The sequence below is a fragment of the Pseudonocardia alaniniphila genome, assembly GCF_022524485.1.
GTDB lineage: Bacteria > Actinomycetota > Actinomycetes > Mycobacteriales > Pseudonocardiaceae > Pseudonocardia > Pseudonocardia alaniniphila.
This window is the reverse complement of the sequence record NZ_JAKXMK010000016.1, coordinates 171153-228467: the sequence shown is the minus strand read 5'-3', so window position 1 is coordinate 228467 and position 57315 is coordinate 171153. Positions and strand designations below refer to the sequence as shown.

General features: G+C 70.2%; 55 protein-coding genes (2 of these 55 running past the window's edge). 24 read left to right on the top strand and 31 right to left on the bottom strand.

Features of this window, described 5'->3' with window-relative positions:
• Positions 1-337, bottom strand: partial view of a LacI family DNA-binding transcriptional regulator gene (locus MMF94_RS20015; RefSeq protein ID WP_241038621.1) — the 5' end (the start) only. It extends 671 nt beyond the left edge of the window; 337 of the gene's 1008 nt are visible here — the first part of the coding sequence; the start codon lies at positions 335-337; its stop codon lies off the left edge, out of view.
• Positions 338-546: 209 nt separating this feature from the next.
• Here MMF94_RS20015 and MMF94_RS20010 point away from each other — a divergent pair, with 209 nt between their 5' ends.
• Positions 547-2226: an AMP-binding protein gene (locus MMF94_RS20010; protein WP_277398768.1), complete on the top strand. Its 1680-nt coding sequence runs from the start codon at positions 547-549 to the stop codon at positions 2224-2226.
• Between the two features lie 113 nt (positions 2227-2339).
• Entirely contained in the window at positions 2340-3350 is a 1011-nt protein-coding gene (locus MMF94_RS20005) for an AraC family transcriptional regulator (RefSeq protein WP_241038619.1), read from the top strand.
• 52 nt (positions 3351-3402) lie between these two features.
• Here the strand turns inward: MMF94_RS20005 and MMF94_RS20000 are convergent, their stop codons facing one another.
• The 5 genes from MMF94_RS20000 to MMF94_RS19980 are packed head-to-tail and all read right to left on the bottom strand — an operon-like array spanning position 3403 to position 8190.
• Positions 3403-3966, bottom strand: coding sequence for a class I SAM-dependent methyltransferase (locus MMF94_RS20000; protein WP_241038618.1), 564 nt, complete (start codon positions 3964-3966; stop codon positions 3403-3405).
• Positions 3966-4745, bottom strand: a complete 780-nt coding sequence (locus tag MMF94_RS19995) for an IclR family transcriptional regulator (protein ID WP_379660371.1) — start codon at positions 4743-4745, stop codon at positions 3966-3968. The genes MMF94_RS20000 and MMF94_RS19995 overlap by 1 nt, the downstream gene beginning before the upstream one ends.
• A gap of 57 nt (positions 4746-4802) precedes the next feature.
• A complete protein-coding gene (locus tag MMF94_RS19990; protein ID WP_241038617.1) occupies positions 4803-5573 on the bottom strand; it encodes an enoyl-CoA hydratase/isomerase family protein in 771 nt (256 codons plus the stop codon).
• Complete coding sequence (locus tag MMF94_RS19985) at positions 5570-6796, bottom strand: CaiB/BaiF CoA transferase family protein (protein ID WP_241038615.1); 1227 nt, start codon at positions 6794-6796, stop codon at positions 5570-5572. Before MMF94_RS19985 ends, MMF94_RS19990 begins: the two co-directional genes overlap by 4 nt.
• Before the next feature lie 2 nt (positions 6797-6798).
• Positions 6799-8190 (bottom strand): SLC13 family permease, encoded by a 1392-nt coding sequence (locus tag MMF94_RS19980; protein WP_241038614.1) that lies wholly within the window; start codon positions 8188-8190, stop codon positions 6799-6801.
• Positions 8191-8404: 214 nt separating this feature from the next.
• Here MMF94_RS19980 and MMF94_RS19975 point away from each other — a divergent pair, with 214 nt between their 5' ends.
• Entirely contained in the window at positions 8405-9574 is a 1170-nt protein-coding gene (locus MMF94_RS19975) for a pyridoxal-phosphate-dependent aminotransferase family protein (RefSeq protein WP_241038611.1), read from the top strand.
• Positions 9571-12474 carry an FAD-binding and (Fe-S)-binding domain-containing protein gene (locus tag MMF94_RS19970; RefSeq protein WP_241038609.1) on the top strand — a complete coding sequence of 968 codons (2904 nt, stop codon included), beginning with the start codon at positions 9571-9573 and terminating at the stop codon, positions 12472-12474. Before MMF94_RS19975 ends, MMF94_RS19970 begins: the two co-directional genes overlap by 4 nt.
• A 71-nt stretch (positions 12475-12545) precedes the next feature.
• Here MMF94_RS19970 and MMF94_RS19965 read toward each other — a convergent pair whose 3' ends face one another.
• From MMF94_RS19965 to MMF94_RS19955, 3 genes are read right to left on the bottom strand one after another with little or no spacing between them, the layout of a single operon-like run.
• Complete coding sequence (locus MMF94_RS19965; RefSeq protein WP_241038608.1) at positions 12546-14297, bottom strand: FAD-dependent oxidoreductase; 1752 nt, start codon at positions 14295-14297, stop codon at positions 12546-12548.
• Positions 14294-15157, bottom strand: a complete 864-nt coding sequence (locus tag MMF94_RS19960; protein WP_241038606.1) for an intradiol ring-cleavage dioxygenase — start codon at positions 15155-15157, stop codon at positions 14294-14296. The genes MMF94_RS19965 and MMF94_RS19960 overlap by 4 nt, the downstream gene beginning before the upstream one ends.
• Positions 15154-16191, bottom strand: coding sequence for a maleylacetate reductase (locus MMF94_RS19955; RefSeq protein ID WP_241038604.1), 1038 nt, complete (start codon positions 16189-16191; stop codon positions 15154-15156). The genes MMF94_RS19960 and MMF94_RS19955 overlap by 4 nt, the downstream gene beginning before the upstream one ends.
• A 98-nt stretch (positions 16192-16289) precedes the next feature.
• Here MMF94_RS19955 and MMF94_RS19950 point away from each other — a divergent pair, with 98 nt between their 5' ends.
• Positions 16290-17231 (top strand): LysR family transcriptional regulator, encoded by a 942-nt coding sequence (locus MMF94_RS19950; RefSeq protein WP_241038602.1) that lies wholly within the window; start codon positions 16290-16292, stop codon positions 17229-17231.
• Between the two features lie 15 nt (positions 17232-17246).
• Here MMF94_RS19950 and MMF94_RS19945 read toward each other — a convergent pair whose 3' ends face one another.
• Positions 17247-17534: a hypothetical protein gene (locus MMF94_RS19945; RefSeq protein ID WP_241038600.1), complete on the bottom strand. Its 288-nt coding sequence runs from the start codon at positions 17532-17534 to the stop codon at positions 17247-17249.
• Between the two features lie 245 nt (positions 17535-17779).
• On the opposite strand from MMF94_RS19945, the gene MMF94_RS19940 reads away from it, so the two are divergent.
• The 3 genes from MMF94_RS19940 to MMF94_RS19930 all read left to right on the top strand — a co-directional run bounded on the left by MMF94_RS19940 (position 17780) and on the right by MMF94_RS19930 (position 20067).
• Entirely contained in the window at positions 17780-18421 is a 642-nt protein-coding gene (locus tag MMF94_RS19940; RefSeq protein WP_241038598.1) for an HNH endonuclease family protein, read from the top strand.
• A 2-nt stretch (positions 18422-18423) separates the two neighbouring features.
• A complete protein-coding gene (locus MMF94_RS19935; RefSeq protein WP_241038596.1) occupies positions 18424-18678 on the top strand; it encodes a hypothetical protein in 255 nt (84 codons plus the stop codon).
• A 75-nt stretch (positions 18679-18753) separates the two neighbouring features.
• On the top strand, positions 18754-20067 hold the full coding sequence (locus tag MMF94_RS19930; RefSeq protein WP_241038595.1) for an MFS transporter: 1314 nt from the start codon (positions 18754-18756) through the stop codon (positions 20065-20067).
• A gap of 8 nt (positions 20068-20075) precedes the next feature.
• Here the strand turns inward: MMF94_RS19930 and MMF94_RS19925 are convergent, their stop codons facing one another.
• Together MMF94_RS19925 and MMF94_RS19920 are read right to left on the bottom strand one after the other, a co-directional pair.
• Positions 20076-20687 carry a GNAT family N-acetyltransferase gene (locus tag MMF94_RS19925; RefSeq protein ID WP_241038594.1) on the bottom strand — a complete coding sequence of 204 codons (612 nt, stop codon included), beginning with the start codon at positions 20685-20687 and terminating at the stop codon, positions 20076-20078.
• A gap of 22 nt (positions 20688-20709) precedes the next feature.
• Positions 20710-22041: an aminotransferase-like domain-containing protein gene (locus tag MMF94_RS19920; protein WP_241038666.1), complete on the bottom strand. Its 1332-nt coding sequence runs from the start codon at positions 22039-22041 to the stop codon at positions 20710-20712.
• An 82-nt stretch (positions 22042-22123) separates the two neighbouring features.
• Here MMF94_RS19920 and MMF94_RS19915 point away from each other — a divergent pair, with 82 nt between their 5' ends.
• Together MMF94_RS19915 and MMF94_RS19910 are read left to right on the top strand one after the other, a co-directional pair.
• Positions 22124-22936 (top strand): alpha/beta fold hydrolase, encoded by an 813-nt coding sequence (locus tag MMF94_RS19915; RefSeq protein WP_241038593.1) that lies wholly within the window; start codon positions 22124-22126, stop codon positions 22934-22936.
• 91 nt (positions 22937-23027) lie between these two features.
• A complete protein-coding gene (locus tag MMF94_RS19910; RefSeq protein WP_241038592.1) occupies positions 23028-24170 on the top strand; it encodes a right-handed parallel beta-helix repeat-containing protein in 1143 nt (380 codons plus the stop codon).
• A gap of 34 nt (positions 24171-24204) precedes the next feature.
• Here the strand turns inward: MMF94_RS19910 and MMF94_RS19905 are convergent, their stop codons facing one another.
• The 8 genes from MMF94_RS19905 to MMF94_RS19870 all read right to left on the bottom strand — a co-directional run bounded on the left by MMF94_RS19905 (position 24205) and on the right by MMF94_RS19870 (position 31806).
• Positions 24205-25956 carry an FAD-dependent oxidoreductase gene (locus tag MMF94_RS19905; protein WP_241038591.1) on the bottom strand — a complete coding sequence of 584 codons (1752 nt, stop codon included), beginning with the start codon at positions 25954-25956 and terminating at the stop codon, positions 24205-24207.
• A gap of 96 nt (positions 25957-26052) precedes the next feature.
• Positions 26053-27090 carry a maleylacetate reductase gene (locus tag MMF94_RS19900; RefSeq protein WP_241038590.1) on the bottom strand — a complete coding sequence of 346 codons (1038 nt, stop codon included), beginning with the start codon at positions 27088-27090 and terminating at the stop codon, positions 26053-26055.
• A gap of 147 nt (positions 27091-27237) precedes the next feature.
• Positions 27238-27936, bottom strand: a complete 699-nt coding sequence (locus tag MMF94_RS19895) for a hypothetical protein (protein ID WP_241038588.1) — start codon at positions 27934-27936, stop codon at positions 27238-27240.
• A complete protein-coding gene (locus tag MMF94_RS19890; protein WP_241038587.1) occupies positions 27933-28838 on the bottom strand; it encodes an ABC transporter ATP-binding protein in 906 nt (301 codons plus the stop codon). The genes MMF94_RS19895 and MMF94_RS19890 overlap by 4 nt, the downstream gene beginning before the upstream one ends.
• An 85-nt stretch (positions 28839-28923) precedes the next feature.
• Complete coding sequence (locus MMF94_RS19885) at positions 28924-29295, bottom strand: GntR family transcriptional regulator (protein ID WP_241038586.1); 372 nt, start codon at positions 29293-29295, stop codon at positions 28924-28926.
• A 127-nt stretch (positions 29296-29422) separates the two neighbouring features.
• Positions 29423-30256 carry an ABC transporter ATP-binding protein gene (locus MMF94_RS19880; protein WP_241038585.1) on the bottom strand — a complete coding sequence of 278 codons (834 nt, stop codon included), beginning with the start codon at positions 30254-30256 and terminating at the stop codon, positions 29423-29425.
• 6 nt (positions 30257-30262) lie between these two features.
• On the bottom strand, positions 30263-31051 hold the full coding sequence (locus MMF94_RS19875) for a GAF and ANTAR domain-containing protein (protein ID WP_241038583.1): 789 nt from the start codon (positions 31049-31051) through the stop codon (positions 30263-30265).
• A 146-nt stretch (positions 31052-31197) separates the two neighbouring features.
• The gene (locus tag MMF94_RS19870; RefSeq protein ID WP_241038581.1) at positions 31198-31806 is read right to left on the bottom strand and encodes a DedA family protein; all 609 of its coding nucleotides are present in this window, start codon (positions 31804-31806) and stop codon (positions 31198-31200) included.
• Between the two features lie 106 nt (positions 31807-31912).
• On the opposite strand from MMF94_RS19870, the gene MMF94_RS19865 reads away from it, so the two are divergent.
• Entirely contained in the window at positions 31913-33001 is a 1089-nt protein-coding gene (locus MMF94_RS19865; protein ID WP_241038579.1) for a glutamate--cysteine ligase 2, read from the top strand.
• A 31-nt stretch (positions 33002-33032) separates the two neighbouring features.
• Here the strand turns inward: MMF94_RS19865 and MMF94_RS19860 are convergent, their stop codons facing one another.
• Entirely contained in the window at positions 33033-35189 is a 2157-nt protein-coding gene (locus MMF94_RS19860; protein ID WP_241038577.1) for a 3-hydroxyacyl-CoA dehydrogenase NAD-binding domain-containing protein, read from the bottom strand.
• Positions 35190-35269: 80 nt separating this feature from the next.
• Complete coding sequence (locus MMF94_RS19855) at positions 35270-36493, bottom strand: acetyl-CoA C-acetyltransferase (protein ID WP_241038575.1); 1224 nt, start codon at positions 36491-36493, stop codon at positions 35270-35272.
• An 88-nt stretch (positions 36494-36581) separates the two neighbouring features.
• Between MMF94_RS19855 and MMF94_RS19850 the strand changes: the two genes are divergently transcribed.
• The 3 genes from MMF94_RS19850 to MMF94_RS19840 all read left to right on the top strand — a co-directional run bounded on the left by MMF94_RS19850 (position 36582) and on the right by MMF94_RS19840 (position 38338).
• The gene (locus MMF94_RS19850; protein ID WP_241038574.1) at positions 36582-37310 is read left to right on the top strand and encodes a MerR family transcriptional regulator; all 729 of its coding nucleotides are present in this window, start codon (positions 36582-36584) and stop codon (positions 37308-37310) included.
• Between the two features lie 73 nt (positions 37311-37383).
• Entirely contained in the window at positions 37384-37917 is a 534-nt protein-coding gene (locus MMF94_RS19845; protein ID WP_241038572.1) for a YbhB/YbcL family Raf kinase inhibitor-like protein, read from the top strand.
• Position 37918: 1 nt separating this feature from the next.
• Positions 37919-38338 carry an acyl-CoA thioesterase gene (locus tag MMF94_RS19840; RefSeq protein ID WP_241038571.1) on the top strand — a complete coding sequence of 140 codons (420 nt, stop codon included), beginning with the start codon at positions 37919-37921 and terminating at the stop codon, positions 38336-38338.
• A gap of 6 nt (positions 38339-38344) precedes the next feature.
• On the opposite strand, the gene MMF94_RS19835 is transcribed toward MMF94_RS19840, so the two are convergent.
• Positions 38345-38737 carry a DUF3224 domain-containing protein gene (locus MMF94_RS19835; RefSeq protein WP_241038569.1) on the bottom strand — a complete coding sequence of 131 codons (393 nt, stop codon included), beginning with the start codon at positions 38735-38737 and terminating at the stop codon, positions 38345-38347.
• Positions 38738-38978: 241 nt separating this feature from the next.
• Here MMF94_RS19835 and MMF94_RS19830 point away from each other — a divergent pair, with 241 nt between their 5' ends.
• Complete coding sequence (locus MMF94_RS19830; RefSeq protein ID WP_241038568.1) at positions 38979-39551, top strand: TetR/AcrR family transcriptional regulator; 573 nt, start codon at positions 38979-38981, stop codon at positions 39549-39551.
• 10 nt (positions 39552-39561) lie between these two features.
• Here MMF94_RS19830 and MMF94_RS19825 read toward each other — a convergent pair whose 3' ends face one another.
• Positions 39562-40326 (bottom strand): enoyl-CoA hydratase/isomerase family protein, encoded by a 765-nt coding sequence (locus MMF94_RS19825; RefSeq protein WP_241038566.1) that lies wholly within the window; start codon positions 40324-40326, stop codon positions 39562-39564.
• Positions 40327-40403: 77 nt separating this feature from the next.
• Here MMF94_RS19825 and MMF94_RS19820 point away from each other — a divergent pair, with 77 nt between their 5' ends.
• From MMF94_RS19820 to MMF94_RS19805, 4 genes are all read left to right on the top strand, one after another.
• Positions 40404-41489: an S-(hydroxymethyl)mycothiol dehydrogenase gene (locus tag MMF94_RS19820; protein ID WP_241038564.1), complete on the top strand. Its 1086-nt coding sequence runs from the start codon at positions 40404-40406 to the stop codon at positions 41487-41489.
• Positions 41486-42121, top strand: a complete 636-nt coding sequence (locus MMF94_RS19815; RefSeq protein ID WP_241038562.1) for an MBL fold metallo-hydrolase — start codon at positions 41486-41488, stop codon at positions 42119-42121. The genes MMF94_RS19820 and MMF94_RS19815 overlap by 4 nt, the downstream gene beginning before the upstream one ends.
• A 124-nt stretch (positions 42122-42245) precedes the next feature.
• The gene (locus MMF94_RS19810) at positions 42246-42536 is read left to right on the top strand and encodes a type II toxin-antitoxin system Phd/YefM family antitoxin (RefSeq protein ID WP_241038559.1); all 291 of its coding nucleotides are present in this window, start codon (positions 42246-42248) and stop codon (positions 42534-42536) included.
• A complete protein-coding gene (locus tag MMF94_RS19805) occupies positions 42533-42925 on the top strand; it encodes a type II toxin-antitoxin system VapC family toxin (protein WP_241038558.1) in 393 nt (130 codons plus the stop codon). Before MMF94_RS19810 ends, MMF94_RS19805 begins: the two co-directional genes overlap by 4 nt.
• A gap of 4 nt (positions 42926-42929) precedes the next feature.
• On the opposite strand, the gene mtnA is transcribed toward MMF94_RS19805, so the two are convergent.
• Complete coding sequence (gene mtnA, locus MMF94_RS19800) at positions 42930-43904, bottom strand: S-methyl-5-thioribose-1-phosphate isomerase (protein ID WP_241038665.1); 975 nt, start codon at positions 43902-43904, stop codon at positions 42930-42932.
• Between the two features lie 50 nt (positions 43905-43954).
• Between mtnA and MMF94_RS19795 the strand changes: the two genes are divergently transcribed.
• The 4 genes from MMF94_RS19795 to MMF94_RS19780 all read left to right on the top strand — a co-directional run bounded on the left by MMF94_RS19795 (position 43955) and on the right by MMF94_RS19780 (position 49545).
• The gene (locus MMF94_RS19795) at positions 43955-45010 is read left to right on the top strand and encodes a gamma-glutamylcyclotransferase family protein (protein WP_241038551.1); all 1056 of its coding nucleotides are present in this window, start codon (positions 43955-43957) and stop codon (positions 45008-45010) included.
• 80 nt (positions 45011-45090) lie between these two features.
• On the top strand, positions 45091-46452 hold the full coding sequence (locus MMF94_RS19790) for an MFS transporter (RefSeq protein WP_241038549.1): 1362 nt from the start codon (positions 45091-45093) through the stop codon (positions 46450-46452).
• Positions 46453-46511: 59 nt separating this feature from the next.
• Positions 46512-47720: an amidohydrolase family protein gene (locus tag MMF94_RS19785; protein ID WP_241038548.1), complete on the top strand. Its 1209-nt coding sequence runs from the start codon at positions 46512-46514 to the stop codon at positions 47718-47720.
• Between the two features lie 265 nt (positions 47721-47985).
• Positions 47986-49545 (top strand): hypothetical protein, encoded by a 1560-nt coding sequence (locus tag MMF94_RS19780; protein WP_241038531.1) that lies wholly within the window; start codon positions 47986-47988, stop codon positions 49543-49545.
• 34 nt (positions 49546-49579) lie between these two features.
• Here the strand turns inward: MMF94_RS19780 and MMF94_RS19775 are convergent, their stop codons facing one another.
• From MMF94_RS19775 to MMF94_RS19750, 6 genes are all read right to left on the bottom strand, one after another.
• On the bottom strand, positions 49580-50701 hold the full coding sequence (locus MMF94_RS19775; RefSeq protein ID WP_241038530.1) for an amidohydrolase family protein: 1122 nt from the start codon (positions 50699-50701) through the stop codon (positions 49580-49582).
• Positions 50702-50708: 7 nt separating this feature from the next.
• A complete protein-coding gene (gene groL / locus MMF94_RS19770) occupies positions 50709-52397 on the bottom strand; it encodes a chaperonin GroEL (protein ID WP_241038529.1) in 1689 nt (562 codons plus the stop codon).
• Positions 52398-52492: 95 nt separating this feature from the next.
• On the bottom strand, positions 52493-52873 hold the full coding sequence (mimD, locus tag MMF94_RS19765; protein ID WP_379660373.1) for a propane 2-monooxygenase effector subunit MimD: 381 nt from the start codon (positions 52871-52873) through the stop codon (positions 52493-52495).
• Positions 52870-54057 (bottom strand): ferritin family protein, encoded by a 1188-nt coding sequence (locus tag MMF94_RS19760; RefSeq protein WP_241038528.1) that lies wholly within the window; start codon positions 54055-54057, stop codon positions 52870-52872. Before MMF94_RS19760 ends, mimD begins: the two co-directional genes overlap by 4 nt.
• Positions 54054-55109 (bottom strand): FAD-binding oxidoreductase, encoded by a 1056-nt coding sequence (locus tag MMF94_RS19755; protein WP_241038525.1) that lies wholly within the window; start codon positions 55107-55109, stop codon positions 54054-54056. Before MMF94_RS19755 ends, MMF94_RS19760 begins: the two co-directional genes overlap by 4 nt.
• A 106-nt stretch (positions 55110-55215) precedes the next feature.
• Positions 55216-56853: a ferritin family protein gene (locus MMF94_RS19750; protein WP_241038663.1), complete on the bottom strand. Its 1638-nt coding sequence runs from the start codon at positions 56851-56853 to the stop codon at positions 55216-55218.
• Positions 56854-57243: 390 nt separating this feature from the next.
• Between MMF94_RS19750 and MMF94_RS19745 the strand changes: the two genes are divergently transcribed.
• A protein-coding gene (locus MMF94_RS19745; protein ID WP_241038524.1) for a sigma-54-dependent Fis family transcriptional regulator crosses the window boundary here: on the top strand, positions 57244-57315 show its start. Its footprint extends 1746 nt past the window's final position; only the first 72 of its 1818 coding nucleotides appear in the window; its start codon is at positions 57244-57246; the stop codon falls past the right edge of the window.

Here is a 57315-nt window from a genome sequence, read left to right as displayed (position 1 = left end):
GCTGCTGGAGCAGCAGGTCGACATACGCGGCCTCACTCACGCCGCCTGTGGAGCTCGTGCACAGCAGCGCGGTGAGGCCCTGCTGGGCCAGCGCACCGCCCACGACCTCGGCGAACGCCGGGAAGATCGGATTCTGCAGCTCGGGCAGGACCAGGCCGACCAGGCGGGCGCGTTCGCCGCGCAGGCTGGTGGGCCGCTCGTAGCCGAGCACGTCGAGCGCGGTGAGTACGGCGTCGCGGGTGGCCTCGGAGACACCGGGCTTGCCGTTGAGCACCCGGCTGACCGTGGCCTCGCTGACGCCGACCTTCTTCGCCACCACCGCCAGCCGCCGCGTCATGCCGCAACCCTAGCGCAGGGTCTTGCAAGATCTTGCAAGGCTTACGTGCCCTTGCAGACCGCGCCGGCGCCTGCCGGTCGCCGGGTTTCGCGCTGACGAGCCAAGAGTCCGCGCTTTCGGAACGGAATTCGGCCTGCCACTCCATCAGGCTGAGGAAGAAATTACCTTCTGAACAGCGCCGACAGTCAACAGGAGAGGAATTGATCCGAATGGGCGTGAATCGGGCAGGAACGTACACCCTGCGGGCTTCGACCGAATTAGCAAGGAAGTACCGAGCCGGCGGCAGGTGGCGGGATACCGGTCTCATCAACGATCTTCGAAAGTGGCGTGACGCCACGCCCGATGCGGTGGCGATCGACGCCTTCGGATCGGAGGGGCGGCGAACAACCGTCACCTACGGCGAGTACGCGCATCTGGTGGAGAGATTCGCCGGCGCGCTGTACGAGCTCGGCGTCAGGCCGGGACAGGTCGTCGCCATGCAGTTGCCGAACTGGTGGCAGTCCTGCGCCCTGCACCTGGCGGCAATCCGGCTTCGCGCGGTCGTCGCTCCCGTCATGACGACGATCCGGCGACGCGAGCTCGAACGGCTTCTCGCGCGGGTGGACGCCGAGGTATTCGTGACCATCGACGAGTGGGACGGGTTCGACCATGCCGAGATGGCGCGATCGGTCGCCCCGCATCTGCCCGGACTGCGCAAGCTGGTGGTCCTCGGCCGGGCCGAACCGGGCGCCGAGATCGAGTTCGGCGAGTTCTTCGAGAGCACGCCGTGGGAAGAGCGCCATCCCGTTGCGTTGGACGACGCGGAAGAGGATCCGGACGCCGTGTCCATCGTCCTTTTCACCTCGGGCACGTCGGGGCAGCCCAAAGGGGTCCTGGGAACCCAGAACACGTGGTACGCGGGCTCATCGGGACTGGCCGAGGCCGAGTCGATCACCGCGGCGGACGCCGTCTTCACCCCGCACAGCGCGATGTACAGCCTCGGAACCGTCTTCTCCCTTCACATCCCGCTGCAGACCGGCGCGCGTGCCGTGCTGCTCGACACCTGGTCGGGGGCAGCGGGCCTGGCGGTGCTCGAGCAGGCCCGGGTCGCGGTCATGATCGCCGCGCCCAGCTACCACGACCAGCTCGTGACCGCGGCGTCGGAGCGTCCGACGAGGTTGCCGTCGCTGCGGGTCATGGCCGCCACGGGCACGAAGATCCCCAGCCGGGTCGTGAAGAGCGTGATCGAGACCTTCGGACTCGGCCTGCGTTCGGAGTTCGGCATGACCGAGATCGGCTGTGCGACCATCACCAGGGCCGACGACCCCATCGACTGGACGCTGCAGAGCGACGGGCGCCCCTTCCCCGGCTACGAGATCGACCTCCGATCCGATGCGCCGGTCACTCCTGAGCGGCCGGGCCGGATCTTCGTCCGTGGGCCGGCGGTGTGCCTGGCCACCGTGCGAGGCGAGGACAACCAGCTGACCGTGATCAGGGAGCACGACGGCGGCTGGTACGACACCGGTGACCTCGCGACCTGGGACGGGCACGGTGGTATTCGCCTGATGGGAAGGGTCGCCGACCGGGTCGGCGGCGCGTTCATGATCCCGATCGCCGACGTGGAAGACCTCTTGTTGCAGCATCCGGCGGTCGACGACATCGCGGTGGTCGGCTACTTCGACGAGCACGGTGCCGAGCTTGCGTGCGCCGTGATCACTTTCCGGGGTGAGATCGCCCTGACCCTGGAGGAGCTGCGGGAGTACCTCAGCGCGCGGGGTATGACGGACTGGTATCTGCCGACCCGGCTCGAACGGCTGGACCGACTGCCGAGGAACTCGACCGGAAAGGTTCGCAAGGAACTGCTGAGAGCGTGGTTGAACGGTGCCGCGGACGCGCAGGATCTCTCCTGACGACCCTTGTAAGGGGATTGTAAGAACACCGCCCTGGATTAATTGATCACGCTCCCGCCACTATCACAAACACGAGGTGCCGGTTCAGTAGCGTGCGTGCGTAGCATGACATGGTGGCCGACAATGATCTGCTGGCTGGGGATGCGGCGGGGGAATCCTGGCAGCACACCACTGATTTCACTCAAGCCGAGATGTGGTGTGGGTCGGCGTTGTATCCGCACCAGCGGCTGTTCCAGCTGGATGATCCGAAGCAGTTCTTCCTCCGGCAGCGCATTGTCGACGCCGGCCCGATCACGATCAGCGACATCACCTTCGGCGCCGACGTACGAATGGACTGCGGCTCGTTCCACGGCACCTACCACGTCAACCTGCCGCTGTCCGGCCGGATCCAGTCCGAGCATCGGGGTACGCAGGTCGTGATCGATCCGACGCGGGCCGGTGTCTACATACCGGACGGCGATACGTCGCTGCCTCTATGGGGAGCCGGGAGCCGGCAGCTGTGTGTGAAGATCGACCGGCTCGCGGTGGAGGAGGCGCTGGCCGCCCAGGTGGAGTACGGGAGCGCGCCGGTCGACCAGCAGCTCCTGCTCTCACCCTCCTTGGACATCGCCAGGGGCGCCGGCCGTGACTGGGCCCAGCTGGTGCTGCTGCTGCGCGGGCAGCTGGCCAGGGACGACGGACTGGCCCGTGAGCCGCTGATCGCCCGGCCGCTGGTCGACGCGCTCATCCACGGCCTGCTCCTGGCCACCGACCACGGTGGGCGCGCGGCACTGGCGGAGGAACCGGTCGCAGCGGCCCCCGCAGCGATCCGGGCCGCCGTCGACCTCATTCACGCCCTGCCCGCAGAGCCGTGGACCACCGCCGGATTGGCCGGGCGCTGCTTCGTGAGCGTGCGCTCCCTGCAAGAGGGCTTCAAACGTCACCTGAACACCTCGCCGATGGCGTACCTGCGCGCGGTGCGGCTGCGGCACGCGCACGAGGAACTGCGCGCGGCCGACCCCGCCCTGGTCACGGTGACGTCGGTGGCCACCCGGTGGGGCTTCGCCAACCTGGGCAAGTTCGCCGCCGCGCACCACGCCCTCTACGGAGAGAACCCGCGCGAGACCCTCCGCCGAGCCAGATAGGCGCCGCCTCGCGATACGCCGGGGGCGGGCCGTCCTAGGCCCAGAGCGTGGATCAGCGGCGCGCGCGGAACCGGAACCGGTCGCCGTTGCTCTCCACCTCGGCGTCGCTGAACCCGGCGGCGGCGAGCCGGGAGGGCAGCACGTCCGGGTCGACGGGGTTGAAGATGTCGTCCACGTGCAGAGCCCGCCGGGGCGGGGTGTCCTCGCCGTCGGTGCCGAGCAGCACACCCCCCGGCCGCAGCACGCGGGCGATCTCGGCCAGCGCGCGGTCCTGACTTTCGGCGTCGGGAATGTGGTGCAGCATCGTGAAGCAGAACGCCGAGGAGAACCGGCCGTCCGGCAGCGGCATCGCCGTGGCATCGGCGGTGACCACGTCCACCGGCTTGCCGCTCATGCGTTCCCGCAGCGCCGACGCCAGTACCGGGTCGATCTCCACCGCGGTGACGCGCGGCGCGCGCTCCACGAGCAGATCCGTGACCAGGCCGGGGCCGGCGCCGATCTCCAGCACGTCCTCCCCGATCAGGAGGTCCTCACCCAGCACCCAGGGCAACAGGTCGTCGGCCACGAGCTGCGCCCACTCGGCGCTCGCGCACAGCCGCAGATGTTCCTCGTTCACTACGCCGTGACCCCCCGCCCGGCGAGCTGCCCTGCCAACGCCGCAGCCGCCTGTTGCAGCAGCGGAACGGTGCGCTCGACCACCGCCCACGTCACGCGGGTCTCCGGGCCCGACACGGACAGCGCGGTGGTGGAGCGCCCGCCGGGAACGGCGACGGCGACGCAGCGCACGCCCACTTCCTGTTCGGCGTCATCGACGGCGTAGCCCTGGTGACGGACGCGGTCGAGCTCGCGGGCGAGCCGATCGGGATCGGTGATGGTGTGGGGGGTCTGGGCAACCATGCCGGCGCGCATCAGCATGGCCTGCACCTGTGCGGGTGGGAGCTGCGCCAGCAGCACCTTCCCCACGCCGGTGCAGTGCACCGGCACCCGGCGGCCGACCTCGGTGAACATCCGCATCGAGTGCCGCGACGGGACCTGCGCCACGTAGACCACGGCGTCGCCGTCGAGCATCGCGAGGTTGGCGGTCTCGCCCGCCTGGTCCACCAGCTGGGCGAGCTGCGGGCGCGCCCACTCCCCCAGCATCCGGGACGCGGCCTCACCGAGCCCGATCAACCGCGGACCCAGTCCGTAGCGCCGGGACGGCAGCTGCCGGACGTACCCCGACGCCACGAGCGTGCGGACGATCCGGTGGATCGTGGGCAGCGGCAGCCCGGAGCGGACGGCGAGCTCGGAGAGCGCGACGTCGCCGCCGGCGTCCGCCATGTGCTCGAGCAGGGCGAACGCCCGGTCGAGGGACTGCACGCCGCCACTGCGGTCGGGTTGCGCCACACCAGCCATGGTTCTCCGGTTCAGGATCCGCCGAGTTGCGGGACCTGGCAGGTTATCCGCCAGGCGTCATTCCCCTTTCCACGTTGCACGCTCCTTGGCCCCGAAGGAGCGAACCGCGGCTTGGAAGTCGGCGCTGCCGTACACCCGCGCCACGATGTCGTCGCCGTTCGGGAGCCCGGCCCGGCGCAGCCTGACGAGCGACTGCTTCGTGGCCCACATGCTCAGCGGGGCGTGCGACGCCAGCGCGTCGACGGTCTCCGCGAGGGACGCGTCGAGGGCCGCGGTGTCGTCGGCGAGCTGGGTGACGAACCCCGCGGCGTGCACCTCCTCGGCGCTCAGCAGGCGGGCCCGCAGCAGCATGTCGAGAGTGCGCGCCGGGCCGAGATGCCCCAGCAGTAGGGCGTAGGTGTCCATCGACAGGCAGTTGCCCAGGGTGCGCGCCACCGGCACCCCGAACCGTGACGCAGCGGTGGCGATGCGGAGATCGCAGGCGGCGGCGAGGGCGAGGCCGCCACCGATGCAGTAGCCGTCGACAGCAGCAACGGTGGGCACGGTCGTGTCCTCCAGCCTGCGCACGACGCGGCTGATCCGCTCCTCGTACGCCACGCCGGCAGGCCCGTCGAAGCCCTCGAACTGGGCGATGTCGGTGCCCGACACGAATGCCCGGCCCCCGGCGCCACGCAGCACCAGCACTCTGACGTCGTCCTCCGCATCCGCCCGCTCGCAGGCGTCGTACAGGCCCTCGTACATGGCGAACGTCAGCGCGTTGTGCGACGCCGGCCGGTTGAAGGTGACGCGCAGGACGGGTCCGTCGCGGTCGACGAGCAAGTCACTCATGGCGCCATCGTCCCGAGCAGAGCATCCATCTCGGCGTCGGTGTACCCGACCTCACCGAGGACGGCGCGTGAGTCGGCCCCGAGCGCCGGGCCCGCACCGCCCCGCCGGGCCGGCGTGGCCGACAGCCGCATCGGCGAGCCGAGCTGGCGGACCGGGCCGGCATCGGGATGCTCGGCGTCCCAGAAGAAGTCTCGGCGCGAGAGGTGGGGATCGGTGAACACCTGGCCGTAGTCGTTGATCGGCGCGCACGGGACGCCGGCGAGGTCGAGCGCCGCGACGACGTCGGCGGCCGCCAGGGCCGTGGTGGCCTTCTCGATCTCGGTGACGAGCTCCGCGTGATGGGCGTGCCGGCCGTCCGAGTCGGCGTAGCGAGGGTCGGCGTGCAGGTGCGGCAGGTCGAGGGCCGCACAGAGCCCGTTCCAGGTCTTCGGCGTGATCGCGCCGACCGTCACCCAGCCGTCCGCGCACCGCACCGCCTGGTACGGCGCCTGCGCCTGGTGCGCGGAACCCAGCGGCCGCCCCACCTCCCCGGTGGCGAAGTACTTCCCGGCTTCCCACACCGCGAGCGACACGCCCGACTCCAGCAGCGAGACGTCGATCTGCTGGCCCCGGCCGTCGCCGTGCGGCTGGTCCCGGTGGTGCAGGGCGGCAGTGACCGCGAGTGCTGTGTAGAGCCCGCAGACGAGGTCGCAGATCGGCACGCCCACTTTCACCGGGTCGCCGTCCGGTGACCCGGTGATGCTCATGAGCCCGGAGCGCGCCTGAGCCATGATGTCGAGCCCCGGCAGCGCGGCCAGCGGCCCGTCCTGCCCGAAGCCGGACGCCGAGGCGTACACGAGTCCGGGGTTGAGCTCGGCGAGCTCGTCCGGTCCGAGTCCGAGGCGCCGCATCGCACCGGGCCGCAGGTTCTCCACGAGCACATCGGCGCCGGCCACCAGCCGCAGGAACGCCTCGCGTCCTGCCTCGGACTTCAGGTCCAGTGCCACCGACTCCTTGTTGCGGTTGAGCCGCGCGAACGGCGAGCTGTGCCGCGAGGAGTCGGAGCCCTCGAGGAACGGGCCGGTGGAACGGGTGGGGTCAGGGGCTGCCGGGTTCTCGACCTTGATGACCCGGGCGCCGAGGTCGGCGAGCTGCATGGTGGCGAAGGGCCCGGCCATGAAGACGCCGATCTCGAGCACCGTGACGCCGGCGAGCGACCCCTCGGACGCGGTCTCGTGCTGCATGCCTACAGCCAACCCGGCACCACCAACAGCAGCCACGTGACGGGCGGTGCGACCGCGACCATCGAGAAGCCCCACCGCATCAACCGGCGGTAGACGTAGTCGCGCCGGTCCTCCGGGGCGTTGGCCGTGACCAGCGCGCCCGAGGTGGAGAACGGGCTCGAGTCGACCACCGACGAGGAGATCGCCAGCGCGGTGATGAGACCGATCGCCCCCACCTCACCCGCGAGCAGGAACGGCACGGCCAGCGGGATCAGGGCGCCGAGGATGCCGGTGGTGGAGGCGAAAGCCGACACCGCGGCACCGATGTAGCAGACCACGAGCGCCGCGAGGAGCGGCACGCCGATCGCGGCGACCTGGTTGCCGAGGAAGTCGACGGTGCCGATGTCCTGCATGAGGTTGACGTAGGTGACGATTCCGCAGATCAGCAGCACCGTCGGCCAGGCGACCTGGGCCACCGCGCCCTTGTAGGTGTGCGGGGCGAGCAGCGAGAGCAGCACCGCGGCGGTGACGGCGAGCAGGCCCACGTCGAGCTGGAAGGCCAGCGCCCCGATGGCCACGCCGATCAGCGCGACGAGCGTGAGCGAGCGGTTCAGGTCGAGCGAGGTGACCGGCGGGTGCTCGCCGTCGGTGAAACTTGCCCCCGTGGTGCCCGAGGTGGTGGCCCGCGCGGCACCCGGCCCGTCGGATGCGCTCTCGCTGGTGCCGGGTTTGCGAAGGGCGACCGCCGCGGCGTCAGCGGTCGCGTCCGTGGCCTCGCCGCTGGTGTCCGCGACCCGGCCGAGGAGTTCGCGGCCGCCGAAGAGCAGGAACACGACGATGTTGAGCAGCACGTTGAACACGAGGCTGCCGAGGAACAGGATCAGCGGGCTGCCGGGCAGGTTGTTGTCCGCGACGACACCGTTGGTGATCACGCCGAAGATGCTGAGCGGGGAGAACCCACCGGCGCTGGCCCCGTTGATGATCGACAGGCCCATCAGCACCGGGTTGATCTTGTGGCGGACGGCGAAGCCCATGCCGACAGGGGCGATGATCGCGACCGCAGCGGGTACGACGGCACCGAACGCCGTGAGCAGAGCGGTGACGAAGAACATGATCCACGGGATCAGGGCGATCCGCCCGCCCACGCCCTTCATGGCCACGTGCACGAGCCAGTCGACGGTCCCGTTGGCGCGGGCGATCGCGAACAGGAACGTGACCCCTACGAGGATCACGAACAGGCTGCCCGGGAAACCGGCGAAGATCGCGTCGGCGACGTCGTCCGGACTCCCGGGGATCGCCAGCGTCCCGATGACGAGCGCGGCGACGAGCGAGATCGCGCCGAGGTTGATGGGGAGCACGGTGGCGAGGACGAACGCCGCCACCAGCGCGAGGATCGATATCACCTGGTAGGACATGCCACTTCCTCACGACAGGGACGACAATGTTCCGTAATGCGGAAGACGGTTTCCGTGTTGCAGTATGGTTCGGGTCACACTGCCAGGTCAAGGTCTGGCACGCACGATGAGCAGTGGTGGAGCGCGCACATCCGTCACACGACCTGTCGCCCCTGCCCGCGATGCGGTAGATGTCTTCCGCAAAGCGACAACGAGGACGCACCTGGAGGCATCGATGAGTCCGACCGGCGGGCGTCACTTCCTGCAGATCCCGGGCCCGACCAACGTGCCGGACCGGGTGCTGCGAGCGATGGCGGCACCCACGATCGACCACCGCGGCCCGGAGTTCGCCGAGCTCACGAAAGCCCTGCTGCCGGCGCTCGGCCCGGTGTTCGGCACCACGGCGCCGGTGGTGATCTACCCGTCGTCCGGCACGGGCGCCTGGGAGGCGGCCCTGGTCAACACGCTCAGCCCCGGCGACCGCGTGCTGATCGGCGAGACCGGCCAGTTCTCGACGCTGTGGGCCGAGCTCGCCGGACGGGTCGGGCTCGACGTCGAGGTGATCCCGGGCGACTGGCGCCGCGGCGTGGACCCTGCCGCCGTCGGCCAGCGGCTGGCCGCCGACCCCGAGCGCACGATCAAGGCCGTGTGCGTGGTGCACAACGAGACGTCCACCGGCGTCACGAGCCGGGTGCCCGAGGTCCGAGCCGCCATCGACGCCGCCGGGCACCCCGCCCTGCTGCTCGTCGACACGATCTCCTCGCTCGCCTCCATCGACTACCGGCACGACGAGTGGGGCGTGGACGTCACCGTCGCGGGCTCGCAGAAGGGCCTCATGCTGCCGCCCGGGCTGGGCTTCAACGCGGTGAGCGAGAAGGCCCTCGTCGCGTCGCGCTCGGCCGGGCTGCCGCGCAGCTACTGGGACTGGGCGCCGATTCTGGAGGCGAACGCCCGCGGGTTCTTTCCCTACACACCCGCCACCAACCTGCTCTACGGCCTGCGTGAGGCGCTCGCGATGCTCGCCGAAGAGGGCCTGCCCGCCGTGTTCGCCCGCCACCAGCGCCACGCCGCGGCCACCCGTGCCGCCGTGCGGACGTGGGGGCTCGAGGTGCTGTGCGCCGACGAACGGGAGTACTCCGGCTCGCTGACGGCGGTGCTGCTGCCCACCGGTCACGACGCCGACGCGGTGCGCCGGATCATCCTCGAGCGGTTCGACATGTCGCTCGGCACCGGGCTCGGGCGGCTCGCCGGCACGGTGTTCCGGATCGGGCACCTCGGCCACTTCAACGACCTGACGCTGGCCGGCACGCTGGCGGGCGTCCAGATGGGACTGCAGCTCGCCGGGGTGCCGATCAAGCCGGGCGGCCTCGACGCCGCGCTGGAGCACCTGCGGGACGCCGGATGACGACCACCGATTTCGCGCAGGCCCTCGCCCGGGAGATCGAGGGTGAGGTCTCCTTCGACGACTACACCCGCCACCTCTACTCGCGTGACGCGAGCATGTACTCGATCACGCCGCGCGGGGTGGTGGCCCCGCGGCACGCCGGCGACGTCGTGGCCGCGGTGACGCTGGCCGCCGAGCACGGGGTCGCCGTGCTGCCGCGCGGCGCGGGCACCAGCCTCGCCGGGCAGACGGTCGGCGACGCACTCGTGCTCGACTTCTCCCGGCACATGAGCACGATCCTCGACCTCGATCCCGAGGCCCGTACCGCACGCGTGCAGCCCGGGGTGGTGCAGGACCAGCTCAACCGCGCCGCGGGCGAGCACGGCCTGATGTTCGGCCCCGACACATCCACGTCCAACCGCGCCACGCTCGGCGGGATGATCGGCAACAACTCCGCAGGCAGCGGCTCGGTGCGCTACGGGATGACGATCGACCACGTCCGCACGCTCGACGTGGTGCTCTCGGACGCCACCACCGCGCACTTCGCCCCGGTCGACGGGGCCGAACGCGCGCGCCGCGCCGCCGCCACCACCTTGGAGGGGCGGCTCTACCGCGACCTGCCCGCACTGGTCGAGGAGTTCCGCGACCCGATCGCGAGCGGGTACCCGGGCTTCTGGCGCCGGTCGGGCGGATACCGGCTGGATCGGCTGGCAGCCGCTGCGAGCTCCGACCCCGCCACCTTCGACCTCGCCACGTTCGTGGTCGGTTCGGAGGGCACGCTCATGGTGGCCACGGAGGCGACCGTGGGCCTGGTGCCCAAGCCGAAGCACACCGTGATCGCGGTGGGCCACTTCCGCTCCACGCCCGCCGCGATCGCCGCCACGGAGGACGCGCTCAGCTGCGACCCGTCGGCCGTCGAGCTGATGGACCGCACGATCCTCGACCTCTCGCGGGAGCGCATCGAGTACGCCGCGCTGGGCACGATCCTGCAGGACGACCCCGACGCGCTGCTGTTCGTCTCCTTCACCGGTGACGACCCGGCGGAGCTCACCGGGCAGCTCGACCGGCTCACCGCCCTCTGGGAGCGCCACAACCACGGCTACCACACCCTTCGCGCCGAGACGCCCGCACAGCAGGGGGCACTACTCAAGGTCCGCAAGTCGGGCCTCGGGCTGCTGATGGCAGCGGGCACGGGCACGAACCGGCCGCTCGCGTTCGTCGAGGACACGGCGGTCGAACCCGCGCGGCTCGCCGAGTACACCGAACGCTTCGCGAAGGTGCTCGACCGGCACGAGCTGCGGGCCGGGTTCTACGGCCACTGCTCCGTGGGCTGCTTGCACATCCGCCCGTTCGTCGACCTGTCGCGGCCCGACGAGGTGCTGCGGATGCGCGCGGTGGCCGAGGAGATCCGCGACCTCGTCACGGAGTTCGGCGGCGTCAACTCCTCGGAGCACGGCGACGGGCTCGCCCGCAGCGAGTTCAACCGGTCGCTGTTCGGTGACGACCTCTACGAGGCGATGCGCCGTGTGAAGGGGATCTTCGACCCGGAGAACCGGCTCAACCCCGGCAAGATCGTCGACGCCCCGTCGATGACCGAGAACCTGCGCGACGCGGCGCTGACCCCGGCGCCCCTGCTGCGCACCGCGCTGGACTTCACGGTGGTGGCCGGCGGCTCGGGTGGCATGCGGGGCGCCGCCGACCGGTGCATGAACATCGGCGTGTGCCGCAAGAGCGACGCCGGCGTGATGTGCCCGTCGTACATGGCCACGCGCCGCGAGCACGACTCCACGCGCGGCCGGGCGAACGCCCTGGTCAAGGCGTTGTCGGAGCCGGACCCGCGAGTCGGGCTCACCGACCAAGGCCTGCACGACGCACTCGATCTGTGCCTGATGTGCAAGGCCTGCAAGAGCGAATGCCCGCTGTCGGTGGACATGGCCACGCTGAAGAGCGAGGCCCTGCACCAGGCGCACCAGGTGGAGGGCACGCCGCTGCGCTCCCGCGTCTTCGGCGCGATCCGACGGCTCAACCGGCTCGGCTCGGCCACCGCACCGCTGTCGAACCTGCCCGGCCGGGTCCCCGCGCTGCGCACGCTGATGGGTCGCACCCTCGGCATCGCGCCGCAGCGTCCCCTACCGGTGTTCGCCCGGCGAACCCTGCCGCGCTGGTTCCGGCGGCGACCTGCCGCAGCGCAGACGAACCGGGGCCCGCTCACCTTCCTCGCCGACTCGTTCACGAGCTTCACCGAGCCCGCGGTCGGGATGGCCGCGATCGAGCTGCTGGAACGCGCCGGCTGGGACGTGCGCCTCGAGGACTCCGGCTGCTGCGGACGCGCGGCATTCTCGAAGGGCCTGCTCGACCAGGCCAAACGTCAGGCGTCCGGTCTGGTCGATGCGCTCGGCGCGACGTCAGGGCCGATCGTGGGCGTGGAGCCGTCCTGCCTGCTGACGCTGAAGGACGAGCACCGCGCCCTGCTCGGCGACGACCCGCGCGTCGCAGACGTGGCGGGCCGCGCGCGGCTCGTCGACGAACTGCTGGTCGAAGCGATCGACAGCGGGGCCCTGAAGCTGCGGGAGGACGCCTGGCCCGCGGGGCAGCGCATCCTCTTCCACGGGCACTGCCACCAGAAGGCCGAGGTGGGCACCGCGGCCACGGTGGCGTTGCTGAAGCGGATCCCGGGGGCCGAGGTGGTCGAGCTCGACGCCGGGTGCTGCGGGATGGCGGGATCGTTCGGCTTCGAGGCCGAGCACTACGAGGTCTCGATGCAGGTCGGCGAGGACCGCCTGTTCCCAGCCGTGCGACGCGAACCCGACTCGACGGTGGTGGCGGCGACAGGCGTCTCGTGCCGCCAACAGATAGCCCACGGCACCACGCACAAAGCCCACCACCCGGTAGAACTCATCCGCGCAGCCCTAGCCCCCTGAGTTATGGAGCCGTAGAGCTGTCCGGGACGGCCTCCCGACAGCACTACGGCTCCACAGTCGTGATTCGGGTTCTAGGGGCGGGCCAGCACTGTCGTCAGGGCTCTGCGCAGGTCTGCCGCTGGGTCGTCTGCCAGCGCGGCCGCGCGCCAGGCCACGTGGGTGTCCGGGCGGACCAGCACGCAGCCGTCCTCGCCGACCTCGCGGGCCCGCGCCCAGTCGTCGTAGAGGTCGATGTACTCCCGGCCCGGTCCGATCACGTGCGCGACCACCTCGACGCCGAGCTCGGTGGCGACCTTCGCCGCCGCGTCGGCCCACTCCTCGCCCGCGATGCCGGTGAGCAGGCAGAACCGGCCCTTCCCGGCCAGGTCGTGGGTGGAGACCCGGCGCCCGTCGCGGCCCAGCCACGCGTGCGGCAACCGCGCGCCCGGCCAGGTGGTCGGGTGGTAGTACAGCTCGCGGTCGCGGGTGTACTCCGGCTCCGTGGTGCCGTCGGACGCCACCGCACCGGACACGTACCGCTGACCCAGCTCCACACCGTGCGCGTTGAACTCGTAGTTCTTGAGCTCAAGCGCTTCCCGCAGATCTGCCCGCTGCCGGGCCGCCTCCGGGGTGTTCGCCGCCCGCGCGTCGATGTGCCGGCGCATCAACTCCGGATCCGACTCCCCGGTCAGCCCGAGTGCGTCGAAGATCGGGCCGAACTCCTCGATGCTCTTGTTCGCCCGCAGCACGATCTGCTCGCCCACCGGCGCCCGCTCCACGTCGTAGCTGTCGAGCAGTGCTTCACCGGCGCTCCCGCGCAGCACGTAGGCGAGCTTCCACGCCAGGTTGTAGGCGTCCTGGATCGAGGTGTTCGAGCCCAGCCCGTTCGACGGCGGATGCCGGTGCACGGCATCCCCCATGCAGAACACCCGCCCCGCCCGGTACCGCGTGGCGTACATCTTGTTGTTGCCCCACAACGAGACCGAGCGGATCGTCACCGGGATCGAGTCGTCGCCGATCAGCTCGTGCGCGATCCGGGTGGCCATCTCGTCGTCGACCTCGGGCGGCGGCTGGGTGATGTCGTAGCCCCAGACGATCAGCCACTCGTTCCACGGCCGCACCATCCGCACGAGGCCCAGCCCGATGCCACCGACCTCCGCACCGGGCTGCAGCACCCAGTACAGGACGCTCGGCCGGTGCTCGACCAGGTGCGACAGGTCGGCGTGGAACACGATGTTCATCGAGCCGGCCACGTCCATCTGGCCCTCGAACGGCAGCCCCACGTCGGCGGCCACGGCGCTGCGCCCGCCGTCGGCGCCGATCACGTACTTGGCGCGGATGTCGTACTCGCTTCCGGTCACGCGATCCCGCACCGTCACGGTGACGCCCTCGTCGTCCTGCACGAGCCGCAGGTACTCGGTGTCGAACCGGATGCTGCTGCCGCGGGAAGCGGCGTGGCCGATCACGATCGGCTCGAGGAAGGTCTGTGGAATGTCGCAGTTCGGCGACGGGCTGGCCAGCGTGTAGTCGGCCTCCCGCGCCGGGTGCGTACCCCAGGTGCGGACCCGCCCGATCTCGTCCCCGGCGAGGCTGGTGCAGAACACCGTGTCGCCCATCAGGTCGTGCGGTGTTCCCTGCGCCAGTACATCGTCCTCGATGCCGAGATCCCGGAAGATCTCCATCGTGCGCTGGTTGGTGATGTGCGCCCGCGGCGTGTTGGCCGTCCAGCGGTACTTGGTGACGACCATGTGATCGACGCCCAGCGTGGCCAGGGCCAGCGCGGCCCCGCCACCCGCCGGGCCGCTGCCGATCACCAGGACATCGGTCTGCAGGGTCTCGCTCATGGCCTCGCCTCCAGGACGATGTCGAAGTTCAGGCTGGTCCAGGCGGTGTCGAGGACCCGCCCGTCGGGGGCAGCGCCTGCCGGGTGCTCGGCGAAGTCGACGACCAGGCTCTCCTTGACGCCGAACACCGCGTCGTGCTCGAGATAGGGGTCGCCCGCCGCGAAGACGTGCGTGATCAGGGTGCGGTGGCCGGGCGCGTCGACCTTGAAGTGCAGGTGTGCCGGACGCATCGGGCCGCGGCCGGTGGCGGCGAGCAGGTCGCCCACCGGGCCGTCGTCGGGGATCGGGTAGGGCGACGGGCGCACCGACCAGAACGCGTACTCCCCGTCCGCCCCCGAGCGCAGCCATCCGCGCCCGGCCGACCGGTCGCCGTCGTACTGCACGTCGTAGAAGCCGTCCTCGTCGGCTTCCCACACCTCGATCCGGGCCCCGGCTAGCGGCGACCCGTCCGTCGAGCGGACGCTGCCGGTCACCCGGCACGGGGTGCCCTTCGCGCCGCGGGCGATGTCGCCGCCGATCGGCACCTCAGGAGCGCCCTCCACGAAGAACGGCCCGAACACCGTCGACTCGGTGGCCCCCGGCGAGGCGGGGGCGTTGATCCCGACGGTGAGCATCGAGAGCCCGAGCACGTCGGAGAGCAGGATGAACTCCTGCCGCTTGTCATCGGTCGTGTGCCCGACGCGGGTCAGGAAGCCGATCCCCGCTTCCCACTCCTCCTGCGTCAGCCGGACATCCCGCGCGAACGCATGCAGGTGCCGCGTGAGGCTCTGCACGATCTCGCGGAGCCGCTCGTCCTTCGTCCCGGCGAAGCTGGCGACGACCTCATCGGTCACCGCCTCCTCCCGCTCCTGCTGGGTCACGTGTCCTCCCCACTCCACGCGGCGCGCACAAGCCGCCGCAGTGCCCCGCCACCGACCGGCACGGGGTTGTCCTCCGGTACCGCAGGCTCGGTGAGCGCCGCGACCTCGTCGATCTGCCCCTCACGCAAACCCAGCTCACGCAGGCCCCGAGGCACGCCCATCTCGTCAGCCAGCTCCCGCAGCTCACGAACGGGATCGCCGACGCCCAGCGCTCGCGCGACCCGCGCCATCGCATCGGGGGCGCCCGGTGCGTTGAACGCGAGCACGTGCGGCAGCACCACGGCATGAGTGCGCGCATGCGGCAGGTCGTAGGTGCCACCAAGCACATGACACAGCTTGTGGTGCAACCCCGAACCGGCGGCGGCGAACGCGCTGGCCGTCAGCCAGGCACCGCGCAGCAGCGCGACAGGATCGTCCTTGCGCAGGCCGACCACGATCGCGGCGATCCCGTCCTCGGCGATGGCGGCACTCACGGGATTGCGCCGCGGCGCCCAGAACGCCTCGACTCCGTGAGCCAGCGCGTTGAAACCACTCGCGACCGCCAACCCCCGCGGCAGCGACGCCGTCAGCTCCGGGTCGTAGACGACCACCCGGGGCAACACGACCGGATCGACCCCCGTGGTCTTGCGACCCTCCACCGTCAGACCCCAGACCGGCGTGACTTCCGAACCCGAATACGTCGTCGGCACAGCAACCACCGGGATCCGGGCCGTGAGCGCCACGGCCTTCGCAGCCCCGGTGGTCGACCCACCGCCCACGCTCAGCACGCCGTCGGCGTTCACGGCGGCGGCCGATGCCCGTGCGGCCTCGGCAGTGGCGAGCGGCACGTGCTCGCGCACCGCGGTGAACGTCGCAGCGATGCGATCGCGCAGCGGCGCGACGAGCGAGCGGACGCGCTCCGCGTCGCGATCCGAGGCCACGAGCAGCAGCCGGGTGGTGCCGAGCCGGCCGACCTCGTCGGCGAGCCGGGTGCGCGCCGCGCCGGTCCCGAAGACGATCCGCGCGGGGTGCGCCTCGTAGGTGAACTCCCGCACCGTGTGCCTCCCAGCCCCGCCTCGTTTCACACGTCACAGTGAGGCCAGATCTGCTATTCGTCCAATACCGGTTATGAAGGCCGGCCATACGATGAACCATGGACCTGCGACAGCTCCGGTACTTCCTCGCGGTCGCCGAGGAGCGCTCCGTCACGCGGGCCGCCACGCGGCTGCACCTCACCCAGCCGCCGCTGTCGGCCCAGCTCGCACGGCTGGAGCACGAGCTGGGTGTTGCGCTCTTCGTGCGCCACCGGCGGGGCGTCGATCTCACCGAGGCCGGCCGGCACCTCGTCGACCACGCCCGGCGTGTGCTGTCCGATGTGGATGCTGCGGCGGAGTCGGTGCGGCGCACCGGGCAAGGCCGAAGTGGACGGCTGGCGCTCGCGTTCGTGCCGGCAACGGCATGGTCCGTGCTGCCGCCGCTGCTGAGCCGATTCCATGCCGCCCGACCTGACGTGCAGTTGCGTTTCCTGGAGGGCCACACCGATGCCGTCGCCGAGCACGTACGTTCCCGCCGCGCGGATCTCGGCCTGGTGCACCTTCCACCCGGTGGAGCCGCGAGCGGCGTCGGGCCCGACCTCGACGTCGCGGTCGCGCGCCGGGAACCACTGGTCGCCGTGGTTCCGCGGGCCCGCGCAGATGCTCTCGGCGACCGCGTCGACCTGAGTGACCTCGCCGGCGAGCCGTTCTTCTGCCCGGGGCGGACCGTGTGGGGAGGGCTCGCGCCACACCTGCTGGGAGCGTGCCGGCTCTCGGGTTTCGAGCCCGCACTGAACGAGGTCGACCTCGTCCAGTCCGCGGTGGCGCTCGTCGGCGCGGGTCTCGGCGTCTCGGTGCTGCCGGCATCCGTGGAGCGCGTGTGCGGCCCGGACGCGGTGACGCGGCCGCTGACCCGGCCCGTCCCGGTGGTGGAGACGGGTCTGTTGCGCCGGCGCGCCGACGCCCCCAGCCCTCCGGCACAGCGTTTCCTGCGGCTGGCACTGGACACTCCGGAACCCGACGTCCTGGGCCCCGCCTTCGCCCGCACCCGCCGGCAATGAGATGCGCGGCGGTGCTCACCGCCTCACTCGGCGCGCCGTCCTCGCCAGCCACCCGGAACGCTTCTGTGGCAGCGGCATCTTCCGTCGCCACCTGCGCCCTTCCTTGCGCAGGCCCTTGCGGATGTCGCGCGATCGTGGGAGCAGCAGCCGGAACCCCACGCCGTAGAGGCGCACCGCGGCGAACCCCAGCAGCAGGCCGACCGGCAGGAGAAGGACCGAGAGGCACAGGACGAGCGCGACGACGAGAAGGACCGTCGCGACGAGCCAGAGCAGGACTCCCCCGAACACCCGGAGCACCCTCATCGCCACCGCCATGAACTCGGAGCCGCTCGCGTTGATTCGCGTAAGCGGAATAGCCGCTGGCCCCGCTGCCTAATCCAGTCATTTCGCCCGGTATCGACGGCGCTTTCGCTCCAAAGGTCCGCCCGAGAGTGCCGTTCATGTAGCAATCGGGCCGTGATCCACCTGTACCCGGCGGATGGCATGATCGCCCCGTCGTGGCCGTGGGTTCGCCCCGTGCCGGCAACCGGGATAGGAGCTAGTGGGGCGTGCTCGGACACCTCGTGCGGATCTCGGCGGCCGGCCTCGCGGCCCTGCTGCTCGTCGTCGGCCTCAGCGGCTGCACGATCACACCCGTTCTCCCCGACGCCCGGCCCGTCTCCACGGACCAGGCGCATGCCGAACTCTCGGCGCTGGTCGAGCGTGCGCCCGCGTCGATGCGCGGCTACTCCCGCGATCGGTTCCCGCATTGGTCGAGCCAGGGCAAGGGCTGCGACACCCGCGACCTCGTGTTGGAGCGCGACGGCACCGACGTCGTCGTCGACTCTGGGTGCAAGATCGTCAAGGGCACCTGGCACTCGCCGTACGACGACACGACCTGGACGGACCCGGCAGATGTCGACATCGACCACATCGTGCCGCTCGCCGAGGCGTGGCGCTCCGGCGCTGCGGATTGGGACGACGAACGACGCAAGGCATACGCCAACGACCTGGACGGCCCCGGACTGCTCACCGTCACCGACAACGTCAACCAGGCCAAGGGTGACCAGCCGCCGAACCTGTGGAAGCCCGAGCTCACCGAGTACTGGTGCACCTACGCAGAACTCTGGATCGAGACCAAGTCGAAATGGGATCTTTCGGTAACCTCCGCCGAACGCTCCGCGCTCCTCGACATGCTGAACAGGTGCTGACGATGTCCACTGAGCACAGTTCCCTCATCACCGCACCACCAGGCGGTGTCTGGACCGACGACGTCGGCGTGATCACCGGAGCCCTGGAGCTACGCACCACCTGCGCCGACGACGGCGAGGTCCAGGTCAGCGTCCGGTACGAAGAGGCCGACGAGTGGTACACGGTGCGCGGCGGCAAGGCCGAGCTGCACGACCCGGCCGACGCCGAGGTCCTGCACTCCGTCCTGGCCGCCGTGCTCGACCGTCCCGAGGGCTGACCTCTCTGTTGACACCCGAGGTCCACCCCTCGCACTGTGTGCGCCAACAGTGCCCACACGAACGGGGGACAGCGGGTGGACGCGGAGAGAACGCCGGCCGTAGCTGCTGCCGAGGTGCAGTCCGAGCCGGAGCAGCTGCGGCGGGTGGCACTCGCCAGCGCGGTCGGCACGACGATCGAGTGGTACGACTACTTCATCTACTCCACGGCCGCAGCGCTGGTCTTCGGCTCGCAGTTCTTCTCGACGCTGTCGCCCGCCTCGGCCACGCTGGCCTCGTTCGCCACGCTGGGCGTCGGCTTCCTCGCCCGTCCGGTCGGCGGGATCCTGTGGGGCCACTTCGGCGACCGGATCGGCCGCAAGGCGATGCTCGTCGCGTCGCTGGTGCTCATGGGTGTGGCCACGGTCGGGGTCGGGCTGCTCCCGACCTTCGACCAGATCGGCGTGGCCGCGCCGATCCTGCTCGTGTTCCTGCGTCTGCTGCAGGGCCTCAGCGCTGGAGGTGAATGGGGCGGCGCCGCACTCATGGCGGTCGAGCACGCTCCGGAGGGGCACCGCGGCAAGTACGGGTCCTATTCACAGGTCGGAGTACCAGCCGGGCTGATCCTCGCCCAGCTGGTGTTCGTCGTCATCGACGCGACCATGAACGACGAGCAGTTCGCGAGCTGGGGCTGGCGGTTGCCGTTCCTGTTCAGCATCGTGCTCGTCGGCGTCGGCCTCTTCATCCGCCTGCGCATCGAGGAGAGCCCGGTGTTCCGGGCGCTCAAGGCCGAGCAGGTGCGCGCCCGGCTGCCCATGATCGATGTCCTGCGCGAGCGGCCGCGGGAACTGGTGATCGCGTCGGTCAGCTTCATCGCCAACACGGCCATCGGCTATGTCTTCCTGGCCTACCTGCTCTCCTACGGCACGTCGGTGCTCCGCGTGAGCCGCACGACGATGCTGGTGGTGGTGATCGTCGGCAGCATCTCGTGGCTGGTGAGCATCGTGGTGTCGGCGATCTGGTCCGACCGGGTGGGCCGCAAGCCGGTCTACCTCGTGGGATCGGTGCTGCTGGTGGTGTGGCCGGTGCCGTTCTTCCTGCTGGTCGACACCCGTTCGACCGCCCTGATGATCATCGCCGTGATCGTGCTGACGATCGGGCTCGGCGCGTCCTACGGACCGCAGTCGGCCCTGTTCGCCGAGATGTTCGAGCCCCGGTACCGCTACAGCGGAGCCTCGTTCTCCTACGCCGTGGGTGCGGTGCTCGGCGGTGGCTTCGCACCGCTGGTCGCCGTCGCGCTCCAGACCTCCACCGGCACGTCGCTGTCGGTGTCGGCCTACATGGTGGGCACTGCCCTGATCAGCCTCGTCGCCGTGCTGGCCATCCGCGAGACCTGGCGCGTGGCGCGGTAGCGGCCGGGCTAGAGCGGATCGGTGGAGCGGCCGAAGTAGGTCGAGTCGCGCTGGGCCGGCACCGGGATCTCGTGGAAACCCATCCGGCCGTAGAACGCTCCCGCCCGGGTGTTGGTGCTGGCCATGCCCAGGTGCACGGCTGTGATCCCGGCCCGGGCCAGTGCTGCGAGGAAGGCGGTCATCAGTGCCCGCCCGTTGCCTGCGCCCTGGTACGCGGGCAACAGGTCGATGTGGAGGTGGGCCGGGTACGCCGCCACCTCGGGCACGAGAATTCGCTCGGGCTGGTGCAGGAGAGCGATCATCCCCTCGGCGCGCGTCGCCGGACGGCCGGTCGGCGGCGGGTAGCGCCGGCTCAGCGCGGGCAGCCACTCCCGCCGGAGCCACGTGACGTACGCCGGTGTGTCCGACGTCCCGAGCACGTAACCGACGGCCTGCCCGCCGTCGTCGACGACGAACGCGAACTGCGGCTCGTACTCGACGTAGGGCAGGGCGAAGATGTTCGCCAGCAGCTCGGGATCGGGGTACAGCGCGCGGGCGTCCTCGCCGGCATCCCCGGTGCGGACGCAGATGTCGACCAGCGCGCTGCGGTCCGCCGGCCGGTAGGGGCGGACTACGGGCATGTGCTCACCGTAACCGCTCGCGTCACTCCACCTCGTCGTCGGCAGGGTTTCCTCTGCCCAGCAGCGCGAGCGCGTCGAGCGCGGCGGCCAGCACCGGCACGGGTGGGGCCGCGAGTGCGAGGCGCACGGCGCTCGGCGCATGGGCAGCGCCCACCGCGAAGGCCGCCGCCGGGGTCACCGCGATGCCACGCCGGGCCGCCGCGGCCACGAACGTCTCCGCCCGCCACGGCGCGGGGAGCTCCCACCAGCAGTGGTAGGAGGAGGGGTCCGTGCGCAGCACGAACCCCGCGAGCCGCTCGGCGACCAGCGCCTGCCGGGCGGCGGCATCGGCGCGCTTGGCCGTCTCGATCGCAGCCACCACCCCGTCGGCCATGAAGCGGGTGGCAGCTTCCAGTGCGAACGCCTGGGGCGTCCATCCGCCGGACCGCAGTGCGACGGCGATCCGCTCGTGCACGGCAGCGGGCGGCACCACGAACCCGAGGGTGAGACCGGGTGCGACGCGCTTGGACAGGCTGTCGACGAGAACGGTCCGCTCCGGCGCGAACGCCGCCAGCGGGGCCGGGGCGTCCCGCAGGAACGCGTAGATCGTGTCCTCCACGGCCATCAGATCGCGCTCGGCGAGCACCTCTGCGAGCGCAGCGCGGCGAGCGGGCGTCATCGTCGTGCCGAGCGGGTTGTGCAGCGTGGGCTGGAGGTAGACGGCGTCGAGCCGCCCGGCGGCACGCACGGCGTCGGGCAGCAGGCCGCCGTCGTCCGTCGGGATCGGGACGAGCTGTATCCCGAGCCGAGCCGCGATGCCCCGCACCACCGGGTACGTCAGCGCCTCGACGCCCAGCCGCCCGCCCAGTGGCACCAGCGCGGAGACGGCCGCGGCGATCGCCTGCCTGCCGTTGCCTGCGAACAGCACGCCGTCCGGCTCCGGGGTCCAACCCGTCCGCGCCAGGAGAGCGGCTGCCGCCCCGCGGGCCGCGGGCGTGCCGGTCACCGTGGTAGCCGTGAGGGAGGCGCCGAGCACGCCGGGTCGGAGCAATCCCTCGATGATCGGTGCAAGCATCTCCCCCTGCTGCGGGAGCACGGGGATGTTCATCTCCAGGTCGACCCGCCCTGCGGCGGCGGGCTCGGCCAGTGCGAGACCGGGCGCGGGAGGGGCTGCGCGCACGAAGGTGCCGCGGCCGACCTCGCCCGTCACCAAGCCGCGGTGCACCAACTCGGTGTACACACGGGCGGCTGTGGACACCGCGATGCCTCGGTCGCGGGCGAACCGCCGCTGGGTGGGCAGCCGGTCGCCGGGTCGCAGCCGGCCCGCCCGGATGTCGGCGGCGACGGAGTCGGCGAGCGTGAGGTATCTGTCCACCAACATTGCTCCGAGGCTATTGACAGTATTGAACGCCGATATTGCACCGGGCAGACTGCGAGCGTCAACGAGAGGAGCGACGATGCGCACCATCGGCCTGGACCGCGTGACCCTCGCCTACGACGACGCAGGTCCCGAGCGCGGCACTCCGCTGCTGCTCGTACACGGGCACCCCTTCGACCGGACGATGTGGCGCCCGCAGCTGGAGCGGTTCGCGGCCGAGCGCCGCGTGATCGTCCCCGACCTGCGGGGCTACGGGGCGAGCCCAGGAGCCGTGCATGGTTGGGCGGACTTCGCCGACGACCTCGTCGGCCTCCTCGACGGGCTGCGCGTGCCGCGTGCCGTCCTGGCGGGCCTCTCGATGGGCGGCCAAATCGTGCTGGAACTGCAGCGCAGGCACCCCGGCCGGGTCGCCGGGCTCCTGCTGGCCGACACCACGGCTGCCGGCGAGGCGGACCGCGACCAGCGCCTGAGCATGGCCGGCAGGCTGCTCGACGAGGGCATGGATCCGTACGCGGTGGAGGTGCTCTACCGGATGGTCAGCCCGCACGCGTCCGGCGCTGTCGCCGACCACGTGCTCGCCATGATGCGGGCCACCGACCCGGTCGGCGCGGCGGCGGCACAGCGCGCCCGGGCCGATCGACCCGACCATCTCCCGCGGCTCGGGTCGGTGGCCGTACCGACCGTGGTGGTCGTCGGGGCCGAGGACGAGTTCACACCCCCTGCCGACGCGCGCGCGATCGCGGAGCGCGTGCCGGGCGCCGAGCTGTTGGTCATCGAGGGAGCGGCCCACCTCCCCAATCTCGAGCGGCCCGACGCGTTCAACGGCGCATTAGGCCGTCTGCTCGAGCGCGTGGACCATTCGGACGACCGATCGGCGATCGCCGGCGACTGATCACCGGCGGAATGATCGAAAACGCCACGCGGCCCGAACCCTGCCCCCTAGCCTCTGACCTGCTCCAACCCCGGCTGCGGAGGTCATGCTGATGCAGGTTCCACGGTGGATGCTGCTCGTCGTCGCGGTGGTCGTGTGGGCGGTTCCCATACTCGGTGCCGACAGCGCCGACGCCGCGCGCTCCGACGCCGTCGCCCCTGCCGCTGATCCCCGCAAGGACGCCACGTCCGACTCGGCGAAGCGCGAGGCCTCGCGTGACTCCGACGGGGAGGAGTCATCTCCGAAGGCGGAGGCAGCGGAGCAGGAGGCGGCGCCCGACGAGAAGGCCGAGGACGCCACGCCGGCCGACGACTCCGGGAAGCGGCTTGCAGCGGTGGGCGCCGACCTGCTGGCGGTGGTCAAGGGCCGGGGCGCCACGACGAGCGTCACGGACACGTCCGAGCTCGAACGGGCACTGGCCGCAGCCCGGCCCGGCGACACGATCCGGATGGCCGCCGGCACCTACGAGCCGGTCGTCATCAGCCGCTCCGGCACCGCGTCCGCGCCCATCACGCTCACCGGCCCCAAGGGTGCCGTGATCACCGGGAGCGGCAAGGGCTACACCGTGCACCTCGACGGCGCGAGCCACTGGCAGCTCGTCGGCTTCGCCGTGTCCGGCGGCGGCAAGGGGATCATGACCGACGGCAGCAACGGCCTCCTGCTGGACTCGCTCACCGTGAGCGACACCGGTGACGAGGCGGTGCACTTCCGCGGCGGGTCCAGCAACAACACCATCCAGCGCTCGACGATCCGCAACACCGGGCTGAACCAGCCCCAGTTCGGCGAGGGCGTCTACGTCGGCAGTGCGAAGAGCAACTGGAAGAAGTACAGCGGCGGGCAGCCCGACCTGTCGATGAACAACCGCGTCGTGGGCAACACCTTCCAGCGGATCACCGCCGAGAACGTGGACGTCAAGGAGGAGACCGGCGGCACGCTGATCACCGGCAACCGGTTCGACGGGTCGGCGATCAGCGGCGAGAACTTCGCCGACTCGGTGGTCGACGTGAAGGGCTACGACAGCACCGTCACCGGCAACGTCACCACGGGCAACGCCCCGGCGCTGAAGAACATCATCGAGACGCACGTGATCACCGAGCCGGAGACCTCGGGCTGCGGCAACCGCATCGAGAACAACCGCGTCGAGGGCTTCCGGCCGGCGGGTGAGCTGGTGGCGGTCGACAAGAAGTGCGAGTGATGCGTCCTGCCGTCCGCCCAGGACGTCCTCTGTCTCAGCCGCGGGCCAGCACCGCGCACAGCACCTGGTGCAGCTCCGCCGCCGGATCCTCCGCGAGGCCTGCCGAGCGCCACGCGACGTAGGCATCGGGCCGGACGAGCACGCACCCGTCCTCCTCCACCTCTCGCACCCGCGCCCAGTCGTCGTACAGATCGATGTACTCCCGGCCGGGCCCGATCACGTGCGCGGCGATCTCCACACCGAGCTCCTCGGACGCCTTCGCGGCCGCACCGGCCCACTCCTCGCCCGCGATGCCGGTGAGCAGGCAGAACCGGCCCTTGCCGGCGAGATCGAGAGTGGAGACGCGGCGCCCGTCGCGCCCGAGCCAGACGTGGGGCAGACGCGCCCCCGGCCAGGTGGTGGGGTGGTAATGGAGCTCGGGGTCGCGCGTGTACTCCGGCTCCGGGGTGCCGTCCTGCACCACGGCCGCCGAGGCGTACCGCTGCCCCATCTCCACGCCGTGGGTGTTGAACTCGTAGTTCTTGAGCTCCAGCGCCGCGCGCAGCTTCGTGCGCTGGACCGCGGCCTCCGGAGTGTTGGCCCCGCGCGCCGCGATGTGCCGGCGCATCACCTCCGGGTCGCTCTCGCCGATCAGCCCGAGTGCGTCGAAGATCGGGCCGAACTCCTCGATGCTCTTGTTCGCCCGCAGCACGATCTGCTTTCCCACCGGCACCCGCTCGGCGTCGTAGCTGTCGAGCAGCGCCTCACCGGCGCTCCCGCGCAGCACGTAGGCGAGCTTCCACGCCAGGTTGTAGGCGTCGTGGATCGAGGTGTTCGAGCCCAGCCCGTTCGACGGCGGATGCCGGTGCACCGCATCGCCCATGCAGAACACCCGCCCGGCCCGATAGCGGGTGGCGTACATCTTGTTGTTGCCCCACAGGGACGTCGAGCGGATCGTCACCGGGATCGAGTCGTCGCCCACCAGCTCATGAACGATCTTGATCGCCATCTCGTCGTCGACCTCAGGCGGCGGCTGGGTGATGTCGTAACCCCAGACGATCAGCCACTCGTTCCACGGCCGGACCATGCGGATGACACCCATGCCGATGCCACCGACCTCCGCGCCGGGCTGCAGCACCCAGTACAGGACGCTGGGCCGGTGGGCCACGTACTGCGAGAGGTCGGCGTGGAACACGATGTTCATCGAGCCGGCGAGGTCCATCCTGCCCTCGAACGGGAGCCCGACATCGGCGGCCACGGCGCTGCGTCCGCCGTCGGCGCCGATCACGTACTTCGCGCGGATGTCGTACTCGTGACCGCTGAGCCGGTCCCTCACCGTGACGGTGGCCCCGTCGGCGTCCTGCACGAGACCGACGAACTCGGTATCGAATCGGACCCGGCTTCCCCTCGATGCGGCGTGACCGATGACGATCGGCTCGAGGTAGGTCTGCGGGATGTCGCAGTTGGGTGAGGGGCTCGCCAGCCTGTAGTCGGACTCGCGTGCCGGGCTCGTGTACCAGGTGCGGACCCGTCCGATCTCGTCGCCCGCGAGGCTGGTGCAGAACACCGTGTCCCCGAGCAGTTCGTGTGCGGTGCTCTGGGCAAGCACGTCGTCCTCGATGCCGAGATCGCGGAAGATCTCCATCGTGCGCTGGTTGGTGATGTGCGCCCGCGGCGTGTTGGCCGTCCAGCGGTACTTGGTGATCACCGTGTGATCGACGCCCAGCGTGGCCAGGGCGAGTGCCGCCCCGCCACCCGCCGGGCCGCTGCCGATCACCAGCACGTCCGTCTGAAGATCCGCGGTCACGAGAGCGACCCCAGCGCGATGTCGAGCCTGTTCTCCACTGCCATTCCCCTTGTCAGTGCCGTTCCCCGTCGCTGCCGTTCCCCGTCGCTGCCGATCTCAGTTCCACTCGCCTCCCCACGCGGCGCGCACCAATCGCCGCAACGCGCCGGCGTCGGCAGGCACGGGGTTGTCCTCCGGTACCACGGGCTCGGTGAACGCCGCGACCTCGTCGATCTGCTCCTCATTCAAACCCAGCTCACGCAGCCCGCGGGGCACGCCCATCTCGTCAGCCAGCTCCCGCAACCCACGAACCGGATCATCGACACCCAACGCCCGCGCGACCCGCGCCACCGCATCGGGAGCCCCGGGCGCGTTGAACGCCAAAACATGCGGCAACACCACGGCGTGAGTGCGCGCATGCGGCAGGTCATACGTGCCGCCCAGCACGTGACACAGCTTGTGATGCAACCCCGAACCAGCAGCGGCAAAAGCGCTCGCCGTCAACCACGCATCACGCAGCAGCGAAACAGGATCATCCTTCCGCAGACCAGCCACAATGGCAGCGATCCCGTCCTCGGCGACCGCCGTGCTCACCGGGTTGCGCCCGCTCGCCCAGAACGCCTCGACCCCGTGCGCCAGCGCATTGAAGCCACTCGCGACGGCCAACTCCCGCGGCAGCGACGCCGTCAACTCCGGGTCGTACACGACCACCCGAGGCAACACGACCGGATCCACGCCCGTGGTCTTGCGACCATCCACCGTCAGACCCCACACCGGCGTGACCTCCGAACCCGAATACGTCGTCGGCACGGCAACCACCGGAATCCGAGCCGTGAGCGCGACAGCCTTTGCAGCCCCGGTGGTCGACCCACCACCGATGCACAGCACGACGTCCGCATCGACCTCGGCCGCGGCGGCGCGGGCGGCCTCGGCCGTGGCCAGCGGCACGTGCTCGCGCACCGCGGTGAACACTGCGGCCACCCGCTCGGCGACAGGGGCGACGAGCTCCCGCACCCGGGCCGTGTCGCGATCCGAGGCCACGAGCAGCACCCGCCGGGCCCCCAACCGCTCGATCTCGGGCGCGAGCCGGGTGCGCGCCGCCCCGGAGCCGAACACGATTCGTGCAGGAAGTGCGTTGTAGGTGAATTCTCGCATTGTCGCTCCCCCACGGCACGAGTTGCTTTCACCATGCGTGATGGCCGGCCATCCGTCCAATACAGGTTCGGATGGCCGGCCATAGATGGGGCATAAATCTGCAGAAACTGCGGTGTGCGGGGTGGGAATCGTCCGGATCGGCGCGGGCTACGGCGTGGCGCGCCGGATCGCGAGCCAGCCTCCGCCACCGAGCACGAGCGCGATCACCAGCGGGTAGACCACCAGCAGGGAAAAGATCGACTGATCGGTGAAGAACGAGCCGACCGCAGGCCACCAGCGCTGCCAGGTGACGACGATCGCGGCACCGGCCAGCACCAACACCGTGCCGACGGTCAGCGCGTAGACGCCGGGCTGACCCCATCGCTTGAAGACCACGCCGATGAACACGCCGATCGCGGAGAGCGCAACGAACGGAACGGTGTACACGAGCCATTGCGCAAGCAGGTTGTCCTGAATCAGGAACGGGATGGCGAAGAACTTGAGGTTGGTCCCCCACCCACCGGTCGCCGTCTCGATGAGCCCCATGACCAGCAGAAGCAGACCGAAGAGCACCGACTGTGCCCCGACCACGAGTCCCGTGCCTGCATAGAAGGCGCGCCGGGTGACGCTGAGGCCGAGGGCGAAAGGAAAGACTTGCGTCATCGTCTGGAGGTGCGCCATGAGCATGACCATGTAGATCGACAGCACTGCCCCCGTGGTGCGGCCTTCCGGTGGTGTCACGTCCCCGATGGCCGCGAAGAGCCCCACGTTGAGCACCAACACCAAGAAGAGCAGCAGCGGCGGAAAGGCGAAGATCCAGAACCAGTTGACCGTCTGGATGCGTGCGACGTCGAACACCCGCTTCATCGGGCACCCCCTTCTCCGGTGCCGGCACCCACCGGCTGCCCGTTGCGCGGAACGTTCTGCTGCGTCGTGCGGACCACGAGCTGCTGCAGCGACACCGGCTCGAAGTCGAGGCCGCCCACGCTCGGACGGTCGGGAATGCCGGAGACCGTGGCGCGCAGGAAGCCGGCCACCTCCTCGCGGTGGAGCACGGTGCGCCCGGCGACGAACGACTCGACGGATGCTCGTGGCCCGGTGACGGTGACCGCGCGGGAACGCAGCGTCTCGGCGTCCTCGTCGATGAGAATCCGTCCCTTGTCGATCAGGACGACGTGCTCGATCAGATCGCTGACCTCGTCGATCAGGTGCGTGGACAGCACGACGGTGCGAGGGTGCTCGGCGTAGTCGGCGAGCAGCCGGTCGTAGAACATCTGCCGCGCCACGGCGTCGAGGCCGAGGTAGGGCTCGTCGAAGAACGTCAGCGGAGCCCGCGAGGCCAGCCCGATGATCACTCCGACGGCCGACAGCATCCCCCGCGAGAGCTTCTTGATCGTACGGTTGCCCGGCAGGGCGAAGTCGGCCATCAGCTCCGCGGCGAATGCGGCGTCCCAGTTCGGGAAGAGCAGCTCCGCGGCGCGAATGGCGTGCTTGACGCGGAAGGTGTCCGGATACTTCTGGCTCTCCTTGATGAAACACACACGGTTCAGCACCGCGGCGTTCTCGTAGGGATGCTGTCCGAAGACCTCCACCGTGCCGCTGGTCTCGAAAGCCTGGCCCGTGAGGATCTGCATCACCGTGGTCTTGCCGGCTCCGTTGCGCCCGAGCAGGCCGTGAATCTGATTCTCGGCCAGCTCGACACTCACCCCGTCCAGCGCGGTGACCTGGCCGTACCGCTTGGTGACGCCATTCATGCTGATGACGCTCATCGCTCGCCCTCGCTGCGCTCGGCCGGCCCATCAGGAGACGTCACCGTGCGCGGGCGCTGTGACACTGATTCGCTCGGAAGCTCGCTCATCCCTGGTCCCCCCAGACATCGATCATCTTCTTGATCTGCTCGGCGTCGATGCCGAGCTTGCGGGCCTCCACCAGCAGCGGGGCCAGGTATTGGCGCGCGAAGTCCTCGCGGCGGCGCTCCAGCAACTGCGTCCGGGCCCCGGTCGCGACGAACATTCCGATTCCTCGTCTCTTGTAGAGCAGCCCGTCCGCCACCAGCTGGTTGACGCCCTTCGCTGCCGTGGCCGGGTTGATCCGGTGGAAGGCCGCCAGATCGTTGGTCGAAGGCACCTGTGCTTCCTCGGCCAGTGATCCGTCGACGATCAGGCTCTCGATCTGCTCGGCGATCTGCGCGAACAGCGGCCGCCCGTCGTCCTTCACGCCGACCACCGACCTCGTCGGTCCGTCGGTTCATTACTCATGTAGCTAACCATGACGGTAACGGGACGCCTTGTCAATCGACAACATGGGAGATCAGCGGCGCGGCCGGACCGGCAGCCGCCGCAGGCCGTGACGGCTAGGAGCGTCCGTCCCGCCGCACACCGACCACCGAGCAGCCGGCGGCGAGCGCTGCGGCGAGCAGGGCGTCGCCATGGCGGGCGGGCACCCGCACGACGAGCCGGCCCGGCCCGGTGCGGAAGTCGTCCACCGGCGGGAGGCGGCGCAGGACGTCGGCCGTGCCGTCGGGACAGAGCAGCTCCACCACCGTGTGCCCGATCGCATGCGCGCCGCTCTCGCCCGTGGCAGGGCTCAGCACGCCGTCGGCGAGACGCAGCACCGTGGCCGCGGGCAGCGCGCCGGCACGTCCTGTGTGGTCGGCGAGGAGCATTCCGGCCCCGCGGGCGAGCTCGGCGCCGAGCCGGGCGTCGAGCGCGGCGGCCGCCGACGTGTCCAGGTTGGACCACGGTTCGTCGAGCACCAGAAGCTCTGCACGGCAGGTCAGGGCTTGGGTGAGGCCCACCTTCTGCGCATTGCCCGTCGAGAGCCGTGCGACCGGATCGTCCAGGTCACCGGTGAAGCGAAGGGCGTCGAGCAATGCGCCGGCGCCACGTGCGGCGTCCGCGGCGCGAACACCGTGCAGCGCCGCCATGTGGCGTAGGTACGCCCGGACGGGCATCCGCGGGGATGCCGGGAACGCGCCGGGCAGGAACCCGACGACCTTCGGCCGGCCCGAGACCGTTCCCGCCGTCGGGGCGGCGCACCCGGCGACGATCCGCAGGAGCGTGGACTTGCCGGTGCCGTTGCCGCCGACGACTGCCACGGGGCGCCCCGGCGTCAACTCGAGGTCGACGCCGGCGAGCACCTCGAGCCTGCCGCGGTAGCGCTTGCGGACACCGGCAAGACGGATCATGTGCGTTCAGATGTCCGCACGCCGCTCCACGAACGTCTGTGCCACCTTGGTGAGCTTCATGTTCAGCGACTGCGAGGCCGAGCGCAGCAGGTCGAACGCCTCGTCGGCGGAGATCTTGCGGCGCTCCATGAGGATGCCCTTGGCCTGGCCGATGATGTCGCGCGTGTTCAGGGCCTCACGCAGCTGCGCGGCCTCCAGGTCGGCGGCCGTGCACGCCATGGTGGCCGCGAGCGCCGTGGACGCGTGCGCCGCCAGCACGAGCGCGATCTCCCGGTCCTGCTCGTCGAGGCCACCGACCTCGTGCGAGTAGATGTTCAGCGCGCCCATCCGCGGAGCGTCGCCGCCGTGGGGGAACATGCCCACCGCGAGGATGCTGCCCACACCCATGCCGACGGCGGCGCGCCCGAACCGGGGAAACTCGGGGCAGTTGCCGAGGTCGGAGCAGTAGGTCATCCCGAGCCCGGCCATGCGGGTGGCCTCCACACACGGACCCTCGTCGAGGCGGTACTGCACCTCGTCGAGCTCGGTGGCCAGCGGATCGGTCTCGACGGGCGTGTGGAAGCCGCCCGGCGCCCGCAGCGTGACGCTGACGAGGTCGGCACCCTGCACCGCGGATCGAGCGGCCTCCACGACTCGCTGCAGCACACCGTGCACCGACGCCTCACCCACGAGCTTCGCGGCGAGATCCACGAACTCCCGCGCGAGCGGGCCCGCATCTGCGAGGGCCGCGGAGCCGTCCGAACCGCCGGCGGCGAACCGCTTCCGGTCCTCGGCCCACTCCTGCTCCGTCGTCACGTCCACCTCGATCATCCGGCCGACTACCGGCCCGAAACGGCAACCGGCGCGGAAGCTTGACCCAGAGCGCGGTGGCAGGGCAAGCCGGGGGGCAGAGTGGCCGACATTCGGACGCACCTGCGCCGCCGAACGGCCGAACATGCTGGTCAGGAAACGAGGGCGCGGGCGCGAATCCGACGCACCACGAGGATCACCAACCCGACGACGAGGAGGCCGAGCACCACGTAGCCGACCGGCCCGAGCCAGCCCTCCACGTGGTCCCAGTTCTCGCCGAGCACCCACCCGAGCCCGATGAACACCGCGTTCCACACCCCGCTGCCGATGGCCGTGAGCAGCACGAACCTGCCCAGCGGCATACCGGAGACGCCCGCGGGGATCGACACGATGCTGCGCACGAGTGGGACACACCGGGCGAGCAGCACCACCTTGCCCCCGTGTCGCTCGAACAGCTGGTGCCCCCGCTCGATGTCCTTCTGGCTCGCGAGCACGAACCAGCGACGGTCGGCCAAGCGGTGGAGACGGTCGTAACCGAGCCAGGCGCCGAGGCCGTAGAGCACCAGCGCCCCCAGCACCGAACCGGCGGTCGCCGCAGGCCACACGGTGAGGACGCTCAGCGCTCCGGTGCGCGCGCGGAACCCCGCCAGGGGAAGGATGACCTCGGACGGGATCGGTGGAATCAGGTTCTCGAGCAGGATGAGGAGCCCCACACCGACTGCTCCGAGACGGTCGACGATCCCGAACACCCAGTCGGCCACATGTCCATGATGCCCGATAGATCCCGCTTCAACCGCCCGTACGAGGTGCGTCCACCCGGCCGTGCCACACCGAGCGGATCTCGTCGAGAGCGCCATACTTCTGCGCGTGAACGTGCGGACAGTCGGTGTCGAGGAGGAGTTCCTGCTGGTCGACGCGGAGACCGGTCGGCCGCGAGCGGTCGGCAACGTGGCGCTCGCCGTCACCGACTCCGACGAGGACGAGCTGACCGGAGAGCTGCACCGCGAGCAGCTGGAGACCGGCACGAAGCCCTGCCACACCCTCGACCAGCTGGGGGCGGAGCTGCGCTCGGCACGGTCGACCGCTGCGAGCGCGGCAGGTGACGTCGGGGTGGCTCTCGCCGCGCTGGCCACATCCCCGCTCCCGGTGGAACCGACCGTCTCCCCGTCGCGCCGCTACGAGGAGATGGCCCGCCGCTTCGGACGTACGGCCTACGAGCAGCTCACCTGCGGGTGCCACGTCCATGTGGCGATCGAGTCCGCGGAGGAGGGCGTCGCCGTCCTGGACCGGATCCGGCCCTGGCTGGCCCCGCTCATCGCGGTGAGCGCGAACTCCCCGTTCTGGCTCGGCGAGGACTCCGGCTACGCCAGCTACCGCAGCCAGGTCTGGGGGCGGTGGCCGTCCGCGGGCCCGTACGGGCCGTTCGGCTCCGTCGCCGCCTACCGGCGGTTCGTCGACTCGGTGCTCGCCACCGGGACGGTGCTGGACGAGGGGATGCTCTACCTCGACGCCCGCCTGTCGCGGCAGCACCCGACGGTCGAGATACGCGTGGCCGACGTGTGCCGGGAACCCGACGACGCCGTGCTGGTCGCGGCGCTCACGCGCGCGCTCGTCCAGACCGCGATACAAGCCTGGCGAGCGGGCGAGGAGCCCGACCCGGTGCGCACCGAGGTGCTCCGGCTCGCCGCGTGGCGCGCCGGTCGCTCCGGGATGGAGGGCGACCTGCTCGATCCGGGAACCTGGCGCCCCGCTCCTGCCGAAGACGTGGTCGGACGGCTGATCGAGCACGTGCGACCGGCGCTGGAGGAAGCAGGCGACCACGACACGGTTCACGAGCTGCTGAAAGGCCTGCTGGAGCGCGGCACAGGCGCAAGCAGGCAACGCAAGGTATGGGAGCGCACCGGCGATCTCGCCGCCGTCGTATCGGATGCGACGAGCGGCACTCTGCCCCATTAGGTTCGGGCGAGAGTGCCGCTCGTTCGACGCGTCAGGCGGCGTCGGCCGTCCGCTTGCGGAGGCTCTCCGGCACCTGGAAGCGCTCGCCGTACTTGCGTGCGAACTCATCAGCCCGCGCGACGAATCCGGCCACGCCGCCCGGGTAGCCCTCGACGTACTGCGCGACCCCGCCCGTCCAGGCAGGGAAACCGATGCCGAAGATCGAGCCGATGTTGGCGTCGGGCACCGAGGTGAGCACGCCCTCGTCGAGACACTTCTGCGTCTCGATCGCCTCGACGAAGAGCATCCGCTCGGCGAGCTCGTGCAGGTCGACGTCGTGGTTCGTCGCCCCGAGCTCGGTACGCAGGCCCGGCCACAGCCGCACCCGCTTGCCCTCGGCGTACTCGTAGAAGCCCGCACCCGAGCTCTTGCCCTTGCGGTCGAAATCCCCGACCAGCCGGTCGATCACGGCCTCGGCCGGGTGCCCCTTCCACGTGCCGCCCGCCGCCTCGAACGCCGCGCGCGACTCGTTGCGGATCTTCTGCGGCAGCGTGAGCGTCAGCTCGTCCATCAGCTGCAGCACCGGGGCCGGGTAGCCGGCCTGCGCCGACGCCTGCTCGATCGTCTGCGGGTCGATGCCCTCGCCGAGCATCGCGACGCCCTCGTTGAGGAAGGTGCCGATCACGCGGCTGGTGAAGAAGCCGCGGCTGTCGTTGACGACGATCGGGGTCTTCTTCAGCCCGATCGTCACGTCGAACGCCTTGGCGAGGGTGGCGTCGGACGTGCGCTCGCCGCGGATGATCTCGACGAGCGGCATCTTGTCCACCGGGGAGAAGAAGTGCAGCCCGATGAAGTCACCCGGGCGGTCGACACCAGCGGCGAGCTCGGTGATCGGCAGCGTCGAGGTGTTGGAGCACAGCAGCGCGTCGGGCTCGATGTACTTGGCGGCCTCGCGGAAGACCTCCTGCTTGAGCTGCACCGACTCGAACACCGCCTCGATCACGATGTCGCAGCCCGCGAGGTCGTTGTAGTCACCGGTCGGGGTGATGCGCTGCAGCAGCGCCTCACCCTTCTCCAGGGTGGTCTTCCCGCGCTTGACGCCCTTGGCGACGAGGCCCTCGGAGTAGGTCTTGCCCTTCTCCGCCGCCTCCAGCGAGACGTCCTTGAGCACGACCTCCCAGCCCGAGAGCGCGCAGGAGTACGCGATGCCCGCGCCCATCATCCCGGCGCCGAGCACCGCGACCTTGCGCGGCTGCCACTTGTCGTAGCCCTCGGGACGGGACTTCCCGCCGTTGATGGCCTGCAGGTCGTAGAAGAACGCCTTGGTCATGTTCTTCGAGACCTGACCGGTGACCAGCTCGACGAAGTAGCGCGCCTCGATGCGGAAGGCGGTGTCGATGTCGACCTGGGTGCTCTCCACCGCCGCGGCGAGGATGTTGCGCGGGGCCGGCATCGGGGCGCCCTTGAGCTGCTTGCGCAGGTTGGCGGGGAACGCCGGGAGCATCGCGGCGAGCTTCGGCGTGGCCGGGGTGCCGCCGGGCACCTTGTACCCCGGCTTGTCCCACGGCTGTGCGGCGTCGGGGTTGGCGGCGATCCAGGCCCGCGCCTTGTCGAGCATCTCCTCGTGGCCGGCGGCGAGCTCGTCGACGATGCCGATCTCGACCGCGGCAGCGGGCTTGTGCCGCTGGCCCTGCGCCAGCACCTTCATGAAGCCGTCGGCGATGCCGAGCATCCGGGTGATCCGCACGACCCCGCCGCCACCGGGCAGCAGGCCGAGCGTCACCTCGGGCAGTCCGTAGACCACCTTGGGAGCGTCGAGCCCGATGCGGTGGTGGCAGGCCAGCCCGATCTCCAGACCGCCGCCGAGCGCGGTGCCGTTCATCGCGGCGACCACCGGACGGCCGAGGGTCTCCAGCCTGCGGAGCTGCTTCTTGACGGTCATGGAGTTCTCCATGACCGCCCCGGCGTCGGCCTCTGTGGCCTTGCTCATCGAGTCGAGGTCACCGCCTGCGAAGAACGTCTTCTTCGCCGACGTGATGATCACGCCGGTGATGTTCTCCTTGTCGGCGACGAGCGCGTCGACACACGCACCCATCGCGGCGACGTACCGCTCGTTCATCGTGTTGGCGCTGCGGCCGGGGTCGTCGAGGGTGACGACGACAATCCCGTCCTCGCCGCGCTCCCAGCGGACGGCCTGTGGCTCGGTCACGGTTGTAGGTTCCCTTCTGCGCTGATGTTCGCTCCGCAAGCTCCGCTCAGGAACGATGATGTTCGCTCCGCAAGCTCCGCTCAGGAGATGCGCTCGACGACAGTGGCGATACCCATGCCGCCGCCGACACACAGCGTGGCCAGGCCGTAGCGGAGATCCCGGCGCTCGAGCTCGTCGACCAGCGTGCCGAGGATCATCGCGCCGGTGGCACCCAGCGGGTGGCCCATGGCGATCGCGCCACCGTTGACGTTGACCTTGTCGTGCGGGAGGTCGAGATCGCGCATGAACCGCAGCGCCACGGCCGCGAACGCCTCGTTGATCTCGAACAGGTCGATGTCCTCGACGCTCAGGCCGGCCTTCGCCAGCGCCTTGCGGCTGGCCGGCGCCGGACCGGTGAGCATGATCGTGGGGTCGGCTCCGGACAGCGCGGTGGAGACGATGCGGGCACGCGGGGTGAGCCCTGCGGCCTTGCCGGCGGCCTCGGTGCCGATGAGGCACAGGGCGGCGCCGTCGACGATGCCCGAGGAGTTGCCGGCGTGGTGGACGTGGTCGATCTTCTCGACCCAGTGGTAGCGCTGCAGCGCCACGGCGTCGAACCCGCCGGCATCGCCGATCATCGCGAACGACGGCTGCAGGCCCGCGAGGCTCTCCAATGTGGAGCCTGCGCGGATGTGCTCGTCGCGGTCCAGCACCGTGACGCCGTTGCGGTCCTTCACCGGCACCACCGAGCGGGCGAAGTAGCCGTTGGCCCACGCCTTGGCCGCGCGGGTCTGCGACTCGACCGCGAAGGTGTCGACGTCCTCGCGGGAGAAGCCTTCGAGCGTGGCGATGAGGTCGGCGCCGATCCCCTGCGGCACGAAGCCCGTGTCGTAGCTGGTCTCGGGGTCCATCGCCCAGGCGCCGCCGTCGGAGCCCATGGGCACCCGCGACATGGCCTCCACGCCGCCGGCGAGGACCATCTCCTCCATCCCGGAGCGCACCTTCTGGGCCGCGACGTTGACGGCCTCGAGGCCCGAGGCGCAGAAGCGGTTGAGCTGCACCCCGGCCACGGTGTGCGGCAGCCCGGCCGTGATCGCCGCGGCCTTGGCGATGTCGCCGCCCTGGTCGCCGATCGGCGACACGACGCCGAGCACGACGTCGTCGATGGTGGACGGGTCCAGATCCGGGAACCGGTTCCTGAGCTCGTGGATCAGGCCGACGACCAGTGAGATGGGTTTGACCTCGTACAGGGAACCGGATGCCTTGCCGCGGCCGCGCGGCGTGCGGACGGCGTCATAGATGTACGCCTCGGGGATCTCGCTCATGCGAACCTCTCATCGACGGCCGAGCTCATTTCCACTTTTGTTACAGTAGCACTGTCACATAGGTCAAGCCGTGACGTAATGTGACGCCATGGTGGCCACCTTCGGTCCCGATCAGGGCGATCTCATGACCATCGACCAGCTGGCCGAGCGCTCGGGAATCACGGTGCGCAACATCCGGTTCTACGCCGGGCGCGGGCTGATCCCACCGCCGCAGCTGCGCGGGCGCACCGGGCTGTACGGGCCCGACCACCTGGCCCGGCTGGAGCTGGTGAGCGAGCTGTCCGCGCTGGGGTTCACGCTGTCGGCCATCGAGGGCCACCTGGAGCGCCTGCCGGCGCGGGCGGGCGCGGCCGAGCTCGCCCTGCAGCGCGCCCTGCTGGCTCCCTGGGTGCCCGAGGAGATCGAGGAGATCGACCGCGCCGAGCTGGACCGCCGCACCGGGCGCACCTTGTCCCACGACGAGCTCGCAACACTCGTGGAGCTCGGCGCCGTCACCCCGCTCGACGACGGCCGGGTGCGGCTGCACGGCACCACCGTGCTCGGCATCGGGGTCGCCGTGCTCGACTCCGGGCTGCCCACCGAGCACTGGCAGCACGTCCACCAGCTCATCGAGCAGCACACCACGGCACTGGCCGAGGACCTGATGAAGCTGTTCCAGGACGAGATACTGCAGCCCTACCGCGACCGCGGCCGTCCGGCGGAGGAACGCAGCCGGCTCGCTGCCGCTCTCTCACAGCTCAAACCCCTCACCATGCGCGGTGTCATGACCGCGTTCGGAAGGGCGGTCAACAAGACGATCCGCGAGCGCATCGGGTGATCCCTCGGGCCATGGACGATGATCGGGCCGCACACCACGCCATCGCTCATGACGACGAGAGGAAGGACGGACGATGAGCCGTAATCCGTACGACGAACTGCCCGAGGTCGGGTCGTTCACGGTGACGAGCAGCGACGTCACCGACGGCCAGGCGCTCGACAACGCCCAGCTCAGCGGGATCATGGGAGCCGGTGGCCAGGACGTCTCGCCACAGCTGGAGTGGAGTGGGTTCCCGGAGGGCACCCGCTCCTTCGCCGTCACGGTGTACGACCCCGACGCCCCCACCGCCTCCGGCTTCTGGCACTGGGCGGTGCTCGATATCCCCGCGTCGGTCACCTCGCTCCCGAGCGGCGCAGGCGACGACAACGGCTCCGGCTTGCCCGGCGGGGCCATCCAGCTGGCCAACGACGCAGGCGCCAAGCGCTTCATCGGCGCGGCCCCGCCGCCCGGACACGGCCCGCACCACTACTACGTCGCCGTGCACGCCGTGGACGTCGACAGCCTGGGCGTCCCGGAGGGCGCCACTCCCGCGTTCCTCGGCTTCAACCTGTTCAGCCACACGCTCGCCCGCGCCGTGATCGTCGGGACCCACGAGAACAAGGGCTGAGGTGGGCGAGCTCTTCAGCCACCCCGTCTCGGTCCGCTACCTGGAGGTCGACGCCCAGGGCGTGGTCTTCAACTCGTGGTACCTCGCGTACTTCGACGACGCGATGACCGCGTTCCTCAAGGCGCGGGGCCTCCCCTACAGCGCGATGGTGGAGGCCGGCTACGACGTGCAGCTCGTGCGCTCGGAGATCGACTGGCGCTCCGGCGTGCGCTGGCAGGACGAGATCGAGGTGGTCGTGGCCACCGCGCGCATCGGGCGCACCAGCTTCGCCCTGGACTTCGAGGTGCGCCGGGACGGCAGCGAGGTCACCTGCACGGGCCGCACCGTCTACGTCGTGATCGCCACGGACGGTTCGGGGAAGCGGGAGATCCCGGCGCTGATCGCCGACGCGCTGGGCGAGCCCGCGCCGCTGCGCGCCTGAGTCGCGTCAGGGCAGCTCGTAGTCGAACGTGTAGGTGTGCTCCCCTTCGGGAGTCTTGACGATCGAGAGCTCGCCGCGAAGGCCCCTGAGGTCGCCGGTGGCGGAGTCGGGCACCACGTCCACGCGAAAGTCTCCGCCGCCGGTACTCCCGGCCGCCGAGTGACGGAACACGAAGGTGCCCTTGCGCCCGTCGATCTCGCCGCGCACCCGCTCGATGCCGACGTACGCCGCCGAGCCCTCCTGCGCGAGCGCCTGCAGCAGCTCCGCGTCGCTCGTGCCGGCGATGCCGCCCTCGAACGTCTTCGAGTTGCTCACCCGCACCAGCTTCGCGCCATCGGCGTCGTCGATGACCTCCTCGTCCCAGCGCGTGAGGTCGAACCGTCCGCTCGTGCTCGTCATGCCGCGATCATGCCCACGGTGCTCGTGCCGGGATTGGACGAACGCGACAGCCGCACGGTCAGTGTCGGGCACGAGGTATCGCAGCATCCGAGCGACCCCTCACGCCCGGGCGGCTGGACTGCCTCGTGCCCGACAAGCTCTCCTCGGCTGTCCCAGGCTGAGAGCGCAGCTCGGACCGACCCGGAAAACACGGCCGATCCATACGCCACCGTATGGTCTGTCCGTACGCTAGCGTACGGAGGTGGCAGAGCGAAAGCGGCTGACCGCGGGTGACTGGACGGTGGCCGCACTCGACGCCCTATCCGAAGGCGGGCTCGCCGCCGTGGCCGTGGAGCCCATCGCCGTTCGGCTGGGCACCACGAAGGGCAGCTTCTACTGGCACTTCAGCAATCGGGACGCCCTGCTCGAGGCGGCGCTGCTGCGATGGGAGCGGGTCAACACCGAAGAGGTCATCTCGCTCATCGATGCCGAGCCCGACCCGCACAGCAGGCTCCGCAAGCTCCTGGACCTGACACTGTCGCACCCCGCTGAACAGCCCGTCGACCGGGCGATGCTCACCCTTCAGGCCAACGCGAGCCACCCGCTGGTGGCGCCCGTGTTCGCCCGGGTCACCCGGCGGCGGATCGACTACATCACCGGGCTGTTTGCTGCCGCCGGCTTTCCGCCCGACCCGGCCAGCAGGCGAGGCTTTCTCGCCTACACGGCCTTCCTCGGGCACGTGCACCTCGCCTCCACCAGCCCCGAGCTCGTTCCCCAAGGGGCCGACCGGCGCGACTACGTGGACTCGGTGGTCGCCACGCTCACCAGACCGTGACGATCCTCACTCACCCTCGCGTGACGGACTCCAGGTAGCGGGCCGTCCAGCCATCGGCGGCGCGACGGCTCCACAGCTCCGTCACCGCCGCGTCCTCGTCGGCGTACCGGGAGGTGCGCTCCAGGGCGTCACGGCGCAGCTGTGCCTTCGTCAGCGCGAACGTGTCCGGTGGCACCTCCGTGGCCATCGCCCTCGCCGTGGCGACGGCCTGCTGGAGCACCTCCTCCGGCGGCAGCACGCGGTCGACGAGCCCCATGGACAGCGCTTCGGCCGGTGGGTAGGTCAGGGCACCGATCGTCAGCCTGCGCGCCACCACGTCACCCACGGTGTGGCGCAGCACCTCGATCGCGATTCGCGGGAACGGCGGGCCCACCCGGGCCTCCGGCACCCCGATCCGTCCGCCGCCGTCGGCCATCAGCCGGACGTCCGCGCACGCGGCCAGCACGCAGCCCCCGGCGATCGCATGCCCGTTGAGCGCCGCGACCACGGGCTTCGACAGCTCGAACACCGCCCGGAACGACTCGCACAACGCCGGCAGGAACCGCTCGACGTACGGCGCGCCACCGGCCAGGAACCGCTTCAGGTCGACACCTGCCGAAAAGGCGCGGCCCGTTCCGGTGACGACGACGGCCCGGACGGGGCTGGCGGCGAGGGCGCGGAACCGCTCCGCAATGGCGTCACACAGCTCGACATCCATCGCCCCGACCGGACCGTGGTCGAGCCGCAGCACCGCGACGCGATCGTCACCGCTGCCGTCATCCTCCAGTTCGATCACGCCCGAAACCTACGCGCAGTCCCATCCCATGGCACGCTGCGCAGGAGACCGTCCAGAGCAGAGAGTCGAGGGAGAACATGTCGCAGAAGGTGCGCGGGGTCGTCGCTCGCAAGAAGGGCGAGCCGGTCTCGCTCGAGACGATCATCGTGCCGGATCCGGGCCCGGGTGAGGCCGTGGTGAAGGTGCAGGCTTGCGGCGTTTGCCACACCGACCTGCACTATCGCGAGGGCGGGATCAACGACGAGTTCCCGTTCCTCCTCGGCCACGAGGCAGCCGGGATCGTCGAGTCCGTGGGCGAGGGCGTCACCGACGTCGAGCCGGGGGACTTCGTGATCCTCAACTGGCGTGCCGTCGACGGCACCTGCCGCGCGTGCCGCCGCGGTGAGCCGTGGTACTGCTTCTCCACCCACAACGCCGCCCAGAAGATGACGCTGGAGTCGGGCGAGGAGCTCACCCCCGCTCTCGGTATCGGCGCGTTCATCGAGAAGACGCTGGTCCACGCCGGGCAGTGCACGAAGGTGAACCCGGCGGTCAAGCCGGAGGCGGCGGGCCTGCTGGGCTGTGGAGTGATGGCCGGCATCGGCGCGGCGATCAACACGGGCAAGGTCGGGCGCGGCGACTCGATCGCCGTCATCGGCTGCGGCGGCGTGGGCAACGCCGCGATCGCCGGCGCGAACCTCGCCGGGGCCACCACGATCATCGCGATCGACGTCGACGACCGGAAGCTGCAGTGGGCGAAGGAGTTCGGCGCCACCCACACCATCAACTCGCGGCAGCAGGATCCGGTCGAGGGCGTGCAGGCGCTGACCGACGGCAACGGCGCGAACGTCGTGGTCGACGCGGTCGGCCGGCCCGAGACGTTCAAGCAGGCGTTCTATGCCCGCGACCTGGCCGGCACCGTCGTGCTCGTCGGCGTACCGACGCCGGACATGACGATCGACCTGCCGCTGATCGACGTCTTCGGCCGCGGCGGCGCCACCAAGTCGTCCTGGTACGGCGACTGCCTGCCCAGCCGTGACTTCCCGCTGCTCGTCGACCTGCACCTGCAGGGACGGCTGCCGCTCGACAAGTTCGTCAGCGAGACGATCGGGCTCGAGGACGTCGAGGCCGCGTTCGAGAAGATGCACAAGGGCGAGGTGCTGCGATCGGTGGTAATGCTGTGACGCCCCCCGGCCCGATCGACCACGTCGTCACATCCGGGACGTTCTCGCTGGACGGCGGCACGTGGGAGGTGGACAACAACGTCTGGATCGTCGGCGACGAGAACGAGGTGCTCGTCATCGACGCTGCCCACGACGAGGAGAAGATCGCAGCGGCCGTCGGCGGGCGGCGCGTTGTGGCCGTCGTGTGCACCCACGCCCATGACGACCATGTGAACCGGGCGCCCGCACTGGCCGACCGGTTCGCCGCCCCGATCCTGCTCAACCCGGCCGAGGCGCCGCTCTGGGAGATGACCCACCCGAACCGGGCGCCCGATCGGGAGCTCGCCGACGGTGACGTGCTGACCGCGGGCGGGGTGGAGCTGCGGGTGCTGCAGACGCCGGGACACTCCCCCGGCTCGTCCTGCTTGTACGCGCCCGAGCTCGGCACCGTCTTCAGCGGCGACACCCTGTTCCAGGGCGGGCCGGGAGCGACCGGGCGGTCGTACTCCAACTTCGACACGATCATCACGTCGATCCGGGAGAAGCTGCTCGCACTGCCCGGCGACACGGTCGTGCGCACCGGCCACGGCGACCCCACCACGATCGGCGAAGAGGCTCCCCACCTGGAGGAGTGGATCGCGCGGGGTCACTAGCCCATCCCGACCGTCGTCGCAGCTCGTCGTACGACCTCGCAGCGTGTCGGCGCGCTGCGAGGTGACCACAGGCGCTGCGACGTAGGCAGAGTGCGATGTAGCACGCCGGTGCTACATTCGTTGCGTGGGTGACCCTGAGAGCATCGGCATCCGCGAGCTGCGCCAGCACGCCTCGCGGTACGTCGCCATGGCCAAGGCCGGGAAGCGGGTGCCGGTCACGGTACGGGGCGAGCTGGTGGCGTATCTCGTACCGGCCGAGGAGCCGACCTCGATCCTCGACCGGCTCGAGGCAGCCGGGCAGCTGCGGCGAGGCCGCGGGAACATCCTCGACCTACTCCCGCCGCCACCGGCGGAGCCGGGCGAACCCTCGCCGTCCGATGTGCTTCGGCAGATGCGCGACGAGGAACGGTATTGATCTACATCGACACGTCGGCGCTGCTCAAGCTCGTGCGCGACGAGGCGGAGTCGGGAGCGCTGCGGGACTACCTGGCGGCCGACGGCGCACCAGGCCTCGTCTCCAGTGCCCTCATCACCGTGGAAGCCCGGCGCGGCACCATGCGATCGAATCCGGCACGACTACCGCGGATCGACATCCTGCTCACCACTGTCACGCAGATCGAGATCTCCGCAGCCGTCATCGAATCAGCCGCTCGACTCCCGGGTCCGATGCTCCGCTCGCTCGACGCCATCCACCTCGCCACGGCGCTGCTCGTGCGGGAGGAGCTCTCTGTCCTGCTGAGCTATGACGAGCGACTCCTGGACGCCGCGGCGGCGCACGGGATCCCGGCGGCAGCCCCGGTCTGACCCCTCACGTGCCGGGACGCCAGACCCGCTTCTCGGTGACGACAGCAGTGACCAGGTCGGCAGGCGTCACGTCGAACGCCGGGTTCCACGCCGCGCTGCCATCCGGGGCCATCTTCACCCCGCCCACGACGAGCACCTCCTCGGCGGCCCGCTCCTCGATCTCGATGGCGGCGCCGTCGGGGGTGGCAGGGTCGAGCGTCGACTCCGGTGCCGCCACGACGAACGGGATGCCGGCCCGCGCCGCGGCCAGGGCCAGTGGGTAGGTGCCGATCTTGTTGGCGACATCGCCGTTGGCGGCTACCCGATCGGCGCCCACGACGACCGCGTCCACGAGCCCGCGGGCGATGATCGAGGCGCCTGCCCCGTCCACCACCACCCGGAACGGCACCCCCATCGCCGCCAGCTCGACGGCAGTGATCCGTGAGCCCTGCAGGACCGGGCGGGTCTCGTCGGCGACGACGTTGGCGACCCGGCCCGCCTCGTGCAACGACCGCACCACGCCCAGGGCGGTGCCCCACTCGACGCAGGCCAGCGCACCGGCGTTGCAGTGCGTGTGCAGGCGCAACGGCTCCGGGCCGCACAGCTCGGTGAGCAGGTCGGCGCCACGGGCACCGATGGCGCGGCAGGCCGCGATGTCCTCCTGGAGCACCGCTTGCGCTGCCGCGAGCACCGCGTCCGGGCCGTCGGCCGCGACGGCCATGGCGCGCCGCACCCCCACCGCGAGGTTCGCTGCGGTCGGCCTCGCCGCGGAGAGCCGGGCCGCCACGTCCGCCAACTCGGCACCCGCAACGGACCTGGCCGCGAGCGCGACCCCGAGAGCACCGGCCGCCCCGAGCGCGGGAGCGCCACGCACGACGAGCCTGCGGATCGCGTCGACGAGCTCGTCGGCATCGTCGATGTGCACGACGCGTAGCTCCGGCAGCGCTGTCTGGTCGACCAGCGCGATACGGCCGTCCACCCAGTCGATCGTCTGCGGCAGCACCGATCGATCGTAACGGCCCGCGAACGTGAGCGGGTTACCGTCGAGAAGTGTCCTGGCCCGATGCCGACTTCCCTGCCGACCCCTACCCCGGCGCCGTCCCGCCGTCCTCCTTCGTCCATCTCGACGAAGTCTCGTATCCGGTCCGCCCCGACCCACGGGCCGGTTGGCTCGTCTCCACGGTCGGCGAGGCGCCGCTCGACACATGGCTCGCCGGCCACGGCTGCGCACCCGCCGCGGAGCGTGTGCCCGTGCTCACCTACGGCTCGAACCGCTGCCCGAGCAAGATCACATGGTTACGCCGCGAGCTCGGGCTGGGGCCCGACCCGGTGGTGGTCCTGCGCGCCCGCACCCGCGACGTCGCTGCTGTCTGGGCCGCCGGGCTCCGCCACCGCGACGGGCAGCGCCCCGCGGTGCTGGCGGCATCCCCCGGGACGGTCGAGGATCACGCTGTGTGGCTCGCCACGCCGGAGCAGATCGCGGTGCTCGACCGCTGCGAGGGTCGCGACGAGCGATTCCGCCTGGCCCGGCTGCGCACCGGCGAGGTGGACCTCGAGGACGGCACGCGCTTGGACGCCCCGTGGTGCTACCTCGGGCACGCCGCCATCCGCCGCCCGCTGCTCGTCGACGGGGCGGCCGTGCGCTGCGCGGACGTGTCGCAGCTCGCTGCACTCGAGCTGACGGGAAACGCCGCTCCCGGTGACGGCCTCGACGCCTTCACGGTGCACGGCGAGCCGCACCCCGACGAGTGGCCTGCCGCGCTCTTCGCCTATGGCCTGCTGCAACCGGGCAACCCGTCGTGGGACCGCCTCGCCCCCCACGCGGCGGGCGACCCCGTGCGCGGCACCGTCAACGGCACCGTGCTCGACACCGGACGCGGCTTCCCGGCGCTGCTCCCGGGCACCGGCGACCGTGCTCCCGGCTGGCTCGTGCCACTGCGCGATCCGGTCGCCGCGTTCCCCGGCATCGACGAGTACGAGGGCCCCGAGTACCGGCGCATCCGGACAGCGGAAGGGCCGCACGAGCGGTCCTGCTGGGTGTACGCGTGGCAGGCGCCCTCCCGCGGAATGCCCCGGCTGGCAGCGGGATGGCCCCCGAACGACTGACCCGCGGCCGCTGTCCGTCCTGCATCGACGATCCCTCCGAGCTAGCGTCGGGCGCCGTATGCGGATTTGGGCGGTGAACAATGAGTGACGACGAGCGACCGGATGTCGCCGATCAACCGGATGTACGGACGGTGCGGCGGGCCGTGGCAGGCGCAGCCATGGGCAACGCGGTGGAGTGGTTCGACTACGCCATCTACAGCTACCTCGTCACGAGCATCGGGCTGAACTTCTTCCCCGAGGCCAGCCCCGCGGCACAGACGATGCTGGTCTTCGCCGGCATCGCCATCCCGTTCGTGCTGCGCCCCTTCGGTGGGGTGTTCCTCGGCCCGCTCGGCGACAAGTTCGGCCGCCGCCGCGTACTGGCCGTGACGATCCTCATGATGTCGGGCTGCACGTTCTTCATCGGCCTCATCCCGAGCTACACCACGATCGGCATCGCGGCGCCCATCCTGCTGCTGCTCGCCCGGCTCATCCAGGGCTTCTCCACGGGCGGCGAGTACGGCGGCGCGGCGACGTTCATCGCCGAGTACGCGCCCGACCGCAAGCGCGGCTTCTACGGCAGCTTCCTCGAGTTCGGCACGCTCACCGGGTACGTGCTCGGCGCGGGCATCGCCACCACCGTCCAGCTCTCGCTGTCGGACGAGGCGCTGAACTCGTGGGGCTGGCGCATCCCGTTCCTGATCGCCGGGCCGCTCGGCCTGATCGGGTTCTACCTGCGGAACCGGCTCGAGGACACCCCGGCCTTCCGCAGCTGCGAGCGCGCGGGTGAGACCACACAGGCCCCGTTCAGCGAGGTCCTCAGGACGTACTGGCCCCAGATCATCAACCTGATCGGCTTCGTGATCCTGCTCAACGTCGCCGACTACACGTTGCTGACCTACATGCCCACGTACCTGACCCAGGTGCTGGAGATCAGTGACACCGAGGCGTTGATCGTCATCATCGGCGTGATGATCGGGATGATGCTCGTGATCGCGCCGGTCGGCGCGTTGTCGGACCGGGTGGGCCGCAAACCTCTGCTGCTCACCTCGGCGGTCGGGTTCCTGGTTCTCGCCTACCCAGCCATCGCGCTGGTGGGCATGCGCGACCCGCTCCCGGTGACGGGCGGAATGGTGATCCTCGCGGTGCTGCTGGTGCTGATGCTGGGCACGATCGGCTCGGCGCTGCCGGCGATGTTCCCCACGCGCAACCGGTACGGGGGCTTCTCCATCGGCTACTCGGTGTCCACGGCGTTGTTCGGCGGCACCGCCCCCCTGGTCATCACCGCCCTGATCGACCGCACCGGCAACACGGCCGTGCCGGCCTTCTACCTCATGGGCGCGGCGGCGGTCGCGATCATCCCGATCCTGCTCATGCCCGAGACTGCGCGAGTCTCGATCAGCCACCCCACGCGGATCCCGGGCACGGAGCCGGCCGACTCGGACAGCGCGCTCGTCCGGTGACCCCCGACGGCGCCGCTGACACAGGGCAGCGTGCTTGGGTGACAGGTGTGGATCACACAATGGGCTCGCGGCTGGGCGCCGCACGTGTTCTCGTCACGGACGCCGCGCTCGCCGACGGGCATTCCCCCACCCTCGTTCCGGGCGTGTGGCTCCTGGCGGAGCACGGAACGGTGACCGGCTTGTGGACCGAGGGAGACCATCCGGATCCCCGATCACTCGGCGACGTCACGGTGGTCGACGGCGCGGGCACGTCGATCGTGCCGGGCATGGTCGACTCCCACGCCCACGTGTCGATGCCCGGCGGGGCCCGCTGGATCGAACGCGGCGCAGACCCGCTGGACGAGCTGCTCGCGGTCGGTGAGGAGAACGCCGAGCTGATGCTGCGTGCCGGCATCCGATGGGCCCGGGACGTCGGCTCACCCCGCAGGCTCGACCCGGGGAGCGGCGACGAACGGGCGGTGAGCCTGCTCCTGCGCAACCGGTGGCAGGGCAGGCAGGATCGCCCGTACATCCGCGCGGCGGGCACCTGGGTCAGTCGCAAGGGCGCTCTGCCAGAGGGCCTGACCGTCGAGGTGGAGCACGGTGCCGACCTCGTCGGCGCGGTGCGGCAGCAGCTCGACGAGGGTGCCGACCTGGTCAAGCTGTACCTCGACGGGCCCGACCTGGACACCGCCCCCTTCACCGTCTCGGAGGTCGGCGCGGCGGTGCAGGTGGCCCACGATCGCGGTGCCACGGTCGCCGCCCATGCCACGGCTCTGTCCGGCAACCGCGTCGGCGCGGAAGCGGGGGTGGACAGCCTCGAGCATGCCTACGAGCTCGACGACGACACGGTGGCCCTCATGAAGGCGGGCGGCGTCGCGATGGTCGCCACGCTCTCCGTGCTGTACTCCTGGTCGACCTTCGCGCAGACCACCGCCATCCCCCGGTTCACCGAGGCGGATGCACGCCGGAAGATCCAGGACCGCCAGGAGATCGCACGGGCGAGCGTGCGGCTCGCCGACGCCGGCGGCGTCACGATCGCTGCGGGGTCCGACTTCGGGGGCGGCTCGTTGCGTGCCAACCAGCTCGCCTGGGAGGTGGAGGCGCTCGTCGCGGCGGGGGTCTCCCCGCAGACGGCACTGGCGGCGGTGACGTGGCGCGGAGGTGACCTGCTCGGGATCCCTCACGCCGGGCGGCTCCGCGTCGGCGACCCCGCCCACTTCAGCCTCGTGCACGGCGACCCGCTCACGGACCCGACCGCCCTCTGGAGGGTCTGGCTGACCCGCTGACGAGCACCGACAGGCACCGCAAGACCTGGTCTTCCGCTCCAGGCGTTGCACCGAGCGACATTGGCGCGCAGTCTGGAGACCACGATCATGGTGGGGGGTGGAGGTCGTGCCGCGGGCGGCCAACGACCATGACGGGCCTACCGGCCGGACGCAGGGCCTGTCCGCAGCGGCTCGTGGACAAGTCGGTCCTATCGCCCGGAACCGGAGTTCTGCAGATGAATCGGGGCCGGCACCGGCGCATCGGCCGCTGTCGGTTCCGTCACGGATGCTGATCTTGCAGCGGCTGGCCGGTAATGCGGCGGTCACCCGCGCCATCGGCGACGGCCGATCGGCGGACCACGGTCCATCCGAGGCCCGCCCGATGGCCTCGACCAGGCAGTCGGCGCCCGGGAATCACGAGGCGCAGAAGACCCCCGACACGCTGGCGGCGACGATACAGCGCAGGGTCGGGTTCGAGTTCGAATCGTCGGACTGGCACCCGTGGCGACATGTCCGTGGTCTGCAGCCACCAGCGGAATCTGCCGCGGGCTCGGCGAGCGGCACCACCGACGGGGTCATGCCCGTCGAGCGCAAGGCGCTTCTGCAGGCCGGCGTCAACTTCGGGCTGGAAGCAGACGACAGCGGGGGACCCACGAGAAGCAATCTCGAGTTCGTGACCGATCCGTTCGACGAGACGGAGGAGGGCCTGGACGGATTCGACGCGGCCGCCAGCGGGATGCTCGGCATCACGCACGATCTCGAGAAAGTGCGCGGGCGGACCGGCCCCGGCGACGTTCCAGGTAGCCCACCGTATCCGGTATCGGCGGACAGCCTCGGCACTGATTTCGTGCGGCCCGCAGAGCACAATCTGAGCGGCTCACACGATATCCCCGGGAACGATCTGCTGCTCTCCGGCGGAGCACCGGGTTTCGTCGTGAAGATGCAGTCCACATCGGGCGTGCCGCTCGCCGACGTACCCGCGATGATGAGGCGGATCGGTCCCGACCCCGACGAGGCAAGAGAAGAGAAGACGGCACGCACGCCCGACCGGGAGACAGTCCATCCGTCGAGCGTGGTGGCCACGCGGAACCTCAAGATCATCGGGGCCGCGCCGGGCGCCGCCGACGGCATGATCGAAGAACTGGCGGAAACGGACCCGTACACGGAGGCGCTCGTTGGTGACACGCGGGACCTCGTGGGCCTTCTTGCGGCGCTCGTCGCCTGTACCGGTCAGCTCAGCAAGCCCGGTGTGCCGGGCAAGTGGGGATTCGAACTGGTCAAGAACCGCCTGGGACTGCTTCATCGCAACAACTTCGTCCAGATGTTCTCGGCAGTGCCACGGATACAACAAGAAGCGATCCGGTCCGCCCCGGACGCCCTTGTCGACACCCTGGTCTCCGCGGTAAACAATCTTGACGAGATGCGAAGAACGAGGATTCGACCCGATTCATCCTTGATTCCGTCGAATCCGGCAGCTCCACGGCCGGCGCTCGCCTCGCTGACCGTGAAGGCCTGGATCCATGGAATCACCAACGGTCACGACTACCTCTCGCAAGGCGGGATGGCCCAATGGCTGTCCACGAAGCCCGAATTCAGCCCCGAGGACGTGCAGGCGACGGAAGGCGCATTGGAGAGCATCGGTGCCCAGCCCGCTGCCGACCAGCGCGACCCCGGTACCCAAGAGCTGTTTCGCTTCGAGAACCGGGCGATCCGGCCGGGCCTCAGGAAGGTGCCCGGCTCCCGGCCGACCGCGACCTCACTGCCCATGGAGGAGGCCGTCGAGAACGCACGAAAGATCCTCGGCATCTACACGCGCCTGCGGGAAGGCACCCTCGACGAGCCATGACCGGCCGTCCGAGATCTCCGGGGGCGCACGTGGCTCAGGCGCCCGCGGCCACCGCGGTGGACGCCGCCGGAACCGCCCTGCCGATCCGGTACAGGCGCGCCGCGTTGCCGCCGAGCACCGCGCGCTTGGCGGCCGTGTCGAAGCGCGGGTAGCGATGGCGCAGCTCATCGGGGAACCGGTACGCGGCGAGCTCGCGCACCAACCGGCCCGGCCGCACCAGCGGGTATCCGCTGCCGAAGAGCAGCCGCTCCGGCCCGTACGCCGCGAGGAGCTGCCCGAACGCGTGGGCGAAGTCGAGTGAGTCGGTCCACGGCAGGATCTCGGTGAGCAGGACGTACACGTTGGGCAGCTCCGCCAGCCGGCAGAGCCGGGGACCGGGCAGGCACCCCGCGCCCAGCACGAACCGGATGTCCGGCAACGCCCGGGCCAGCTCCCGGAACTGCGCCACGTCGAACCCGGCGGGTGCCACCCGCTCGGCCGCTCGCGTCCGCGCCGGGAGGGCGGAGCCCGCCCGCACGGGCTCCGCCCATCCCGGCACCCGAGGCGGGCGGTCTCGCGCCACCCCGGGCGGTGATGTGGGGGCACTCTTCTCCTCGCGCCGCCACGGCGCGGGCAACGTCGAGGGCCCGACACCGATGTGCACGACGTCCGCCCCGGCCGCGCCGCACCGGGCGAGGGTGCGGCGCAGCCACGGGTCGCCCAGCCGCTGCCAGCCCGCAGGCCTGCGCCGTTCGCACAGCGTCAGCCCTCGCAGGTCGAACCGCCGCACCCGCGGACCGAGCCCGCGCGCCCCCGGCTGCCCGCCGCCGGGGTCGAGCTCACCGCTCAGCACGAACCGCCCGGGCATCCACCCGGCGACCTCCGCGTGCCACTCCAGCGGGCTGAAGCCCAGCACGAACAGGTCGCCGAGCACCACGGGCTGCAGCACCGCCCGGTCGACGTAGCCGCCCTCGAAGACGTCACGCGTCAGGCTGTGCTCGGAGACGCGCTCCACGTCGTGGGGCGGCAGGCCCGCACCGTCGAGCTCACGGTGCCTGCGCAGCAGGTCCGTGGCATAGGCCTCGCCGTCGGGAATCGCCTGGTTGTGCGGGCTCGCGTCCCACACGTGCACCTGGGCGTCGATGACGAGGATCCGCTGGCCCCCGACGGTGAACATGGCGCGTCTAGCCGACCGACGGGCCGAGGCCCAGCGACTGCGGTGTGCTGGAGTCGGGAGACGGTTGCGGGATGCCCTCGTCGAGCGGCCCGAACTCGGTCATCAGCGACTTGTTCCAGGGCGTGACCTCCTCGGCCACCAGCGAGTTGGTGGTCAGGATCAGCCCCGCGACCGATGCGCCGTTCTGCAGGGCCGAGCGCACGACCCGGAGCGGGTCGATGATGCCCATCTCCACCATGTTCCCGTAGCGGCCCTCCAGAGCGTCGAAGCCCTCGTCGACGCCCATCGCCGTGACCTGCTTGACCACGTCGTCGCCGTCGTACCCGGCGTTCGAGGCGATCAGGTGCACGGGCTCGGTGAGCGCCTGGCGCACGATCTCGACACCGATGCGGTAGTCGCCTGCGACGTCGAGCTTGTCGAGCACGGGCTCGGCGTGCAGCAGCGCCGAGCCACCGCCCGCCACGATGCCCTCCGCGATGGCCGCCCGGGTGGCCTGCAACGAGTCGTCGACGCGGTGCCGGACCTCCTTCGCTTCCGCGTTGGTAGGCGCGCCGACCCCGATGATCGCGGCCTTGCCGGAGAGCCGGGCGATGCGCTCCGAGAAGAAGTCCTCGTCGGTGCCGATGGTGGCGCGGGACAGCTCCGCGCGCAGCTGCGTGAGCCGCAACTCGAGCGCCTCACGGTCTCCGCCGCCGCCGATGATGGTGGTGTTGTCGCCGGTCACCCGGACCTGGGTGGCACGGCCGAGGTGCTCCACCGTCATCTGTTCCAGGGAGAACGACGAGCTCTTGCTGTGCACCTTGCCGCCGCACAACGCGGCCATGTCCTCCAGCAGGTGGATGCGCTTCTCGCCGAATCCGGGCGCCTTGATCGCGACGGTCTGGAAGACGCGGTTGACGTGGTTGTGCACGAGCATCTGCAGCGCGGTGCCCTCGACGGTCTCCGCGACGATCACCAGTGGGCGCCGCTCGGCACGCATGATCTTGTCGAGCACCGGCATGATCGACTGGACGTCCTTGATCTTCTCCGCGGAAAAGAGGATGTACGGGTCCTCGACGATCGCCTCGAGCGTGCCGGGGTTCGTCACCATGTACGGCGAGACGTAGCCGTTGTCGAACTCGAAGTCCTCCACGAACGACACCGACAGGCCCAGCAACGGCGAGTCCTCGACGGTGACGACGCCGTCGTCGCCCACGGTGTGCAACGCCCGTGCCACAGAGCGGCCGATCGCGTAGTCGTCGTTGGCGGAGATCGCGGCGACGCGCGCGTAGTCCTCCTCGGAGGACACCGGGTGTGCCACCTCGGCGAGCCGCTCGACGAGGGCGGCGACCGCGGTGTCGATACCGCGCTTGACCAGCACCGGGTTGCCGCCTGCGGCGATGGCCTTCATGCCCTGCCGGACGATGGCCTGCGCCAGGACTGTGGCGGTGGTGGTGCCGTCGCCGACGGTGTCGTTGGTCTTGACCGCGGCTTCCTTCACCAGTTGCGCGCCCATGTTCTCGAACGGGTCGCGCAGATGGATCTCGCGAGCGATGGTCACGCCGTCGTTCGTGACCTCGGGGGACCCCGTGATCTTCTCCAGGATGACGTTGCGGCCCTTCGGGCCCAGAGTGCTCTTGACGGCCTCGGCGAGCTGGTCGACGCCTGCCTGCAGGAGGCGGCGACCTTCCTCACCGAAACGCAGTTCCTTGGCCATAACGGGGACCTCCAGAGACGTTGGTCTGCGGCGCGGGTGCGGATCAACGAAAGAGCCGGGCCGCCGCCGATGATCCGGCGGCGGCCCGGACCTGGTTACGAGACGGGCTTGAGGTCGAAGTCGATGTACTCGGCCGCGTCCTCGGGATTGGCGAACATGATCGTGCGGTCGTCGAGGTGCACCATGCGCCCGTAGTGGGTGGACATGGCCTCCTCGAACTCGGCCGCGTTGAACCAGCCCTCCTCCTCGCCAGCCTCCTCGTCGACGTCGGAGTAGATCAGTTCGAACTTGCCCTGACCGTCGACGCGGATCATCGAGGGCAGATGCGTCACCTTGACGTTGTCGATTCTGGTCAGCACGTTCGAGATGAGTACGCCGACCTGGCTGTTCATCAGGGTGAAACCGCACATGTTCGACGCGGTGTTGTTCGATTGGAAGCGGCTCTCGGCCGCGCCGGTCGTCGGTGTGGTCGTCACTGCTTCAGCTCCTCGGGGGTCTGGAGACCGAGATCGCTGCAGATCCCGGCAAACCGGTTCTTGGCCCTGTCGAGGCCGTCTTCGAAGCGCGGCGGCTTGTGATCGACGGACGACCAGAGCGGCTGCATCGTGCGGGCCGCCTCGAGCGCCTGCGGCACCCACTTGGTCAGCCAGCCGGACATGAGCTGCCTGTTGTGCTCGGCGAACTCACGGTCCTGCACGAGCGGCCCGAAGCACGAGACGGTCCAGCGCAGGTCACGCTGGGCGTAGTCGTACTCCCCGGCACCCATCACCGTGGGGGTGACGAAGTCGCCGTGCGGCGCCGCGGACTGCATCACGAGGTTGCTGCGGAACAGCTCGCCCACCAGCGGCTCGAACACGACGTTGGCGGCGAAGATCGCCTCGCCCCAGTCGTCCTCGACAGCCGTGAGCGCCTCGGTCAGCTTGCGGACACCCTGCCACTCGTCGTCGTTGTTCCACGCGTCGAGATGCGCGACGCCGTCGAACCCGTCGATCTCCTCGGTCAGCGTGAGGTTGTACAGCGCCAGATCCTGCGCGAACCGGATCTTGTGCGCACTGTTCACCGCCATCGCCGTGTTGTGCATGTTCGTCGGGCCGGAGCGCTCGTTCGACGCGAACACGTACAGCCCGAGGATGTGCTCGATGTGCATCCACGCACCGACGTGGCGCTCGACGAACCGCACCCAGTTCGGAGCCCAGAAGTCGAACGCCTTGGCGTTGCGCGCGTTCTCGACGTTCTGGTTCAGCTGCCGGACAACGTTGGCGTTGTACCGGTAGATGGTCTGTTCCCACTCCTCGTTGGGGTCGCGGAACTCGTGCCAGCCGTGCGCAGGCCAGTTCTCCACGGGCAGGCCGCCGGTGCCGATCCCACGCTGGGGCTCGGGCTGGTCGACGCCCCAGGCCTTGAGCTTGGTCCAGTGCAGCGGGTAGCCGGTCTCACCGTCGGCGAAGCCGTAGATCCAACCCTGCGTCAGGTAGTGCCGCGGGTCGGGCTGCACCTCGACGGTGACGTCCTCGTAGTGGGTCTGCTTGCGCTTCGCGGGTGAGAAGTAGTTGTACCGACGGGCGCTGGCGCCCGAGTCGGGGAACTCGCGCGCCCCAGCCTCTGCGTCGGTGAAGACGGGCTTCGGGACGCTGCGTTCTGGGCGCTCGGTGGTGGTCATGGGCCGTCCTCGCCTTCCGGTTCACCAGTGGTGGTGAACTTGTCGTAGAAGATCTGGTTCTCACTCACTCCCAGCGCGGTCAGCGTTGCGATGGCCGCATCCACCATCGGCGGCGGACCGCAGACATAGGCATCCACTCCTCCCAACCCGGACTCACGGCTCTTCACGACCTCGGTGATCAGGCCCGTCGCCCCACTCCACCCGTCGTCCGCCGCCGGCTCCGACAGCGCAGGGACGTAGGTGAAGTCGGTCAACCGGCCCCCGAGTTCTGCCAGCTCCTCGGTGAAGCAGAGGTCGCGCAGCCCACGAGCGCCGTAGTAGAAGGTGACCTTGCGCTCGACCCCTCGTTCGGCCATCGACCTCAGCAGTCCGAGCATCGGGGCCATCCCCGCACCACCGCCGACGAACAGCAGGTCGGACGTGCGGCTCTCGCGGAGGGTGAAGGTGCCGAACGGCGCCTCCACCTGCAGGCGGTCCCCGACCTCGACCTTCTCGGCGAGGTACTCCGAGAACAGCCCGCCCGGGTAGATCTTGATGACGAACTCCAGGAGACCGTCCCGATTAGGCGTGTTCGCCATCGAGAACGACCGGCTCTCGTCGGTGCCCGGCACCTTGAAGTCCATGTACTGCCCGGGGAAGAACTTGATCTCCTCGGGCTCGACGAGTCGCACGACGAGGTGTCGCATGTCGTGCGTCACCGCATCGTTGGACACCACCTCGACCGTGCCGGTGCGCAGCGGGAGCCCACCCCGGATGATCTCCTCGTCGTAGTTGAGGAGCTCGATGACGAGGTCCTCGTAGGCGTGCGCCCGGCAGAGCAGCGTCTGCCCCTCCTCCCTCTCGAAGTCCGGGAGCGCGAAGGTCGAGTACTTGTCGAGCTCGATGTCCTCACCTTCGAGGACGAAGGACTTGCACGCTGCGCACTGGCCCTCCTTGCAGCCGTGCATGAGCTGGACACCCTGCTCGGCCGCGGCGCGCAGGATGGTTTGGTCCTCGTCGACCTCGATCTCGATGCCGACCGGTTCGAACCGGACGACGTGCTTGTCACCCAACTGATCTCAAGCCCTTCGGCTCGTGCTCTGGAACGAGCAGGGAACGAGCAGGGCCAAGCAGGGGGAGGGCCGTTCGCGCGACCCTCCCCCCTCGCCTGACCCGCGCTCAGGCGTCGGTAGGTGCCGGACGTCCGGCCGGCCCCTGGCGGACGTAGTCGGCGTGGAACGCCTGCCGCTCGTCGTCGCTCATCTCGTTGAGCACGACGTTCGGGCTCAGCAGCGGAGGCATCCGCCGCATGTGGTCGAGCGTCCACATCTTCTTGGGGTCGAGGTCGAGATGCGGCTGCGCCGTCATGGTCTTGCCGTCGTCGCGGACGAAGCCCATGTCCTTGACCACGTCGGCCCAGTTCCACCCGTGGTAGAGGGTCTCCCACTCACGGTGGCCGACCAGCCGGCCCATGTTCGGCGTCTCCCGGCCCTGGTAGACCGGCCGGAAGGCCTCGACGTCGGTCCACCGGCAGACCTCGTGGCAGTACGTGCGCCACTGACCGTTGACCTCGGCCATGACCATGTCCTCACGCACCAGGCACGGGACCATGCAGGTCCAGCAGCGGTGCGGGTAGACGTAGTCCACGTCCTCGGCGACGATCGCGTTGTGCCCGTTGGGCGTGGCCAGGCGGGAGTAGTTCTCCCACCACTTCCCGTACTTGTTGTACCAGCCCGGGTACTTGTACTCGAACCACTCGAAGTCCTCGTCGGTCATCGCGTCGATACGCCAGTAGTTGGCGAGCCAACCGGTGGCGAAGAACTGCGCGACCTCGTGGACGTAGCCCTTGTCCCAGATCTGCTTCCACGCCTCTTCGACGAGGTCGTGCGGGATCGTCAGGCCGTACTTCTCGAGCGGCACCAGGTAGGACCGGTAGTAGTCGTCGTAGATCCAGCGACGCCACATCTCCGCGTAGGACTCGCGGTCCTTACGGCGGTCCTTGGTGCCATACTCGATGAACGTGCCGATGGCGGCGTCCACCACGCGGTGGTTGTTCCACCACGCATAGCGCAGGTCGCGCTCGAGAAGCTGGCGGTTGTCCTCGTCCGACAACGCCATCAGCAGGGTGGCGTAGCCGTTGGAGATGTGCCGCGACTCGTCGGACTGCACCGAGTGGAACACCGTGGGTAGCAGATAGTCGCCGTTCGCCGCCGCTTCCGCCGGCATGGCCACGAACAGCGTGTTCGTGAAGGCCGTCTCGGCGACGATCGTCAGGTAGATGCTGGCCGCGGTGATGGCGTCACCGGTGATGAACCCCTCGGCGAACTGCCGGCCGATGGTGCCGCAGTAGTCGCTCTGGAAGTTGCGCAGGCTGTTGTTGAAACCCGCCGGGTCGATGTAGTTGTTCATGTACAGCCGCTTGAGGTTCTGCTGGATCGTGCTGTGCCGAACCTCGTCGATCATCTGGATCGCCTGGCCGTTGTGCAGCTCCGGGTTCGGAACCACGTGGAACAGCATCGGCATCGATCGGGCGGCAGAGATCTCGGGCAGCGGGATGATGGACAGGAACAGCTTCTGCCATTCCAGCCACCGTTCCTGGACCTGGCGGAACATGTTGCCGCGGATGGCGCCGTCCTGCGCGCCGTACACGCGGTTGTCCTTCTCCTCCTCCATGGGGAAGTAGGACCGAAGAACCTGCTTGAGCGGGTCCTTCTTGGCGGCCTTCCGGAAGGTGTAGTCGGTGCCGTACTTCATGTACGGCTCGTGGTACTGCGGCTCCCAGGCGAGCTCCTGGATCTTCTGATGAGCCTTCGCCAGACTCTGCCGACTCACATCGACTCCTCACGTTGTGGTGGGCCGCGGACCGGCATGCGCGCCGTCCGCCTGCCCGGAGTCACCCGGACCGGCGGGAGCACACGCCGCTCCCCGTGGTCTGCCCCCGTTCCGCGGTGCCGGTCCGTGCGCGGGTGGCGCCGGCAGCGGAGGTGGACCCGAGCCGCCGGTCCGGGCCCGACCGCGCGGGCACCCCGAGTCCGAACCTTCGCCTCGTGCCCGGAATCACACCGCCCTGGCCGTCACCCAGAGGTCTCAATATGAGACGGTTGCCGATTGCTCCCCCCAGGCCGTCTCACGGCTGCGGTACCTTCTGCGAGACGCAAGGTTCCGCATCGTCGCGAGTCGCCCGCTGCGCCAAGGGAGAGCACGCGCTTGGTCCGATCGAACCACGCACTCCCGCCTCGACGGACCGACAGGTCCGCCGAGGTACTCGTACGCGCTCGC

Excerpts from the sequence above, each read along its gene's own strand:
- MMF94_RS19780 (WP_241038531.1), top strand. The coding sequence starts at position 47,986 with ATGCTGATCTTGCAGCGGCTGGCCGGTAATGCGGCGGTCACCCGCGCC.
- MMF94_RS19820 (WP_241038564.1), top strand. The coding sequence starts at position 40,404 with ATGTCGCAGAAGGTGCGCGGGGTCGTCGCTCGCAAGAAGGGCGAGCCG.
- MMF94_RS19970 (WP_241038609.1), top strand. The coding sequence starts at position 9,571 with ATGACGACCACCGATTTCGCGCAGGCCCTCGCCCGGGAGATCGAGGGT.
- MMF94_RS19915 (WP_241038593.1), top strand. The coding sequence starts at position 22,124 with ATGCGCACCATCGGCCTGGACCGCGTGACCCTCGCCTACGACGACGCA.
- MMF94_RS19895 (WP_241038588.1), bottom strand. The coding sequence starts at position 27,936 with ATGAAGCGGGTGTTCGACGTCGCACGCATCCAGACGGTCAACTGGTTC.
- MMF94_RS19980 (WP_241038614.1), bottom strand. The coding sequence starts at position 8,190 with ATGTCCTACCAGGTGATATCGATCCTCGCGCTGGTGGCGGCGTTCGTC.
- MMF94_RS19975 (WP_241038611.1), top strand. The coding sequence starts at position 8,405 with ATGAGTCCGACCGGCGGGCGTCACTTCCTGCAGATCCCGGGCCCGACC.
- MMF94_RS19910 (WP_241038592.1), top strand. The coding sequence starts at position 23,028 with ATGCAGGTTCCACGGTGGATGCTGCTCGTCGTCGCGGTGGTCGTGTGG.
- MMF94_RS19925 (WP_241038594.1), bottom strand. The coding sequence starts at position 20,687 with ATGCCCGTAGTCCGCCCCTACCGGCCGGCGGACCGCAGCGCGCTGGTC.
- MMF94_RS19990 (WP_241038617.1), bottom strand. The coding sequence starts at position 5,573 with ATGAGTGACTTGCTCGTCGACCGCGACGGACCCGTCCTGCGCGTCACC.
- MMF94_RS19965 (WP_241038608.1), bottom strand. The coding sequence starts at position 14,297 with ATGAGCGAGACCCTGCAGACCGATGTCCTGGTGATCGGCAGCGGCCCG.
- MMF94_RS19760 (WP_241038528.1), bottom strand. The coding sequence starts at position 54,057 with ATGACCACCACCGAGCGCCCAGAACGCAGCGTCCCGAAGCCCGTCTTC.
- MMF94_RS19775 (WP_241038530.1), bottom strand. The coding sequence starts at position 50,701 with ATGTTCACCGTCGGGGGCCAGCGGATCCTCGTCATCGACGCCCAGGTG.
- MMF94_RS19850 (WP_241038574.1), top strand. The coding sequence starts at position 36,582 with ATGGTGGCCACCTTCGGTCCCGATCAGGGCGATCTCATGACCATCGAC.
- MMF94_RS19995 (WP_379660371.1), bottom strand. The coding sequence starts at position 4,745 with ATGGCTGGTGTGGCGCAACCCGACCGCAGTGGCGGCGTGCAGTCCCTC.
- MMF94_RS19880 (WP_241038585.1), bottom strand. The coding sequence starts at position 30,256 with ATGATCCGTCTTGCCGGTGTCCGCAAGCGCTACCGCGGCAGGCTCGAG.
- MMF94_RS19890 (WP_241038587.1), bottom strand. The coding sequence starts at position 28,838 with ATGAGCGTCATCAGCATGAATGGCGTCACCAAGCGGTACGGCCAGGTC.
- MMF94_RS19945 (WP_241038600.1), bottom strand. The coding sequence starts at position 17,534 with ATGAGGGTGCTCCGGGTGTTCGGGGGAGTCCTGCTCTGGCTCGTCGCG.
- MMF94_RS20010 (WP_277398768.1), top strand. The coding sequence starts at position 547 with ATGGGCGTGAATCGGGCAGGAACGTACACCCTGCGGGCTTCGACCGAA.
- MMF94_RS19835 (WP_241038569.1), bottom strand. The coding sequence starts at position 38,737 with ATGACGAGCACGAGCGGACGGTTCGACCTCACGCGCTGGGACGAGGAG.
- MMF94_RS19785 (WP_241038548.1), top strand. The coding sequence starts at position 46,512 with ATGGGCTCGCGGCTGGGCGCCGCACGTGTTCTCGTCACGGACGCCGCG.
- MMF94_RS19900 (WP_241038590.1), bottom strand. The coding sequence starts at position 27,090 with ATGCGAGAATTCACCTACAACGCACTTCCTGCACGAATCGTGTTCGGC.
- MMF94_RS19950 (WP_241038602.1), top strand. The coding sequence starts at position 16,290 with ATGGACCTGCGACAGCTCCGGTACTTCCTCGCGGTCGCCGAGGAGCGC.
- MMF94_RS19790 (WP_241038549.1), top strand. The coding sequence starts at position 45,091 with ATGAGTGACGACGAGCGACCGGATGTCGCCGATCAACCGGATGTACGG.
- groL (WP_241038529.1), bottom strand. The coding sequence starts at position 52,397 with ATGGCCAAGGAACTGCGTTTCGGTGAGGAAGGTCGCCGCCTCCTGCAG.
- MMF94_RS19935 (WP_241038596.1), top strand. The coding sequence starts at position 18,424 with ATGTCCACTGAGCACAGTTCCCTCATCACCGCACCACCAGGCGGTGTC.
- MMF94_RS19855 (WP_241038575.1), bottom strand. The coding sequence starts at position 36,493 with ATGAGCGAGATCCCCGAGGCGTACATCTATGACGCCGTCCGCACGCCG.
- MMF94_RS19985 (WP_241038615.1), bottom strand. The coding sequence starts at position 6,796 with ATGCAGCACGAGACCGCGTCCGAGGGGTCGCTCGCCGGCGTCACGGTG.
- MMF94_RS19845 (WP_241038572.1), top strand. The coding sequence starts at position 37,384 with ATGAGCCGTAATCCGTACGACGAACTGCCCGAGGTCGGGTCGTTCACG.